The organism is Azospirillum sp. OGB3, assembly GCF_014192915.1.
In the GTDB taxonomy this organism is placed as follows: Bacteria; Pseudomonadota; Alphaproteobacteria; order Azospirillales; family Azospirillaceae; genus Azospirillum.
Genome location: NZ_JACHYN010000026.1, coordinates 1 through 54748, shown reverse-complemented (window position 1 = coordinate 54748; position 54748 = coordinate 1). Strand labels below are relative to the sequence as shown.

The following is a 54748-nucleotide window of genomic DNA, read 5'->3' as shown; positions in this document are numbered from 1 at the left end:
TCATGGCGCGGCGCTCCTCTATGGGATCAACCTAAAAATCCGATTTAACAATGCCATGACGGCGGCTGCCCATCAACCCGATTTTCCGGAGAGCCGGAAACTCTACCGCGCAGAACCAGCTGGGCTGGATGTACCAGAAGGGCCGGGGCGTGCCGCAAGACGATGCGGAGGCGGTGCGCCGGTTCCGGCTCGCCGCTGAGAAGGGCAATGCTCAGGCGCAGAACAATCTCGGCTGGATGTACGAGAAGGGCCGTGGCGTGCCGCAAGACGATGCGGAGGCGGTGCGCCGGTACCGGCTCGCCGCCGACCAAGGAAACGCCACCGCACAGTCCAATCTCGGCTGGATGTATGAGCGTGGCCGGGGCGTGCCGCAGCATGATGCGGAGACGGTGCGCTGGCATCGGCTCGCCGCTGAACAGGGCGACGCATCGGCGCAGAACAGTCTCGGCTGGATGTACGAGAAGGGCCGGGGGGTACCGCAGGACGATGCGGAGGCAGTGCGCTGGTATCAGCTCGCCGCCGAGCAAGGAAGCGCAATAGCGCAGACCAATCTCGGCTGGATGTATGAGCGTGGCCGGGGCGTGCCACAGGACGATGCGGAGGCGGTGCGCTGGTACCGGCTCGCCGCCGAGCAGGGCTATGCTCGGGCGCAGAACAATCTCGGCGTGATGTATGAAGATGGCCGGGGCGTGCCGCAGGACGATGCAGAAGCGGTGCGCTGGTACCGGCTCGCCGCCGAGCAGGGCTATGCTCGGGCGCAGAACAATCTCGGCTTTATGCACGAGCATGGTCGGGGCGTGCCGCAGGACGATACAGAAGCGTTGCGCTGGTACCGGCTCGCCGCCGAGCAGGATAAGGCCGCGGGGAGAGCCCACCTGGGTGTGGCTCTCGTTCGCGGTATCGGAACTGACACGAATCGCGAGGAGGGTTGGCGCCTGATCGGGCTAGCGGCAAAGGAGGAAGGTGTTTCCGCGTTGTTGGCCTTGGCCGCACGCTACCGCCTCGGTCTAGACACCGTACCCGATCACACTGCCGCACGGGCGTTCTATCAACGTGCCATTGAGGCGGGCGGAGCCGCCGACGGTCATCTTGGCCTGCTCGCTCTGGATTTCTCCGGCCCGCCCGAGGCGGTGCGCGAGGCGCTGCTCCGGGTCGCCCGCGAGTTCCCGGAGGGCGGCAGCTTCATAGGAGGCCAAGCGCGGGACGCCGCCATACGGCTACTGGAGGCGGCTCGCGCCAGTTCGCTCGAGGGCGCGGCCGAGGCGGTGGCCCTGCTCGACCGCCACGACCCGCTGAAGGCAGCGGTCGATCCGGTGAGGTGGCGCACAGCCGTTGCGCCTGTACTCTCGTCCGTGGCGGCTGCGACCAACAATGCCAGTGCCGCGACTCCCACACGCGCCACCGTCACGTCTGTACCCTCTTCCATGGTGACCCCGCCGACCGGCAGCGCCGGTGCCGGGGCTGCCGCGAGCCCCTTCGCCGCGCTGGTCGGGGCGGAGCTGACCGCCGAGCGCGGGCAAATCGCAGCGCTGATCACCGCCGGGACCTTTAACGACGAACTGGTGCGGCGGCAGGAGCGCGTGGTTGAGTTGGTCCGCCTGACGGGGGACACCGACGGCGCGCTCGCCGAGAAGCTCACCGCCCTGCGCTATCGGGAGGTGCGGGCTTCACTAGACTGGGGCTCCACCGACAATTACTTCGTCCTGCTCGACGCGTCGTGCCGGTGGAGTGAGGCCAGCCGCTGGGCGCGGCAGCTGGAGCGGCCTGGAGCGGCCCTCTTCATGGCAAAGCAGGCGGTCAACCGGCTCCAAGACGCCCGCCGTCGTCTGGTCGACCTTAACGAGAACCTGCGCGAGTGCTTCCTCAAGGCGCAAGAGGACCGCTACCGCCGTCTGGCCGACCTGTTTGTCGAGCTCGGCCGGCTTGGCGAGGCCGAGACGGTCATCCGCATGCTCAAGGACTTCGAAACCTACGAGTACGTCCGCCGCGATCCGGGCAGCGCGGGGAAAGCCTACGACCATTTGCCACTCGACCAGCCCGAGGGGGCGCTCGGCACCGCCTTGGGGGGCGCAGGCCTCGTCCAGGCGGCGCTCGCTCTCGAACGACGCGACCTGCTCAAACAGAAGATCCGGGGCGAACCGGACTCGGCGGTCGCCGCGCGGCTCACCGAGGTGCAGCGCTTGCTGGAGGAGGCCGAGCGGACCGCCCGCGCCGACTTCGACAGGGTGCGCGTCGCGCTCGTCGCGCTCGAGCGATCAGGCGATGAGCGGTCGATCGCGTCCCGCGACCTGCTTGCCAGCGGGTCGGTGCAAGGGCTGCTGAAGAGCCAGTTCCGCGGCGAGGCGGCGGCGCTGCACATGGTGGTGCTGCCCGACCGTGTGCATGTGATCGTGACGACGGCGGATACCCAAATCGTGCGCACGACGTCCGTCGAGGCGGCCGAGCTCGGCCGGTTGGTGCTGGCCCTGCGCGAGGCGGTCCAGAGCCCAGGGCGGGATCCGCGGCCGGCGGCGCAGCGTCTCTATGATCTGCTGCTGCGCCCGGTGGCGGCGGAGCTGGCGGCGTCGCAGGCCAAGCTGCTGCTGCTTTCGCTGGACCACTTGCTCCGCTACGTGCCCTTCGCGGCGCTGCACGACGGCGAACGCTACTTGGCAGAGCGCTACGCACTGACCTTGTTCACAGAAGCGGCGCGGACCAACCTGGCGCGGCAGAACGCGGTGAGTTGGGAAGCGGCCGGCTTCGGGGTGACGGCGGCGCCCGGCTTCACGCCACTGCCGGCGGTGGCCGAGGAGTTGCGGGCGATTGTGCGGGCTGGCAACGACGGCGAAGGGCTGCTGCCGGGCCGGGTCTATCTAGACCAGAGCTTTACGGGGGCACGCTTCCGCGACGCGGCGCAGGCCGGCTTTCCGGTCGTGCACGTGGCCAGCCACTTCGTGCTGCGACCGGGCGACGCGCGGGACGGCTTTCTGCTGCTCGGGGATGGCGGGCGGCTGACGGTGGAGGAACTGCGGCGCATTCCGCTGGCCGGGGTCGACCTATTGGCGCTGTCGGCGTGTGAGACGGCGGTAGGGCGGCGCGACGGCGACGGGCGGGAACTGGAGAGCCTGGGGGTGCTGGCGCAGGAGCGGGGCGCCGGGGCGGTTATGGCAACGCTGTGGCCGGTGGCGGACGCGTCGACGGCACGATTCATGCGCCTGTTCTACCAAGCGCGCGTCGAAACCGGGCTGAGCAAGGCGGCGGCGCTGCAGGCGGCAATGCGGGCGTTTCTGGCTCATAGCGGCGAGGCGCAACAGGCGGCTGCGGATCCAGGGCGCGGGGCGGAGGTCGTCGGCAGTCCGCGTCCGACCGTCCCGGCGGGAACCGCACATCCGTATCACTGGGCACCGTTCGTCCTCATTGGAAGCCCGTGGTAGCCTGCTCGAACGACGATCAGGAGCAATGTGGTTGCCTGGGCGGTTCTGTTGCAAAATCTGACGGTGGCCGCGGAAAGTCGCGGCATCAGCACTGTCAGGCGGCGACTCCGAACAGGCAGGGGATGAATGTGGCCTGGTCCGGCATGTCATTGGCGGGAATGGTGGCGGCCTGCCCATTGCGCACCATGGCCAGGATCTCGTAGCCGGCGATCACCCGCCGTGCCGTGTGGTAGCTTTTGAACCCAATCCCCAGCGGACCAGCTGCATAATCCGGCGCTGATCCTGTTCAACAATGTTGTTCAGGTACTTGCTTTGCCGTGGCTTGGTGAGGGGCCGGATTTTACGCGATCTCGGACCCTTCGAAAACACTGCAGCAGAACCGCGCTGAGCGCAGTGGCACCGTCGAAAGACGATGGTTTTAAGTGCCTTTCAGCGGCGCGAACAGAGGGTGTCTTGTGGAAATCTCCATGCTGCCCGCAACCGCCTTTGGCTGGCGGGTTCGGGCCGTGCTGGAGAGGGTTTATGAGGAAATTGATCCCCGTCGTTCTGAGCTTGATCATGGCTTCGCCACTGACCGCCTTGGCGCAAAGCGGGCCCTCGATTGAGCTTCGGGTGAAGAATGCGGGCGAGGCACCAGGGCCGAGCGGCACGACGTATCCGAGCGTCGTAAACTCCGCCGCACCGCGCCCAGATGCGCTGGTCACCGGCAGTCATGTCACGATCACCGACTTCCGCGATATCGTGATTTCCGTAGACGGTGCTCCGTCGGCATCGACCAGCATCACACTCCAGGACGGCGAAGGCACCCCTGCTGGAACCCAGGACGTCATCCCGCTCTTCATGGATAAACCGCTGTCAGCGGCAATCACGTCCGGTGGCGAGCACTTCCGCATCATCGACGACAAGTGCACCGGCAAGCTGTTGGGGGCGCCGAACACCAGCTACAGCACCTGCGAGGTGATGATTGAGCCAAGGGCGACCTGGTGGGGGCCGCTCTCCGGCAATCTGCGCCTCTCGTCCGGGTCCTACAGCATGGACTTGCCGCTTTCCGGCACCGCCCACCATTTCGACCCTCTGCGCTTGGCGTTGAGCGTCATCTCTGGTGATCCGGCCAACTTCGACGTCAACGGGGCCTTTTCCAGGGGAAATCTCTTCGCTGGAACGCCGGCGTATTCAACGGAAAACGTCACCTTCCGGGTGGCGAACCTCTCGAGTGAATATGCGACGCCGCGGTTGGCCACGATCCTTTCCAACACTCTGAATTTCGAGTTCGTCACCGACGGCTGTTCGGGCGCCTCACTCCCTCCAAACGGCGCTTGCGACATGGTGGTCCGTGGCAAATCCACTTGGTGGGGAAACTGGTCCGGCACGCTGCAGGTGGCTTCTGTCGGGAATCCGGAGGGCGATCCCGACATCACTCTCACGACGAACCTCGCTGGCCGTGCACACCATTTCGATCCGCCTCGGCTTGCGATCGCCACGGTATCCGGCGACCCTACCCACCTGGACGTTCTCGGCCCGGCGCAGCCGAGCTATTCGCAGCCTTTGGTCCTTCGGGTCAGAAACCTCTCGACCGAGTTCCCGACCTACCCCCTGGACTCTTCCCTCGCCGCGACCAGCGGGCCCGGCTCGTTTGAATTCCTGACCAATGGCTGCGCCGGTGCGGCGCTGGCCGTTATGGGAACCTGCGATGTCAGCTTGCGAGCGAGGGCTTCTTGGTGGGGCCCTATAGCGTCCGCCTATTCCGCCCATGGCAATAGCGAGGCCGGTACCATCGGGGCCACCCAGGAACTTCTAGGAAGAGCGCACAGGTTTGATCCCCTGACGCTGGAGATCAACGCGGTCACCGGCAACCCGACCGGGATGGACGTTTTTGGCCCTGGCACAGCGATGCTGACGTACTCCAGCCCCGTGACTCTGCGCGTGCGCAACCGGAGCACAGAGTACGCCACCACGGCCTTGGCTACGATCCTATCCAACTCCAACGATTTTGAGTTCGTCGCCGGCGCCAACGGCTGCTCCGGCGCCGTACTGCCGCCGGGCGCCACCTGCGACGCGCAGGTTCGAGCGAAGGCTGCGTGGTTTGCGGATCTCTCCAGTGTCTTGACGGTGACAACGTCCGGACTCCCGGACGCTCAGGATGATGCCGTGGCTCAACAGGCCTTGGCCGCCCGTGCCCACCATTTTGATCCGGTGACGCTGAGCGTAACTGCGGTGACGGGTGATCCAGCGTCCATGGATGTTGCCGGCACCGGCGACGGGACGTTGGCCTTCTCGGCGCCAGTCACCCTTCGGGTGCGGAATCACAGCAGCGAGTACACAACGACCAGCCTGACCACAGCCCTGTCGAACCCTGACAATTTCGTGTTCATCTCCGACGATTGCAGTGCGGGAACCTTGGCGCCCACGGCGGCCTGCGAAGTTACCATTCGCGCCAAGTCGGACTGGTGGGGCAGCTTGGCGGGCCATTTCGCGGTGACCGCGGTCAACCTCCCTGATGGACAGGGCACTGCCGATGCCCAGCTCGATATGACGGGCCGAGGGTATCATTTCGATGCCCCCCGTCCGACGTTGACCCTGGTCAGCGGAGATCCGGCCCTCATGGACATCACGGGATGGGCCAAGAACATCGTCGCCTATTCGAGCGCCGTGTCATATCGGGTGACAAACGAAAGCACCGAAGAATCCACGGACCCTCTATCGCTGGGGTTCAACAACAGCGGCAATTTCGAGTTCACGTCCGATGGCTGCGCTGGCGCCCAACTAACTCCTGGCGCTTCATGCAGCGTGACGTTCCGGGCTAAGGCAGTCCAGAACGGCAGCTTCACCGGTACTCTGACCGTCGACAATCACAAGCGACCGTCCGTCAGCCTAGCTGGCACTGGGAAGCAGTTCTTCACCTACAGCTGGGTAACTGGGGGCTGGGCGGGCTGCACCGCAAACCCGACATGGGGAGGGTGGGGAACCTGCAGTAGCAGCTGTGGTTCCGGCACGCAGTCTAGGGGCTGCAATGGAACCTCCGGGACTGAGACACGGGCCGTATCCTGTCAACGCGATGACGGCACCGATCTGGGTGCCGTGGCCGACACCTATCCAGGATGCGACACCAGCAACCGCCCGTCAGCCAGCCAAGGCTGCACGCGCAGCTGCGCGGGCTCTAACGAGCAAGCCTGCTACGATATCTCCACCTGCACCTACAGCTGGGCTGACTGGACCGGTTGGGGCGCATGCAGCGCCTCATGCGGAGGAGGCTCTACAAGTGGTTCGCAGAATTGCAAACGATCGGACGGCGCTTACGTCGACTGGTCGAACTGCAATCCGGCCTGGGCTGGAACGTGGGAAGTATCAAAATCGGGCTCAACATACACTTGGGGAACAAGCTGCAATACACATGACTGCTGCACGCCGAGCAATCATGTGACTGCATATGGTAGTTGGTCTGCTTCCTGTGGCACGGCGTCGCGCACAGTCTATTGGTCCAATGGCTGTGGCAGTGACTGGACTGAAACAGAAACAGCCAACCGCGGTAGTTGTGAAAACTGCGGCCAAGCACAAAATGGATGGATCATTAATACAAGCAACGAGATCCGGCATTGGGGGCAATGGATAATAGCAACGAATGTCTCCCCTGAGAGATGTAAGGAGCTATGTAATGGAAGGGGCTCGGGTGCGTGCAATCGTCTTTATGACAATGCGTGTTACTTCGCTCCAGGCCATACTCTCAAGTACTTTGGGCAAGAAGAGATGATCGGAAATAAAATTGTATCTTACCAGTGTAATTGATGGTGATGATAATGAGATCGGAACGTGGCCATAGCAAATTCAAGCCTGTTGGAGTTGTCCCCGGTCAGATGTCGCGGATAATGAGAAAACTAACGGCGGCATCGGTGGTTCTCGGTGCGATGCTGAACCCTTCGACGGCTTCAGCTGTGTCGCCAACGGAAGGCGGCACCGCGCCGCACATCACGCTGCGTGTCGGCGAACCCTCGGCGTTCGAAGTGAAGGCCGAGGGACTTTCGCCGACGACGACGGAGGTGACCGGTCCACCATTGAAGATGATCCTGCGCAACAATGCGGAGGGGTATCGGCTCATCACCAACAACCCGCTGCCCTCATCGTGGATTGGCGACTACCGGCTTTCGATCACGACAACCGATGGGAAGGGTGTGCCGGCCTCGCGCGAGGTGATGATCACTTACCTGCCGGGGGTGGTCGGGGTGGTCACCGCGCCGGGAGGTGAACTGTGGATTCCAGCAGTCCAACACAGCTTCCGGAACGGCGCGCGGCTGAACCCGCTCACGACCGACGCTTGGAAGCTTCCTGATGGCACGACGCTGGGCGGCACACACGAGCTGCGGGTTTCGATGCACAAGGATTCGACGGTGCCGCTGGTCATTGCCGGCTACCGGATCAATCCGGGTGATGTGGGTGTTTCGGTGGGCTCCTACGACTTCACCACCGCGGCGGGCAAGTTGTCACTGCCGATGATGGCGGCGGTTCAGGGACGCGAGGGGCAGGCGCGCATCTGGGTGACCAGCACGGCGCCGAACAGCCCAGGTTTCGATCTCAAGGTGAACACCTGGACTCCTCACGTGGCGATGGTCGCCGATTCCTGGACGGTCCGCCAAGCGTTCGATGCCGTGAGCATCAAGGTGCAGTCTGCGACGGGAAGCCGGTGCGATCTTACGACCAGCAGACAGGTTGCCAAAACAAGCGACGTGCTGGCGGGGCCGAAGTGCCTAGTCGAGTGGGATCCGCTGCCAACCGATATCACGCCGGCCGCTGCGTTGACCCCGTTGGCCCAGGGACGCATGTGGGTTAACGGCGACTACACCGTTGGCTACAAAATCAGCTTGGTCGACCCCAACGACGTCCAGGTGCCCATCGCCTCGGGCACGTCGACGCTCAGCGTTTCGCCGATCGCCAACTTGCTGGCCTATCAACCGCGGCGCTCGTCAGATCTCGCCTACCGCAAGGTGCAGCCGGTCCAGGCAGTCATGGACCAATCGGGTGGCCCGACGTGCGACACATACTGGAGTTTCGAAGGAGCTGAATACCGATCCTCCAATTCCCAGGTGCGCTGCGCTCTGACTTGGATGGCGCTCCCGGATGCCCTGGCTCAGAACCAATACTGGGTTCGCCCGTATCTGGAGGGTTCGATGCCGACCGCAGGAGTTCAGGAGGTGCGATGGAGGGTTGATGTCGTCACGCCGCTCGGGTCGAAAATCCCGGCCGGTGAGGGGGGCTTTACCTACAACGTTGTCGAGCCACCACTCCCCACCATTACGGAGGACATGCTTACGGTCGTGAAGGACGGTCTGTATGCCGTGCCGCGCGAGGGGGGCTATGCAGGCAACGCCGTGATCAACGGCGCTAACGCCTCGTATCAGGTGAAGGTCACTCGGGGAGGTACGGTGATTGAAGATGGGGAATTCGATGCGGCCCCGTGGGGCGAGGAACGCGAAATTCAGCGCCGTCTAAACGCTGCAGAGTCCGAATTGTGGAGCCGCACACCCTGGACAGTCAACGCACGTTACTCCGAAATGCCGGAGAACATGGCGGAGAGATCGTTCGAGATGTTGGCGGTCCCGAGCCCGAATATCAAACCTGTGATCACCCTGGACAACTCCACGGCCATTCTGGACACCAGCGAACTCGCTGTCTCCGTGGGGATTCGGGACGTTTACAGGGTTGAGGCAGGTTACGACGCGGGCACCATGGGTCAGTGGGAGGTGCGGCTGGTCAAGTACATCGACTACCGCACCACGCAGCCGCTAACCGGTTACGTTGACGCAGCAAACGGCGATGCAGCATTCACGCTGCCGGCCAACACCTTTGACACAGGCACGGTCCGCCTGACCGCGGAAGCACGTGTGAAATCGCCTGTTCCCGAATATCAGCGGAACGAGTTCGCATCGCGGCCTCTCACCCTGACGATTGTGAAGGGCGGTCCGATCGGAGCCGATCTGGCCGCGCGCCGGGTGACTGGCGAAGCGCCGCTCACCACCGTAGTCAGTGTTGAGCTCGATCAGCGTCTGGACGCCACGGCGCTCGGAGATGTGGTTTGGCAGATCAGCGCCGATGGCGGTGCCACCTGGGCCGATGCTCCATCGATGCGAAATAATAAAATGCGCCTATCTTACACTTTTCCAAAGGGAGAATACGATGTACGCGCCACTCTGAGAAACAAATTTTCCGGAGCTGAGTATACTCCTGAAACCGTCCACGTTATTGCTTACGATGTTCCACAAGCCAAACTTGATGGACCGGAGAACATTTTCATTGGCGGCAACGGGCACTACCGTCTGAAACTCAGCCATAAGGGCGAGTCGGTTTCGGATGACAAAGTGGCTGTGGAATGGTCCCTGGACGGAGGAGACAGCTTCACCCCGGGCACTCCAGAGTTCGACCTCACCCGTGATGCACCGGCCCGTTTGCTCATGGTCGCCCGCGCCCGTATGCGTGATGCGCCGCCGGAAGACCACTTTGCTTGGCGCGAGGTGCGCCGCCGTGTGAACTTCGTCCCGGTGCGTCCGCCCATGATCCGCATCGTCGGCCCGGCGCGCGTCGAGTATCCCCAAAGCGCCAACTTCCGGGGTGTGATGGGCCTGCCTTACCGGAACATGGACGTCGAGTTGCGTGGATGGTGGACATTTCCCGATGGAAAGCGTGTCGATGGTCCGCTGATCTCGTGGGGGCCGACGTCGGAGGATCTGGCGGCCGACACCGTGACGCTTACCTATCACGCGGAGATCGTGGGCTTTGAGGGGGCTACGGGCAGCCAAGACAAGCGCGTGCGGGTCTGGGAGTACCTCTGGCCGGAGTTCAGCCTGGAACCGATCAGAAGCTCTCAGTACGCTCCGGCGGATGTGACGGTGCGGCTCCGCCAGATCGGCCGGCCCATGCAGCTCGACAGCCCGTCCTACAGCTGGACGCTGCCGCCGGCCGCCACTCTCCTCGAAGATGCGAACCAGACGCTGCGAATTGTGCGCACTGAGACGCCAGGAGCCTATCCGTTTTCCGCGTCCGTTTCCGACGCCCGCGGCAACTCCTCGACGGTGAACAACACGGTCAACATGCTGACGGCTCCGAACTACGGGATGACGCTCGCCATTTCACCGTCCAACGCCTACAGCCGGGCGCCTTTGGATGTTACGGTGAAGCCCTCGATCTCCGGCGGCCATCCCCATGACCGCATCCTGTCGCTCACCTACTTTTTGAACGGCGCTCCGACCGGAGCGGCGGGCTCCTATTCGAAGCTGACCTTGGGCGTGGGCACGCACACGCTTGAAGCGCGGGCGACGACACAGATGGGGTGGAGTTTCGGGGCGACACAGACCATCAATGTCGTGCCGAACACTCCGCCGACCTGCACGGCGACGATGCGTGAATGGACCAGCGGCTGGATCTATTATGCCGACTGCCGCGACGACGACGGTCGGATTGTAGGCTACCGTTGGACACTCGACGGGGAGCGGGTCGCAGCCAATTCGAACCGCATTTCGGTGTCGAAATTTGCTCGCTCCAGTCCCCCGGTTGTGACGCTTAAGGGCGTGGACGATGCGGGGGCTGAATCGGAACCGGTGACGGCTGACACGGAGGCAGAGCTGGAACCCGGCGTGCCTGTGACCCAGTGACAGTACGCCCAAGCGGAAGGGGCGCCAGTACAGAGCAGGGGCTCGGCGATGCGCCGGGCCTTTTGCATTTCGGCCTGCCGATGTTTGGTGATGTCAAGTGAGGTGGTAAGCGAGAAAGGCGTTGATTTCCAGCGTCTTTCGACGGCGCGAAGAAACGGTCGAAATGGGTAGCCTTCAAGCCTGAATTTTTCGCACTTGGAGGACCATCGTGCGCGTCGCACTCGGACTTTCGGCCGCTCTACTGGCCCTGTCCTGCAGCTTGGGACCGGCCTCGGCCCAGACCGAGGCACAGATGAACCGCAATGCCCTGACGTCCGGGATCACGGCCATGGAGAAGCTGCCGGCCGGTGGCTTCACCGCCGTTGAGGGCGAAGGCTTCTCGGGCATGGCGTTCCTGTCGGACAACGGCCGCTACGTGATCCGGGGCGAGCTGTGGGACACATGGACCGGAAAACGGGTGAGCACTCTCGCCGATCTCCGTGACAACGCGAGCCGCGTCCAGCTCTCCAAGTTGGGCGTAACAGCCGCAGACCTCGGTGCTTTCCGCTACGGCTCCGGTCCGAAGGAAGTGACGATCTTCGTCGATCCCAAGTGCCCCTACTGCCATGGCATCTTGCAGCAAATGCCGTCGTTGGCGGGCAAGTACACGTTCCAGATCGTCGTCATTCCGGTCCTTGGTCAGGAAAGCGAACGGCTGACCAGGATGGTCTCGTGTGCGACCGACCGGGCCGCGGCGCTGGCGGCGCTGATGGCTGGCCCCATACGCGACAGCCTGCCGCAAGACGACAACTGCAATCTTCTGCCCATCCAGAAGCGTCTCGTGACGGCACAACTGGTCGGCGTGAGGGGAGTTCCCTTCATGATCGCGCCGGATGGTCGGACAAAGGGTGGGCTTCCCCAGGATCTCGACAGCTGGCTGGAGGGCCGGATCTGATGCCCCTGCGTCGAAACTACAGAGCGGACCGCTGTGGCTCACTGCTGATGCCGCTCGCCTACGAGCCTGACAGCCAAATCTTCTACTGTGCGGACAAGACCATCGGCTTCGGCTTCCTGTGCCGGCCGCTCTATGCCGCAGATCCAAAGGCAGCCGAGCGCCTCAACGTGCTGCTCAAGGACGCTTGGCCGACCGACACCATCATCCAATTCATCCTGATCGGGTCGCAGAACATCCAGCCGGCGCTGTACCACATGCGCCAACTGCGGGCAGGCCAGGAAGATCCGTTGCTGCTCGAAACCGTCGAACAGCGCGCGAAGTTTCTGACGGCGGGAGTCAACGAACCGGTCGAGCAACGCAGTGGCCTGCGCGTCCGCGACATCCAGCTCGTCGTCACGGTCAAACTCCCGCTGTCCGGCCATGAGCCCACCCAAGCCGAGATGGACCGCGCCAATGATCTGAAGGTGACGGCGCAGAAGAGCCTGGAGAATGTGCAACTCGCACCGAAGCCTCTCACGTCGCAGGACTGGCTGGACGTGATGGTGCCGCTCATCAATCAGGGCAAGGATGCCTCCTGGCGGTTGGACGGAACTTCCGAGATCGAAACGGACAAGCTCCTGCGCGATCAGGTGTTTGACTATCAGACCGATCTGAAGGTCCATGCGAAGGGGCTGTCGCTTGGCGAAACGCGCGTCCGCACGCTGTCGATCAAGCGCCTGCCGCAGCGCATCTACTTTGGCCAGGCGGTCAACTACATCGGCGATATGTGGGAGGGGATTCGCGGTATCCGCATTCCCTTCATGATCAGCGCCAGCATCCACTATCCAGACCCGCAGAAGGCCAAGGCAGCTCTTTCGACCAAACGGCAGTGGGCGACAAACCAGGCCATTGGCCGCATGCGCATCTTCGTGCCGAAGCTGGCGCAGCGGAAGGAAGACTTCGACGTTCTGTTCGAGGCTCTGGATGACGGTGACCGGACCTGCCGTCTCAGCCTTTCCATGATCCTGTTCGCCGATGACGATGACGCCGCCACGGGTGCTGTCTCGACCGCTCAGGCCTACTGGGGCGAGATGGGGTACAATCTGCTGCCTGACCGGTTCTTCTCCCTTCCGATTTTCCTGAACGCTCTGCCATTCGGGGCGGAGAAGAAGGCGATCAAGGAGCTGTTCCGTTACAAAACCATGGCGACGCGGCAGGCCGTGCCGCTTTTGCCGGCGTTCGGCGACTGGCGGGGCACGGGCACGCCGGTCCTCAATCTGATCAGCCGCAACGGCCAGCTGATGTCGCTGTCCTTGTACGACAGCACCTCGAACTACAACACAACCATCGCGGCGCAGAGTGGCTCCGGCAAATCGTTCCTGACCAATGAACTCATTTCGTCGACGCTCTCGATGGGCGGCCGTGTGTGGGTGATCGATGTTGGTCGGTCTTACGAGAAACTATGCGAACTTCTTGACGGCGACTTTATCCACTTTGGGAAAGGCACCACGATCTGCTTGAATCCGTTCGAGTTGATTCAGGAGATTGAAGACGGTGAAGATTTTGAAGACCAGGAGGACGTTCTTGTCGGTCTTCTTGCCGCTATGGCGGCTCCGACTGAGGGCCTGACCGATCTGCAGACCCAGGAAATGAAGCGGGCGCTGCACGAGACGTGGCAGGCTAAAGGGAACGAGATGGTCGTGGACGACATGATCGAATGGTTCCTGCGCGAAGGAGAAGCCCGCGAGGACACACGCATCAGCGATCTTGGCCGCCAGCTCTACAGCTTCTCGAAAAGCGGTCAGTACGGGAAATATTTCAACGGAAAGAACAACGTTTCCTTCAATAACCGCTTCACCGTGTTGGAGCTCGAAGAGCTGAAGGGGCGAAAGCACCTTCAGCAAGTTGTCCTGTTGCAGTTGATCTACCAAATTCAGCAGGAAATGTACCTGGGCGAGCGCGATCGTCCGAAGCTGGTCATCATCGACGAGGCTTGGGATTTGCTCATGCAGGGCGACGTCGCCAAGTTCATCGAGCATGGCTATCGCCGCTTCCGCAAGTACGGCGGCGCCGCCATCACCATCACGCAAGGCGTTGGAGACCTCTACGCGGCGCCAACCGGCCGCGCCATCGTCGAGAACAGCGCGAATATGTACCTGCTGGGCCAGAAGCCCGAGGCCATCGAGGCGCTGAAGAAGGAAAACCGGCTGCCGCTCACCGAGGGTGGCTATGAGCTGCTCAAGACCGTCCAGACGGTTCCAGGTGAGTATTCGGAGATCTTCGCGATCACCTCGCATGGTGCCGGTATCGGGCGTCTCATCGTCGATCCGTTCCGTCAGCTCATCTACTCGACAAAGGCCGAGGAAGTGAACGCCATCAAGAGCCTGACGGCGCAAGGCGTCCCTGTGCGGGATGCCGTTTACACACTCATTAAGGAGAGAAATGGTGGAAACCGTCGTCTCGCCGCCTGACGCTCAGCCGAAATCCATTACCGCACTTGGCGAGGTGCCGGCTCAGGCCCCAGTGGGCGACCAGCCTCCGCGCCGCAAGCCGGATCTTCTCGACGGCGTGCTGCGCTTCGTGCTGACCGTGGCCGCCAGTGTGGCCGTGGCCTATGTCGGAATGGGGCATCGGGTGGCTCAGCTGGAAGCGGAGCTGGCGGCCCGTCCGCCCGTCATCGTCGTAGATTTCACGAAAATGGCGGCAGCGTTGCAGGGACAAGCTCCTGACATCATTGACACGGCGATGGGCCGGGTCCGCGGTGACATCCGCCGGCTTCAGGAGGAGGGCTATGTCGTTCTGGACGGTCAATCGGTGCTGGCCGCCCCGGACGATTCCATGATGATGCCAGCCTCCATCAAGCCGGCCACGCAAACGGTACCGCAGACTCCCAGCCAGGAGAAGAAAGGGTGAGCGTCACCACGGTGCGCCAACGGGAGCCGTGGGGCCGGTTCGCTCTGAAGGCGGGAGCACTGTTGGCGGCGCTCTTTGCGGGCGGTAGCTACATCACAGACCGCTATCGCATCGGCATAGACCCGCAAATTTCCCGGTGCCTGCCGGACACGCGGGTGGTGCTGATCGATCGCTGGGACCAGGGTGTCGAGCGCGGACAACTCGTCGCCTTCGCGGCGCGCGGGCTCACCCCCTACTTCAAGGATGGCACGACCATGGTGAAGGTGGTTGACGGCGTACCCGGTGATCATGTCGCCGTCGGTGAGGCGTCGATCACCGTCAATGGGAGTGAGGTGGGCGAAGGATTAGCTCTTGCGCGCACCCTCGGCCGTCCTGCAGGCGACTTCGTGCGTGAGCTGGTGGTGTCGCCGGGGGCGGTCTGGGTGATGGGGCGAACCATCGATTCCTATGACAGCCGGTACTGGGGTGAGTTGCCGGCTGCACAGATCGTCGGACGGGCGTACCGCCTGTTTTGACGAACCGCGCAATGGGCTCCATCCCCGTGGTGATCGAACCCAGAGAGTCAGCACCGACATTACCGACACGGCTGAACCGACACGGCTGAAAGGCGACGATTTCCAGCGTCTTTCAGCGGCGCGGAGCGTTGTTGGAAAGCGGTAGTCTTGGCGGCATTGGACGGGAAGCCGTTCCTGATGCTGTCGAGAGTTCGATGCTCGGAAAATTCACCACGCTGCTTCGCCCCGCCCTTAGCTTTGTCGGCGCCTTGATTTGTGCCGCCATGGTCTTGTCCGGCCTAAGATTCTGGTTCGACCTAATCTGGAGCGGCATGGTGAGCACCGAGTTCCCGGCCGCCCTCGCGTCCGTGTCGCCGATAGGCAACGTGGCCCTGATCGCCGTGCTGGGGATACTCATTTTCCTGGGCGTAAGCGACGGCACACCGCCCACCATGCGTAAGCACTGATGCGCTGGTACCGACGTTGACAGAACCCGACAGCACCGGGTTGTTCACCAAATCCATACAGGACCATGCATGCGCAGCCTCGCCCTGGTGATCCTCGGCGCGACCATCCTGGCCATGCCAGCGGTCGCAAGTGACGACGACATTCGTGCCATTGTGGATCGAGCACAGCGGATCAAGCAGCAGGCGACCACGCAGCCGCCGCCGGCCTGGCTCTACGGTAAGGATGCAGCCAATCGACCGATGTCCGTGCCCGAGGCCGGGTCAGGCGCCGCCGAGCCGCCGCCGCCGGAAGAAGGGCGCCGGGTGCAGATCCTCGCATCCTGGGCGCTGGGGGAGTCGGCGCTCAAGGACCTCTTTCGAAGCGTTGCTGGCCGCGATGACGTGCAGGTGCTCTTCCGCGGCGTGCTGCCGGGCGAGACGTTCGGGCAGGGCGTCCGGAGGCTGCACGCCATGCTGCGCACCATCGACCCGCTTCCGAACGTCAGCATCGACCCAATGGTCTTCCGGCAGCTGTCTGTCTCTGCGGCGCCGGTTGTTGCCTTCAACGACGGCACAAAAATCGTTGCCCACGCCACTGGCCTCATTTCTCCCGAGTTCATCAGGGGCAAAGTTCAGGAAGGCGCGACTGGTGATCTTGGGGTCCTGGGCCCCACTGTCACGGTGGTCGAGCCGGACCTGATCGACGTTCTGCAAGCGAACGCCAAGGATTTCGACTTGGAGGGCTACAAGCGCCGAGCTCTGGAAGAGTTCTGGCGCAAAGCCCGTTTCGAGGAGCTGCCCGAGGTGACGGATCGGCGGGAACGCGTGATCGACCCAACGGTCGTTGTCACCAAGCCGATCACCGATGCCGAAGGGCGCGTCCTCGTCGAAGCAGGACGCCGGATCAATCCCTTGGACAAGCTGCCCTTCACGCAGCGCCTGGTAGTTTTTGACGCTCGCTCCCCCGGCCAAGTGGCGGTTGCCGCCAAACTAGCCGCCGAGGTGCAGGGCAGGCGCCGTGTGACGCTGGTGATGACCGCCATGGACCGCGACGGCGGCTGGGAAGGCTTGGACAAGATCGAGGAGAGGGTCGATGGCCCGGTCTATCTGCTGACCCCGGATATCAAGTCCCGCTTCAAGGTGGAGCGGGTGCCGACCCTGATCGAGGCCAACGGTCGCGCCTTTGTCGTTACCGAGATCCCGCCAGAGAAGGACAACCCCTGATGCGCAGCCTCTTTGCCGCCGCCGCGTTGGCCGTTGCTCTGTTCGCGAGCCCCTTGTCGCCTGCGCAAGCCGACCCTGCCTGCCCGAACTCCCAGCTTTTTTCTGGAAAGTTGCTCACCGACATCTGCTGGTCCTGCATCTTCCCGGTGAAGGTCGCTGGCATTCCCTTGGGTGGTGGAAACGGTCGAGTGCCGGAAGGCGCCACCAGCAAATCTGCGTGCTTATGCAGTGATCGGCTGGGAATGCCGAAGCCTGGCCTGACCATTGCCATGTGGCAGCCGGCTCGTATCGTGGAGCTTGTGCGCAAGCCTGGCTGCTCAATGGCGCTGGGCGGCATCACCTTACCGATCGCGCGGCGCATGCAGGGCACGACCGGCGTCTCGGAAGACGACATGGGGGACAGTGCGTTTTACCATTATCACACTTATGCCTTCCCGTTGTTGATCATGTTGGATCTGTTCGTCGACAATAACTGCGTTGCCGACGGCTTCTTCGACTTTGACCTCATGATGATTTCTGAGTTGGACCCGACGTGGAACAATTCGGAGCTCGCCTTCTTCACCCAGCCAGAGGCGGCGGTCGTTGCCAACCCCATCGCGCAGTCGGCGTGCGTGGCGGACGCTGTCGCGGCGACGGCGGGCCGACCCATCACCAAGCTGTTTTGGTGCCTTGGTACGTGGTCCACGTCGATCTACCCGTTCAGCGGCTGGGATGAAGCATTCGGCGGGCTGGCGGAGAACACCAATGTTCTGGCCGCGCGCTCTATCGCCGCCGCTCACCGCCGCGGTCTGTCGTGGCGCACCATGGGAGACGATGCGCTGTGCGGCGGGCGCATTGATCCTATGTTTCCGAAGTCTCAGTACCGTTGGAGCATGTTCTTTCCGCTACCAGAGGCAAATGGTGACCATGTCACCGGCGAATCTGATTGGAAATGGGGAATGGGTAAGCAAATACCCGGCGTTGGAGAGGACAGCATGTTTATTCTCTGGCGCTGGGTGGATTGCTGTTCATCCTTCATGTAAATAGCGTCGCAAGTGTAGCTGCAATTCGCGCAACCATGCGTGAAATGAAAGCGATCTGAAACTCGCGTCGCGACCAACTGACCACTCGGTCCTCTCTTCGCCCACTGCTCGCATGAGACGCCCATGAAGTCCTTACGCTCGTCGTGGCTGGCTCAGCCGATCACGGCCATCATCGTATCGGCGATGCTGACGGTCCAGTTCGCATCTGTGGCTTTGGCTGACCCCATCGCAGTGGGTGCGGCCGCCGGCCGGGCAACCGGTTCATCGCTGCCAAACGTCAACGACCTGTTCTCCGCTCAGCCGGACGGCCAGGTCACCCTTTGGCCGAACGCCAGCAAACCGCTGTCTTTATCGTCCGGAGAAGTGTTCCCAGGCTCAGCGGGCCAGAACACCGAGATCATACAGGGCTTATATGGAAACGAAACTTCCATGCGGCAGGCAGGCACGGCTGCCCATATGCGGTTGCAGATGGAACAGAGCAGGACTGGTGACGCCTACCGCACCGTAGTTGGTTCCACAGGGGCGTCCAGGCCAGACCTCGCGAATGACCCGGTGTGGAATCAATCGGATTTTACTTGGAACAATCTACCGGCAGACTTCCAAGACTGTTCCACGGAGACGACCTTTTCGAAGGGTTCGTTCGCTGCGCACGTTCCCGACTACAAGACTTGCGAACGGGTTGCCGACGAGACGCGCCAGTGCACGCTTATTCATACCTATAAAACAGGAATCATCGATCACAAGTCAGGCCCACTTAACCTGTCGTCGTGCGGTCCAGGCTGTCTTCACGTTTGGATCGGGACCGTTGGTGATAACTACTGGGCAGGCAACTGCTCTATTTTTGAAGAGGCGATTTCGGTCGACGTATTCAATCCAGATGCCCTGCTTTCCGCGACCATTGAGTATGCGAAGTGGGATGATTACATGCAAATTCTAATCAACAAACAGAAGGTCTGGTCTGGACCCAACAACAATTTTCCTCCTGAAACTGCCGGGCAATGCGAGCTGGCCAACAGCTGGGCGCTCAATCCCAATGTCGACGTCACCAGCTACTTCAAAACAAAAGGGCCGTTGGAGTTTCGCACCCGCACCTCTGTCACCGGCAAAGGTGAGGGGTACGCACGCATCAAGGTCATGTACGACCCGAGCAAGATCCTCGCTGTGGACGAATACTCGCCACCTGACTGCGAGCGTTCCGTGAAGGGCATGGCCGACAAATTCTGCACTGGTACCTACCAATGCTTGGACATGCCATCGATTTCAAACTGGGGCCAGACCTGCACCACGGACTCTGAGGGCATCGAAACCTGTACGCCTGATGACGAGCCTGCGGACAAGTGCGCGATCATTGACGGCATCGAGATGTGCGAGTCAAGGATGCCATCGATCCATCCTGGCCTTTCGCCGCTTTGCCGCAAGGCATCGGTCAGCGCGAAGTGTGAGTTCTGGAAGGGACCGATGGACTGCTGGACGGACGCGCAGGGCAATCAGCAATGCCCTACCAACGCCGGCACGGAGACCAACAGCTGCGCGGCATTGGAAGGCAATCCAGGCTGCGGCTTCATCAAGTCAGGATGTGTGGGCAACGCGCAGGGCGCGTCGGGGCAGTGCTATGTCCGGGAGGAAACCTGGGACTGTGGCTATGATCGTCAAGTTCCGACGGTCACTCGTTCAAGCCAAACGAGTTGCCCTGGACCAATCCGCTGCATGGGAACCGACTGCGTGAACCCGCAGGCGGATCAAAGCGGTGATTTTGCTCGTGCCGCGGCAACCCTTCAAGCCGCACGCTTTATGGCGATGGATGCAGATTGCGGCGAGGACACAATCGAGGCCAACCGGACGTGTGAGGTGTTCAAGGGCGAGGCCAAATCATGCAAGAAGGCGGTGGGGGGCATCGTTGATTGTTGCTCCTCGCCGTCTACCACGTCGCTCGGCGACTACATCTCCCTGGTGCTGGCGGTTGGCAAATTGGACAGCGCCGTATCCGCGCTCGACAAGAGCAATGCGTTGCGGGGAGCTTGGCAGTCGCTCTCGGAGCCGATCAGCAATGCCTGGACGGAAATCAACAAGCCGTTCGTGCAGGGCTGGGAGAACATCTGGGGTGGGACGGAGTCGGTGGCATCGGACGCCGCTTCGCAAACACTCCTGAGCACGGTGCAGCAGGAGATCCTCAATCAAGTCGGGGAGTGGACGGCCCAGATTTTCGGTGACGCCGCGGCGAACAGCCTCTTTTCTGTTGCCGAAACTGGGGCCTCGGCATTTGCCGGCGGCACGGCGCAGGGATCTCTGCAACTGGGCGGTGGCCAAGCAATCATCGGGACGGCGCTCGGCTGGATCATGTGGGCGTACATGATCTATCAGATCACGATGATTCTGATCCAAATCATTTGGGCGTGCGAGGAATCTGAGTTCGAGCTTAATGCAATGAAACAGCTTAAAAACTGCCACCATGTGGGCAGCTATTGCCATACAAGTGCGGCGGGCGCATGCATCGAGAAGCGGGAAAGCTACTGCTGCTTCAACTCTCCTTTGAGTCGGATCATTCAAGAACAGGCAAGGCCTCAGCTGAATCTTCCCTGGGGAGAGCCAAAGAGCCCCAACTGCCGAGGCATCTCCACCGAGGAGATACAGGCTATTGACTGGTCGCGGGTGAACTTGGACGAATGGCTGGGAATTTTGGCCGAGACCGGCCATCTTCCGACCGAGTCCAACGTCAACATCGAAAGGCTCACCGGCGCGGGCAGCCAGCTCAACCTCGGAACTCGTATCGATGCGTCCGAGCGCGCGAAGGAGCGCGTGGGAACCGTCAATGTCGACAAGGCTCGCCAGGACGCGACGACCAACCTGAAAGCCCAGCCGTTGCCAGGTCGTGCTTTTTAGGGCAGATCAAGCCAGCTCGGAGAAGCTGACAACGCCGTTGAAGGTGGGGCTGCCTAGCGCTGGCCGTCCCACCGAGTGGCGGCATCCTCGTAGTCCCCGACAGATCAGGTTGATCTCCACGGTTGGCCAACTGGTAAGTGCTGACCTCAGGCGCCGCTGCAGCGATCGACACTGCATCCAAGCTCTGCAGCTGGCACACTGCTGGTCCAGGTCCTCCGGCTGGTGGACGTCGTCGGCGCCGACGTGATGCTGGTCGAGACGGCACCTTCGGCTGCGGTCGACGCGTTGATCGGCGCCGTACTCGATGGTGCCGGCTTTCCGGCCGGTCCGCCAGAGCTGGCCGCTTCCAACGCCAAGAGCAGTCACCAGCTCGTCCAGGCCCTCAAACCCGCCGACAAGATCGAAAGGTGGCAATCTTGTCGCGACTGAGCCCGTTCGGCACTTGGCTGGGGTCCACCGGGCGATGCGAAAGTCCGCCACTTCAGGCTATTCCTGCGAACACCGTTCCGGATAGAATGCCTTGGTGTTCAGGTGGGCTGCCGAAACCACTTGGTCATGCGGACGCGGCGGCCCTTTCCCTGTCCCTAAGGGCCGCCGTTCATCCCGCGAAGTCTGCGAATTCTGGATATTCGCATTTCGCGGTTGATTTGACCTTCAACGAAGCAGGGCCTCGACGGCCGCCTGTGGTTGATCGGTGCCTCGCTCGATGGCGTCGATCAGGTCCGCCAGCTTCTCCAGGTCCAGCTGCTTCACCGCCGACGCCTTTGAGAAAACGTGTCGCGACCTCGGCATCGCACACCGCCGCACCAAGCCCTACACGCCCAAAACCAACGGTATGGTGGAGCGCTTCAACGGACGCGTCGGCCACGACGTGCTCGTCATCACCGTCGGCACCCACCGCTCGCTGGAGCGCCTGCTGCAGGGCTACAACGTCACTTACAACACCCGCCGGCAGCGCGTGCTCGAGGGCAAAGCGCCCAACGACATCGTCAAGGCGCGCCTACGCCGCAAGCCCGAACTGGCCAATCCTCATCACCGACCGCCTGACGATCCCTGTCGCCTCCCCAAAGCGATGGTAGTGGTCGAACGCGCCAAGAAGGTGTCGCATCCGGACAGCTAGGCGACCAGCTCACCGCCGGACCGGCGGCGATCTGGTTGTGGCCAGCAGGGCAGGGGCGGCACCCGTCTCATAATGGGACGGCGCCGCCGATAAGAAGGATGGCCAGCACCAACCCAACCCGACGGCCGCTACTCCCTCCAGGTCCTGCTCCTCGGTGCCGTCGACGCCGGACTGGGTAACCATCTCGCTGGCGGACCGGCGGCGCCGACCTGGTTCTGGCTGGCCTCGTGAACAGACGCCCGGATGCCGACGCGATCCGCAATCGCTGCTCCGCGGCCGCGTACCGCAAACCTTTCCTCCTCGGTCAGACACACCTTTCGAGTAACGTCATGCAAACCTGTTCGGGATGTTGATCAAAAACTGGCGACTGGAAAGGACGCCCCCGTCGGTCCGATGTAGATCTCGTTCGTCGCCACGAGCGACGGAACGAAGGAGACAGAGATGGCGGAACATCCGAATGAGGACGAGGGAGGCATGGAGCCGGGGCGTCGGAACACGGGCGAGGGCGACACGGACGGTGCGTGGGCGGGGCAAGGCGCGCGAAAGGACCGGGTGGACCAAGCCAGACTGGACGCCGAGACGGAGCGGAGGGCGGACCATGTGCGGCGGACGCTGAGGGGACTGTGCAAGCTGCCTCGCGAGGCGGCCGTGCAGATGGCCCGGAATATGGATCCTATGATCGGGGCGGTGAAGAAGGTCCGCAAGAACGGCTTCACACTCGGCGATCTTGTCGTCCGGTCCGGGATCGGCAAGAGCGGCGACGAGACCCGCTTGGGCAAGTTCCGGCTGTCGAGCCGTTCAAAGAAGGAGGCCGAGGGCAACATCAGCGTCAACCCTAGTCACTACCTCAACCTTGCCGAGGAGTGCGCGAAGATGACGGATGGGTCATTGGACGAAGCCGTCCTGGCCCTGGTCGACGGCACCTCCTTCCATCCCGCCGTGTCCGGCGTGTCGGTCGAAGGCTTCAACCGGGCTCACGAGCTGCTGGGACACATGGTCGCCTCGATCGCGCAGCGACATGACCTCGACTGGTACTTCGACGAGACCGCGCGCCGCGACGCCTTCCGGACGGGCAACAGTGAGTCGCTGGACGAAGGCTGGGTCCTGGACGGCGCCATCGGCATGCCGGTGTTCAACTCACCGGGTGTCAGCCTGCTGCACAACGTCGTCAGCCGGACACCGGGCGAGATGCTCGGGACCGACGGGCACTGGTACCCGGTGGACGTCCTCGTCCTGGAGCGGGTCCGCTTCGGGATCGCTAAGCTGCGGGGGGACCTGAAACCGACCGGCTACTTTTTCCTGTCCCCGTGGCTTGGCTTGACCGAGCGCGGCGGCAGCATACTGGAATTCCTCTCCTTCGGCGTGCCACCGGCCGTCCAAGGCGAGTTCTCGGCGCATTTCATGCCGGTCCTCAAGGAAGGCCACGCCAAGTCGGTCGCGCTCCGCTTGCCACCCCGACGCAGCATGTCCCTGGGGCCGTACCATCAGTTCTTCCCTTGGGAGGGCGAAGACCTAGATGTCGGCCTGACTGAACGCCTGTCCCTGAGCGGGGTCGAACGGGTGCTGGGGGGATCGGAGTTCCTCGTGGTGCAGGGCTGGGGCGATCTGGCGGAGGAGGCGGCTCCCGGCATCACTGAAGCGCCGCCGGACACCGCCGCCGCCCGCGTCGAAGCGCTCATCCTCTTCAGCTACGCGTCGGTCTCCATGAAGCGGGCGCGTGGTGGCGACACCATCCGCAAGGCGCTGGAGGACGACGCGCGGGAACACGTCGAGACTTTCAAGGCATTCCTCGCCCGCCAGCGTGAGGAGGCGCGGGAGCGCGCAGCCCGGGTGGTGGACGAGATGTACGAGCGACCGGACCCCGGAATCCGTAGCATTTTCGACGTCGTCGCGGTCTCTGCGAAGGACTGCGATCCAGCCGTGGCCGACGCGGACAAACACTAAGACACAAGGACAAGCACATGCCACGCATCGCAATCGAGGTTGGGTCGCTCCTGTTCCCGACGAAGTCGGCCGCTGTCGCGCACTTCAAGGTTATCCTGCACGCGCACCCCGTCGGCGAACGCATCCCTGAGCCGTACGCCACCGAACTCGACTGGTTGCTCGACCGCCATCCAGAAGTCGAGCAGAAGCGCGGAGCCGGAGTCGTCGGTTTCCGCACTATGACCGGGCTGTACGGGACGAAGTGCTTCGTCATCGACCGGGTAGACGAGAGCTCGACCGACTTCTCCTATCTCTCGTGCGTCGACGGCAAGGCGCCCACGCCGCAGCAAGAGATTATCCAGGCCATGCGGGCCGAGGTTCGAGGCGACATCCAGGACGCCAAGCGCCGCCATTTCGCCGCGCATGCGGACGCTGAGGGACGGGTGGCCTGCGCGATCACCGGCGACCGCGTCGCGATCGAGGAGTGCCACGCCGACCATGCGCCGCCGAGGACGTTCTCGACGCTGGCCCTGGCTTTCCTGAAGGCGCGGCGGATCGTGCCGGATCGCTCGCAGGTGACGGCTCCCGCCGACAACCAGATGGAGCCGCGCCTGCTTGATCGTGCTTTGGCCTCGGACTGGCGCGAGTTCCACCGGGAGATGGCCGCCATCCGCATCGTCACCCGGCGCGCCAACATGGAGCGGAACGCCGAAGCCAAGGTCCGCAAGAAGGACAGGCAGTTGATCTTGGGATGAGGCGCCCTGCGGCACCCCGGCAAAAAACGTTCGGACTTGCGACGCCTCGCATAACTAGGTTGACGAGAGGCCCCTTTAAGACACATAAATTCGTGTAGTGTGTCTTAAAGGGGTCTTCAATGAAGAGGCCGGTGCTTCTGAGTTCACCCGAGGCGGATGCCTTGGAGCGCCTGGGCAGGCGAGTCAGGTTGGCCCGCCTGAGGCGGAACCTGTCGCAGGATGAAATGTCCGTGCGGACCGGCGTGACGAAGAAGACCTACATCGCACTGGAGAAGGGTAAGGAGACGGTGAACGTCGGCCTGCTGGTCAAGGTCATGTCGGTCCTCGGCTACGTCGACCGGCTGCCCGACATGCTGGCGTCGGATCCGCTGGGCGAAGAATTGGAGGAGATCCATGGGAGGAAGCGGGGCGGGTATGTGGAAGGTTGACGCGGACGGCCGTCTGATGGAGATGGTTGTCTTCGCCGACGTGGACGGGGCCCCTGTCCCGGCGGGCGTCCTGTCGTTCAAGGGCGTTCCGGGACGGATGCGGCAGGGCGTCTTCCGCTACCACGAGGCGTGGCGCTGCCGTCCGGGGGCGAAGCCGCTGGCTGCGACCGGACTGCCTTTCCGGCGTTCGTTCCAGAGCCTGCCGCCCCACGAAATACCGTTGCCCTTCTACGATGCATCCCCGGATGGCTGGGGGAAAGCGATCCTCTCCATGGCCTATCCGGACGTCCAGATGGCGGCGCCGGAGTACATAGCGGCCGCCGGTGGGGATCGCATCGGCCATCTTCGCTTCGGTCCGGACGACCGGACACCAGAGATTTGGGTCCCGGCCAAAGCCATGATCGACGTGCCGCGGGACGAGGACGACCTTGAGGGGCTGGCCGACGCCGCCGACGCGGTCGAGAACGGCGTCGCGACCAGGTCGCACCTCGCCAAGCTGCTCGACAGCGGCGCCGATATAGGAGGAGCGCGGCCGAAGGCCAGGATCTTCGCCGACGGTGAGCGGTGGATCGTCAAAATGCGGGCGAGGGACGACGCATTCGACCACCAGCGCGTGGAAGCGGCCTGCCTATCCGTCGCGCGGGAGGCGGGCATCGAGACCCCCGACCACAGGGTGATGGAGGTTGCGGGACGCTCCGTCCTTCTGGTGAAGCGATTCGACCGCACGGGAGTCGTGCGTCACGCTTACACCAGCGCGGCCACCGTCCTCGGCCAGCCGCCCGGAACCTACGGAGCATCTGGCGCGTCCTACGCCGACCTCGCCATCGCTGCCCGTCGCGCGGGCATCGCCGACTGCTCAAAAGCGCTGTTCGAGCGCCTGTTGCTCAACTGCTTCCTCAACAACACGGACGACCACCTGCACAACCACGGCTTCATCGACGACGGCGGAGGCTGGCACCTGTCGCCAGTGTTCGACGTGGTGCCGCAGGCAGGACGCGCCTTGGTCTTGCGCCCCGCCCGCGGCCGGTCAGCCGAGGCGGATCCGTCGAAGGCGCTGGAGGCGCACGAGGCGTTTGGGCTGCCCAGCGAAGAGGCTGAAGAGTGCTACGAACGCATCCGAGCGGCCGCTGTGAGCTTCCCCGAGTGGCTCGACCGCCACGAGGTGTCCGCGACGGACCGCGAGGTCGTCTTGCGCAGGATCCCACACCTGCCGTAGACGGGGTTCCCCGTCCACGCACTGGACCGCTGACGGCTGGCACGCAAGCGAAAACGACCTGTCTCATAATCGGAGGGCGCTGCGGTATCAAACATCACTTCCCATCGGCGACTGGCGGGACGGCGATGGCGGCGTTGCTCTGCTCCCCTGAAACTCCTCCACCCTAAGTTAGTGTCCGTCGAGCAAGGAAACGGACATGAAGAAGAGCCGGTTCAGCGAGGAATAGATCATCGGAATCGTGCTCGAGCAGGAAGCCGGCAGGCCAACGGCGGAGGTCTGCCGCACGCACGGGATCAGCGAGGCGACGTTCTTCCGGTGGAAGGCGAAGTACGGCGGTCTGGAGGTGTCGGAGGCCAAGCGGCTGAAGAGGCTGTTCACCTCGCTCGTCCCTGCCCGTGCCGTCCTGGCGGTGTGGCACAGCGATGACAACCACGTCCGACCGCATTCCGGCCTCGGCAGCGCCACGCCGTTCAAGGTCGCCACGCGGGTGTTGCCGAAAGCGGGGCCGGGGCATGCCTCGGTTGCCTTCAACGCCCGTTCAGGACATCACATGAGGGGACTCCCACTCTGAGCGGAGGAAACTTGAGGAGCAGGTCAGCGGGATTTTCACCAGTTCGTATGGCAATTGCGAGCCCATGTCTGTCTGGAACTCGCACAAAGCCATGATCGCAATGGCCAGTTCGTCGACGTTCCACCGGAACATCAAACCAGAAGGGCGTGGCCCGAAGACCACGCCCTCCTTAGGTGCATCATGAAAAGTGTGTTCCCCAACACACTACCCCGTGAAGGGGTGTGAGCAAGATATTGAGGCTTTGCGCCTCGCGCAAGGCCCAAATATCTTCAGCGCCTCGCCTTTCAGATTTATTCTCTTATCGTCCGACTTGGACGCTGGGCCGGAATGATGAGGATTGCTGTGGCTCGAGGGCTTCCACGAGAAAAGGGAGCCTCACGCAGGGCTCCCTTCTTGTGAAGCGGCGGATAGTCGAGCGAGGGTCACTCAGCGGCGGTCGCCATCGTGGTGTCCGGAGCGGTATCCGCGCTGCTCGGGTCGGCTGCAGCAACGGCGGCCATAGCGACTGCCACCGGAGCGGGACCGGCATTCACTTCTTCCGTTTGGGTCGCCGGCGCCTTGCCCTTGGCGGACCGCTTGGTTTGGCTGCCTTCCCCATCGGCCTCCGCTACCGTGGCTGTCTCCGTGTCGCCGACGATGTTGCGGACCTCCTCGCCCTTGTTTTTGCGGACGGCCGCGGCGCGAGCCCGACGTTCCAGCGCGATGACGGCGTTGCCCAAGCGCACGAGGCGGCGCTGCCATTCCCAGGTGGCCGTGGCCTTCTGCTTTCCATCCATCAGGCCGGCGAACCAGAGGCTGTCCACCAGCCGGATAAGCTTGTCGTAGCCTTCCAGGAGAAGCAGAAAGCGCATGGCCTGTGGCGAACTGACGTCGAGTGGCTTGGAGATCGGCTTCGAGTACTCGGGCGCGATTTCGACCATCCCCGATGTGTGCACCGCTTCGAGCCGGGCGATGGCGGCGCGGAGCTCTTCCTCCTCGGTCTTCAGGTAGGTGTTGATGATCTCGGAGACGGCCTCGGCTTCTTTTGCATCGCCGATGATGCGCAGAACCACCTCGGTGATGTACATCGAGGACATGGTAGTCGCAAGGATACGTGACTCCACCTGCTGGGCCTGATGGGTCTTCAGCTCGAGAGTTTTGTGCACGACCGGCGTGGAGTAGTCGTTATGGGTTCTCGGGGGGCGGGCCGTGGAACGGCCTTTCGGCGTCTGCCGGCCCGCACCGGCGGAACGTTGCGTAGCCTGGCCGTTCTGGGCGGTTTTCGAGTTCGTGGCCGGACGGGGCTGGGTCGGCGCAACCGACTGTGCCGGCTGCTGGTCGGCGTTATCCATGGTGGAAAATACTCCGGGGAGTGGTGGACCTGTACTCCACAGCCTAATCAACCGAAGGACTTTCTCGCGCCGTTGAAAGACGCGCAAAATCGGCGTCTTTCGGGCCTATCGTTCTCCGCGTCGGGGCGCTACATTGACCGCACTTAGCTCCGCTTGCTTGATGCAGCGATGCCAAAGTGTCCGGCTTTAGCTGGGGACCTAGTTGGGGTCCTTAAACAACCAGCATGTAGCTCGCCGGTTCGCCGCCGAGATGCGATCCTAAAGGATCTCGCACCGTGACCGGGCATCCGGTCTTGGTTAAGGTCCACTCATAACTCTAAGCTTGAACTTCCCCAACCAGCACGGACACGTCTCCACCCTGGCGGGGGAGAAGTTCCGTGCATCGAAACCTGCATAGGGTGAGGTGCATCATGAACATCTGGCATTTTAATGGTCGTTTGGGCCGCGACGCCGAACTGCGCACCACGCAGAGCGGCGACAAGGTTCTCAGTTTTGCCGTCGCCAACGACGTTGGCTACGGCGACAGTAAGACGACACAGTGGGTCGATTGCTCCATCTGGGGCCGTCGCGCGGAGGCTTTGGCTCCCGTCCTCAAGAAGGGCAGGGAGGTCTCGGTCGCCGGCGAGGTGACGCTCAGGGAGTTCGAACGACGTGATGGGACCACAGACAAGGCCCTCACGGTCCGGGTGCTCGAGCTGGATCTGCACGGCGGGCAGAGTCAGGGTCGGGAAGCCGACAACGGCGCTGGCAACGGTCGCAGCAATGGTTCGACCAACACTGGACGCAACTCCGGCGATTCAGGTCCCCAGGGTGGTTCCAACCGCCAGGGTGCCCGCGATCGTCAGAGCGGACAGGCTCGCTCGGGTTCCCAGAACCCGCCGCCTCGCGGTCAGGGCGATGCCGCTACCGGTGAGGGATGGAGCGATATTCCGTTCTGATCTGGACTGAGAATAGACGTTATCACAACCCCAAGGGGGCGCTTCATGCCCCTCAGGGGGAAGTAGCGCCCTCTCATGCTTTTGAGAGGGATATCAGATGGGCGAAGTTATTTCGCTACAGCCTCGGATCGCGTATCCGGCGGAAGCAAAGAATTACGGGGTCAATGAGGCGACCTGGCGGGTGCTGGTGGAATCCACCTTCCCGTCGGCCAAGTCCGCCGAAGGCATTTTGCTCGCGGTGGCCTACTGCCAAGCCCGTAAGCTCGACATCATGAAACGCCCAGTGTCGATCGTGCCGATGTGGAGTTCCGCATTGAACCGGTACGTGGAGACAGTGTGGCCTGGCATCAACGAGCTGCAGACCACGGCCGCCCGGACGGGTGAGTTTGCCGGCATCGACGCCCCGATCTACGGGACAGAGATGACGGAGACGTTCACCGGTCTGGTGAAGGACAAGACCGAGACGGTCACCCTCAAGTTCCCTGAATGGTGCGAGGTCACCGTGTATCGCCTTGTCGGCGGTGTCCGGTGCCCATTCACCGCGAGGATCTACTGGATGGAGACCTACTCGAGGAAAGGCTCTCGAAGTGTTCTTCCCACGGAAATGTGGGTGAAACGACCGAAGGGGCAACTCGCAAAGTGCGCGAAGGCCGACGCTCTGCGCGCCGCATTCCCCGAGGAATGTGGCGGCTACAGTGCGGAGGAAATGGATGGCAAGGTGATCGAAGCCGATGAGGCTGACATCTCGCGTCGCCGCAAGCAGGAAGCCTCGCAGTCAGCGTCCGTCACGGACATCGACCCGGAAACGGGCGAGGTTCTCGACGGCAAGCCGGTTACCGATGAGAAGCCCGATCTGTCTCAGGTCGGCGCCGATGTGAAGGAACTGGTTGGAAAGCTGGTCCGCCGGGCGCTTCCCAACGGTGCTTGGGAAACCGCGATCGGGTATGCCACAGAGAAGCTGCAGGGCAATGACTTGGTCTATGCCAAGTACGCTTTGCGGCAGGCCGAGCGGTCCGAGGCCGTCCCCGCTACGGTGCGGTCCAACACGATGGAGTTGATCCAGCGTGCCGGTGTTGCCGGCGCCTGGAGGGGAGCGAAGGAATATCTGTCCAAGCTCCACAAGGACGGTAAGCTCAACGGGCTCGAATTCGAGTACGCGCAGACCGCCCTCGAACTGGCCGAGGCGGAGGCCGCTGCCACCGCCGCCGCCATGCAGGAAGCTGTGTAGGCGTTTTCCATGTCCAATCCCGACCGGGGTGCTCATGTGCCCCAGCTGGGGCCATGACGCCTTGGCGGGGTTTCCCCGAGGAGGCGAACATGCGTCCCGTCGTACGAAGCGGCACCGTAAGGCTGCTGCGTAAAGGAGGCATTCATGAGTATGGACAGTTCTAACTCGGTTGCATTGAAGGGAAGAGCTGCAGGCCGCGAGGCCACCACGCGGATCTTCACCTTTGACGACATCACCGAGATGAGCGCGGCTGCGCTGCGATCGGCTGGCGTAACCGCGATCCGGCAACTGCCGGACGCGCATTACGCTCGCTACTACCCGTCCTTCCGTCTCCGTGACAACGGCGCCGGCGGCATCGCGTAGCATCACGACGACATCCCCGCTGGGGCGCACGACGCCCCATTCAGGGGAGCGTGCGCCTCCGCCCTTGCAGAGGTGCATCATGAAGATCGTCAACCTTCGCCAGGGCTCAGCCAAATGGCTGGCATGGCGTGACCAAGGCGTGTCGGCTTCCGACATTGCCGTCGTCCTCGGCATCAGCCCCTACAAATCGCCATGGCGACTGTATGCGGAGAAGGCCGGCAAGGTTCCTCCGGAGGATTTGAGCGGCAACATGTTCGTCGCTCATGGCAAGCGTTGCGAGCCCGCGCTTCGTGCGTGGTTCGAGGTCAAGCATGACACATTGCTTTTCCCGGCCTGCGGCGAAGCCGACCATCCATACATCCGCGCCAGCTTCGACGGCCTGACCGACGACGGTGTCCCCGTCGAGCTCAAGGCCCCGAGCGACGCGGTTTTCGATGAGGTGGTTGCTCTGCGCGAGGACGCGACAGCCTACCGTCTCTATTCCTGCCAGGTGCAGGCCCAGATCTTCGTGTCCGGCAAGGATCACGGCTATCTGGTGTTTGGCCGGGTGGTCGAGAAGGAAAACGGCAGCCTCGTCGTTGACGAAGCCGTCGAATTTCGCATCGACCGGGACGAAGCGTTCATCGCCGAGATGCTCCAGAAGGCCGATGCCTTCATGGACTCGGTAAAGACCGGCAAGGAGCCGAGAAAGGACCCGGCCCGCGACGTCTACTCTCCAGTGTCCGACGAGGACATGCAGGAGTGGGAGGCTGCCGCGACCGAGTACCGCGATGCCGAAGCGAAGATCGAATCCCTCAAGGCGCAGATGGCTGCGCTGACCCAGACGCAAGACAACGCCAAAAAGCGGATGCTCAAGCAGATGGGGCAGTTCGCCCAAGCTGACGCCCTCGGCATTCAGATCACGCGCTTCGTCTCGAAGGGCCGCGTCAACTACCCGGCGCTTCTCGAGCATCACAAGGTCAAGGTCAGCGACGCCGATGTGGACAAGTTCCGTGGCACCTCTTCGGAGAGCGTCAAGGTAACGGTCAAGAAGGCGAAGCCGGCAGAGGTCAAAACTGTGTCCGCGGTGGCCGCCGCCGCGTAATTCCCAGTCAAGCTCATCCCCACTTGGGGCGCAGACATGCTCCCCTCAGGGGCATGGTGCGCCCCGACTTCCCCAAGAAAGGGTGCATCATGTTTAAGAACTTCAGCGTTCGTAACACGTTCGATCAGCCGAAAGCCCCCGAGCAGTTTACCGTCGAGGGCTTTGCCGACGACACGAACCCTCTCATCCCGAAGCGGGACGACCTTTATGTGTTCGACCGCATCAAGCTGCGAGACATTCTTGCCTTTACCTCTGATCCCATGGGGGATGCCATGTGGATCGGCGGCCCGTACGGGGCAGGCAAGACGTCCATCGTCACCCAGACGCTCGCGCGGCTGAATTGGCCGACGATGTGCTTCTCCTGGCACAAGCGCCGCGAGTTCGCCGACCTGGTTGGGCACCAAGCTATCGTCGGTGGGCAGACGAAGTTCGTTCACGGGCCGCTGCCCGTCTGCATGACCCACGGCTACGCTCTCGTCATCAACGAGGCGGACCGTGGCGACGCCGGCGAGTTGGTGGGACTGAACGATATCTTGGAAGGGTCACCTCTGGTGATCCCCGAGACCAACGAGGTGATCCACGCGCACCCGAAGTTCCGGCTTTTCGTCACGGCGAACAGCATGGGGTCGGGCGATGCCACGGGTCTGTATGCCACCAGCATCCAAGTCCTCGATCCGGCCTTTCTGGACCGCTTCCGCTTCATCAGCGTGGATTATCTCGAGCCGGACATTGAGGAATCGATCCTGGGGCGCGTGGCGCCGAAGGTGCCGCAGGCAATCCGGGAGAACATGATCAAGGTCGCCAACGAAATCCGTCGCCTTTTCCTGGGCGGCGATGACGGTGGCTCCGAATTGTCGCTCACCATGTCCACCCGCTCTCTCGTGCGGTGGGCGCGGTTGACGGTGGCCTTCAAAGGGGCACCCAATGCGGTCGGCTTCGCTTTGGAGCGTGCCTTCAGCAACCGGGCAGAACCCGAGCAACAGCAGGCGATCCACCGGATCGCGGCTGATGTCTTTGGTGATCTCTGGGAAGCCAACTGATGGCGAGCGAACGTTGGCTGTTGGCGCGGTTCAACCGCTCCGACGGCACCTCCAAGGATTGGGCGATTGCCGTAATCGGCGGAGAACTGTTCGTGCGCTTTGGCACGACCGGACAGGCCATGCAGAAAAAGGCCATCGCTAAGTCGTCCTGGAAATCCAGTGGCGCGGCGGCGGAGGGGCGGCGGCGTCTGTGGGAGCAGTCAGAACAGGGCTATGAAGTCCTGGGAACCTGCACCTTCGGAACCGACGGCAAGGCCACCGATCTGCACAGCAGCCCGGCTGCGGAGATTCCTGTAGCCGAAGAGGCGACGTCTGGGCCGACCCCCATGAAGGACGCCGACATCTTCTTCGAAATCACCGCGGTCTCCTGGCAGCGGCTTTTCGAAGTGATGGAGGAGGCCGTTGAGCGGCTCTCCGACCACTACGAATGCCGGTGGAGCACCCGTGAGGGGCTTCCGACCGGGGTTCCAGTGATCGAGGGTTGGACGCCGGCATTCGACGGCCACACTGGCGTCGGGAAGGTGCGACACGCTGGTTCGCTGCGGCGGGCTAACGGGGTCGCCGCACTTCTTTTCCTCCTGACCATGCGGCTGCTCACGTCTTCGGATGTGACTGTCAACGTGGTCAAGGCGGACGGTGGAGACATCGGCAAGGACCTGCGCAAGGAGGCGGCTCTGCTCGCCACCTTCGAATCCTCGGTCGATCTCATCACTCCGGCCGCAGAAGAGGCGGGGCTGATCCCGAAACGGATCAGGCTTTCGCAAATCGACACCGGCCAAGCCGACTATTGGTTCTGAGCGGGCTCCCCACCCGTTCTACCACCCAAATCATCCTTTCCCCAATGGGGCGCGGTTCACTTCGCCCCACTAGGGGAGGAGTGGGTTTGCGCCTCGTTTTTTTTCGAGGCTGCATCATGAAGACCCTTGATAAAGTTGACATCCTCTCGCTGGGCGTGACGATCTGGACCGGGCGCAAGAAGCTTCGGGCTGAAGATTTGAACCTCGGCGTGGGTGGTGAACTGCCCTCCGAAGACGTTGCGAGCCTGGGTTCCAAGAAAGTCATGAACCCTGAACGGCTCAACGTCTTCCACAAGCTGAAGAAGCAGATGGAGCGCCTCTTGGAGAGCGCCGGCATCCGCTTCCTCAGCGGCTACGCGATCCCCCGTGAGAAAACTGAAGCGGTCACCCAGGCTCTGGATAAGATCATTCAGGAATTTCTCGAGGAGAAGAACACCTTCCTGGCCGAATACGACAAGGAGGTGGAAGAGTGGGTCGCCAAGCATCCCAATTTCGAGGACGCGCTGCGTCGGGCCATTGAGCCCGCCTCGGCGGTCGGTCACCGGCTTTGGGCCGATTACAGCACCTTCCGGATCTCGCCGGCCGACAAGAGCGGCTCGCTGAACCGCGAGGTGGCGCGCATGGGCAATCAGCTGCTGGCTGAGGTCGCCCAGGAGGCCAATGAACTCTATGAGAAGTCGGTGGCTTCCCGGACGGAAAAAAGCCTGTCCCGGCGTATCGCAGGTCCGCTCAAGCGGATGCGCGACAAGCTCGACGGGCTGTCCTTTCTTGATGGCGCCGTGGCTCCAATGGTGGCTGGCATCGACGAGTTGATCGCCAGCTTCCCGGAGAAAGGCCACATTGAGGATGGCGTCTATCACGAGGTTGTTGCGAAGATCCTGATCCTGTCGGACCCCGACAAGATCCGCTCCTACGCGGCAAGCCGCCCGGCCACGCGTGGCATCGGCGATCTCTTTGCCTCAATGGAGGACGGGGACATCGGCGATCCCGATGATGATTTCCCGGACGAGGAGGATGAGGACGAGCCGGAGGCTGTCGTCCAAGTCACAGCCGCGCCAGTGGAGGAGACGAAGGCCGAAGGGCCGACGGATTTCTCCATCTTCGATGGCTTGTTTGGTGAGGGCAGTGATGCCGCTTCCCCGGACGACGCCGATGCTGCTGCCGAGGAGCCAAGCTCCGAAGCTGCCGCGCCGGTCGAGACCGAGGAGACAGTCCAGTCCGATCCCGTCGATAAAGCCGTTCCGGCCGCTACGGTCGAAGCGGAGACGGTGGCGGATGAGAATGGACCGGTCGCCAAACCGGAACCGGTTCAGCCTGAAGCCGCAGAGGCGTCGGACAAGGATGACACCGTTGCTGCTCCCGAGCAGCCGGCCGACACCGAAGCTCAGCCCGACGCCGATGAGGCGTCGGGCGAGGCCACGGTGGACGATGCCGACGACACCTTCGAGGCGGACGAGGAGGATGATAGCGGGGACCTCCCCGACATGATCCCGCCGCAGGCCGCGCCGGTCGAGGCTGTCGAATCCTACTTCTTCTAAAGAACCCAAGGCGGGGGAGTATTTCTCCCCCGCCAAGGGGGGCTCCCTTCGCCCCCCAAGGCGAAAGGCAAAACAATGACGGTCCAACAGACCAATCAAGGGACGAACCAGGCTGCCAAACCGGCCAGGCTCTCCCGCAAGGCTCGCACGCTCTACAACTCGCTGCCCATCGTGGCGGCGGCGCTGGGAAAGAAGTTTGGGGTTCAGGTCATCGTCTCCGGCAACGAGATGAAGACCGACGGCCACCGGATTTATGTGCCGGCGTTCGACCCCGACGAGCCGGACCTGTGCGATCTCGCCTATGGCGTCATCGCTCACGAGGCCGGCGGGCACATCCAGTTCACGGACTGGAATGTGGTCGATCGTGCCTACAACCAGCCGCTCCGCCGGGAGATGCTGAACATTATCGAAGATGTCCGGATCGAAGCCGCGCTCGCCGTGGACTATCCAGGCACTCGCAAAACCATCGCCAAGGTGTTCGACTACCTGATCCGCCGTGGCGAGATAAGGGCAGCCAACAACCAGGAGCATCCGGCCGAAATTTTGTCCCGCTACTGCCTTTTCCGACTGCGAAGCGACATCCTGGGCCAGAAGGCTCTGGAGCCCTTCGCGGACCAGAGCGAGGCTGTAGCAGCACAGACATTCCCGGCCGGTGCGATGGTCAGGCTCCACGCCTTGCTTTCGGAGGTGAAGAACCTGGAAAGTACGGCGGACGCCCTCGAACTCGTTGATCTCGTCCTCACTATGCTCAAGCAGGAGGAAGAGAAAGCCCGCCAGCAGCCCCCGCAGCCGCCGCAGGGGAACGAGCAGGATGAGAACGACCAGCAGGATCAGGGTGCCCCGCAGCAGCAGGGTGGATCTGGGTCTGGCAATGAGCAGGACAGCCAAGGCGACGACGACGGCAACGATGCCGACGACGGCTCGGGCAGTACAAAGAAGTCCTCGGACAACACGTCCAAGGATGATGACGCCTCCGACGATGACGGCAGCAGTGCCGGCGGCACCGGTGGCGACGGTGGTGAGGATCAGGACGACAGCGGGCAGTCCGGATCGGGTTCAGGCACTGACGACGACCACTCCGGCGACGGAGAGGAAGGCGATGACAGTGATCAGGATTCCGGAGAGGGCGACGATGCCGACGACACCGACGCGGCCAACCAATCCGGCGACGGAGAGAGTGACGACGACGGTGATGATGGCTCACGGTCGGGTTCGGACGCTGACGACGATGCCGATGACGACGGCCAATCCGGTGACGGAGAGGACAGCGACGACGGTGCCGACGGGCAGGGCTCCGACAAAGGCGACGAGCAGGACGGCAATCAGGGTTCCAAATCGCCCGGCAGCGATGCCGGTGACGCAGGAAACTCTGGCTCCGACGTGGGCGGCGATTACGATCCCAACGGTGCCGACGCAATAGCGAAGGCCCTGTCGGCTTCGGCCAACGATGTGAAGTCCACAGACCTCTTCCAGAAGGCGGCCGCGGATCTGTCCAACAGCGCTGCCAAAGCGCCTGTCCAGAGTCGCGTTCCGGCTATGGCTCAGCCGCAGGCGATGGAGGCTAATCCGCTCATCGGGCAGGGAATCGTTTCCCGCGTCCGCAGCACGAGCGGTCGGGTGCGTGCGCAACTGCTGGGGCTGGTGCAAGCCAGTCAACGGGAGGACGAGGTCACTCGGCGGCGTGGCCGTGCGGTGAACGGGCGGAAGATCTCCCGGATCATAACGGGGGACACTCGGGTCTTCACGCAGCGCACGGACACCCGTGCCCCCAACTCCGCGATCCACATTCTCGTGGACCGCTCCGGCTCGATGGCGGCTCGCACCGCACACGTCGCTGGAGGGGCCAGCCGAAACAGGCTGGACGTGGCGATCGACAGTGCGGTTGCCCTCACAACGGCTCTCGAAGCCATCCCGGGGGTCAATCCCGCGATCACGGCCTTTCCGGCGTCCCGGACAGACTATGAGCAAGATTACCAGCGCGCTATCGGCGTCCTGCCTCTTCTGAAGCATGGACAGAAGGTGCGTCAGGTGATCGGCAACTTCGCGGTGGCACCGGCTGGCGGCACTCCTCTGGGTGAAGCCATGTGGTACGCCGCCGCGCAGCTGGTCAACACGACCAAGGAAGAGCGCAAGCTCCTCCTCATCGTCACTGACGGCGAGCCGAACAACCCGGATCAGGTCATCGACATGGTTCGGCGTTGTCAGGCCTCGAACATCGAGGTGATCGGCATCGGCATCCAGATCGACCGCGTTCGTCAACTTTTCCCGACCGCGGTGGTGATCCAAGACATCGCCGAGCTGCGAAGCGCGTTGTTCGAGATCACGCGCAAGGCCCTCACGGCAGCGGCTGCCTAGCAGCCCTGCCTTATTCTCAGCAACCCCGAGGGGGAGCACCGCTCCCCCTCGGGGGGCGATCTCCCCCTTCTCTTTCCCCAAGAACGAGAGGTGCATCATGGAGATCATCGAGAAGATGCTGCTCTCCGCTGTGGCCTTTGCCGGGATCGTTGTCTTGCGACTCTTCTTCAAGGAGTTTCGCGACCACAAAGACCCGACGACAGCTATGGAGGAGGTCCTCCGCCGGCTGTTCCGGCGGCGGAACAAGGGTGTGGTCCTGCGGCCGCCGATCGAACCAACTTTGGATCGGCGGAGCAAACGGGGCCGGCTGGTCACTGTGTTTGCGGAAGCGGCATTCGACGCTGCCCACAAGCTCGGTGCCTGGTCGGTCTACGCGCGGGATGGTTCCAAGAAAGTCCAAAAGCGGGGCGTCTGGGACAAGCACATCCACACGCGTGACCACGCCTCGGTCGAAGCCCTGTCCAGGGGCATCCATCTCGCGGTGGAGGAGTTTGGACTGACGCGCGGTGACATGATCGTGGCGCAGTCCGCAAGCGAGCACGCGGTCGATGTCCTGGCTGGACACAAGACCCTGCGCGACAACCGCAAGGATGAGGCCGCCGCGTTGGAGGACGTGAAGACGATGTTGGTCGTGAAGGGGGTTATCCTGGCTGCCAAGCACGTCCACGACCCCGGCGGCGATATCACCAAGCGGGACCGTGCCAGCACGTTGGCCGAACACCACGCGCAGCGTGCTCTCACCGCCTTCCTCGTCGAACTCGAGGCTGGCCAGAGCAACGTCAAGCGGGCCTGAGCACGGGGTAGACCCGAGCAAGGCCTGACAACCTGACCCTGAGGGGAGCCATCCCCACAGGGGCGGCTTCCCTCTTCGATCCCAGGAGGATGGAAGCTATGAAGATCACGACCCAGGCCGTGATTCCGGATGAACAACTCGCGACGCCTGCTCTTCCTCACTTGGCTCCGGTGGACCTGACCGGCCCGGTGGACGAGGTATGGACGCTGCGCGAGACTGACGTCTTGAAAATGGGTTTCCAGGAGTACGTGGAAGCCGTGGATGTGGCGATGCTGGAGCGCTGGCTGATCGACACGTTCGACGCCCAAGTCGATCCGGACGCCTTGTCCGACGCCCTTGACCAAGGGGTTGCTCCATCGGAGTTCGCGCTTCGCTGGGGCGCCAACAATGGGCTCATCGCTCATTGAAACAGGGCCGGCGCTTCGGCGCCGGCCCCTCGATCAACCCAATCCCGAGCGGGGAATCCTCTCCCCGCCGGGGGAGGGCGTCTCCCTACGCAAACAGGTGCATTATGGAGAGACGAACGAAACGAGTGACCGTCATTGCCGACGCAAGCTTCGATGGGAAGCGGCTGCGGGCAGGCTGGGCGGTGTGGATACGGTCGGGACGGAGGGTCTTCCGCTACAGCGGTCATGGACCCGCCGGCGATTCCTGCGAGGCTGAGCTAACGGCACTGAGCAATGGCGTTATCGCTGCTGTTCATGACCTGAGGCTCGGTCACGGGGATATCGTAACGGTTCAGTCGGACAACCAGCACGCTCTCGGCGTGCTCGGTGGTTCGCAGCGGCTCCGCGAGGACCGCGCCGCCGATCAGGAGATACACGGTGAGGTCATGGATCTGGTCCGCAAGAGCGGCATCAAGCTCCGGACCGCATTCGTAAGGGGCCACCAAGGGGACGTTGACGTTCGCGCAGCGATCCAGGGGTGGTGTGATGCGACTGCACGCGCCGCATTGTCGATGGCGGCGGTCGAGGATCTGCTTTTCCAGCGGGATCAGTCCTGCATGGTCATGCCGATCCTTGCGTGAACGTGAAGGGGGAATGCTATGTGGCATTCCCCCTTTTTCATTTCAGCTTCCGGCGATATGGGCGTGCGCCACGCGCCACTGCGTCGAAAGATGACGATCTCCCGTGTTTTTTGCCTCTATCGCTCTGCCTTGGTCCTGGCTATTATGAGTTCACTTATCGCTGCCTGCTTGATGCGGTTGCGTGAGTTCCAGCATGGTCTGGCGAGCTAGTTGGGCTCGATAAACAAGCAGCACTCAAGCCGCCGCTTAACGGTTGGCATTCGCGCCGGGCCTTATGGCTTCGGCACAATCCCCACAGGGAGCGCTGCCTCCCGCAGGGGTCGGCTGCTTTCCTCCGCCTTCGGCAGAGAGGTCTTCATGCGCAATGTGATCCTACTGGTCGCCCTCGCGGCGACGCTTGCGGGCTGCACTCCGGCCATCGTCTTCATGACGCCAGCCGTGCCGCCCACCGTCAAAGGCATGCCCAACATGCCTTCCAAGCCGTAAGCTGCCAGGGGCCAGTAGTCACCACGACCACCCTCCCGGGGAGAGTTCTCCGGACATGGGCTTTTCTCCCCCTGGCTTTCTCATCGAAACCAGTTTTGGAGAGTCCCATGAAAAAGTGGTCTTATGTAATCGTGGATGATCAGGAAAATCCTTTATCCCTTACGGAAGTGCTGACCAGCGAGGCCCTGCGCCTTTCCTTGATCCGGCGTTTCGAAAAAGGAAACGCGGTGTCCAGCCGTGCCGTCACTCACTTTGATGTGAGCGACTACCCGGGAGCTGCTCTGCGCAACGTTGAGTGCTTCCATCTGTGTGTCCGCGTTATGGGCCACGATGGCGCGATTCAGACGGCTATGAGCCTGCTGAACATTCTCAGCACCCTGCACGAAACCTCCATCAAGGATCCGGCGAGTGCGCTCGCCACGCTCCGCGAAGGAGACATCAAGACGATCCTGGCCGTCTCGGACGCCCGGCTTCGGTCGACGATCACCGCCGCCGCCGCCTGACAACCATTCCGCCGCCCCGAGGGGAGTTCAACTCCCTCCCGGGAGAGAAGTCCCTTCCGTCTGATGAGGACACGTATGGAACCTGTCACGACGCAAGTCCGCGGCCTGGCGAGCGGAACACTTGCTCATCTGTCCGGCCAGTCACGGCATGAACAGATCAACACAATCCGCACCGCCTTCATCCGCTTCGTGGATGAAACCGAGCTGCAGGCGCCCGGTACCCTGAAGGGGTGGCCGGCTGCCTGGGCCGCTTTCACAAGCAGCACGGCCTATCCTCTTCACTAGGCGTGACTGACCCAATCCGACCCAACCGGGGAGACTGACCCCCGGCGGGGCGCAGGTCTCTCCGGCTCACCGCAAGGAGAGACACCATGCTGACCAACGAGCGTGTGCCGCCTCCGGCGTCGCCCGCCCTGCTGCTCGACACCACCTGGACCGATCAGGATCTGCTGGCGCTCTGCGAGACGATCCTGGTGGAAACGATGATGTCGGCCGTCGATGGTCGCAGTTGCGATCGCACTCGGGCTGAAGCCTGGAAGTGGATCGACAGCGACGACGAGCAGCCTTTCGGCTTTCGCATCTGCGCGACGGCTCTGGGCGCCGACCCGGATGAACTCCGGTCAATGTTCCGTCAACAAGCGACCAGGCTCGGCCTGATCGCCTCCCACAACTGAATGAAACCCCGGTGGGGACGCCCTGCGCCCCATCCAGGGGAGAGGCGCGTCCTTGCCGAATGTCGTAGAGGAACAATCATGAGCACGCTGAAAGCTGATGACGTCAGGAAGGCTGCGCAAAAGCACGGCTGGATGGACATTCACGCGCGACTGATCGGAAACCGGCTGGACGGTCGAATTTTTCAGAAAGCGCCGGGAAAGGGGCGGTCCACCTGCCCAATCCATGGCACCAGTCAAAAGAACGGTAGAGGTGACGGTTTTCGGTTTTTCAGGGACGCCGACACCTCGGGCGGTGGTGTGTGCAACACCTGCGGCAAGTTCGCGGATGGCTTTCGGCTGCTCATGGAGGTCGAAGGCTGGACGTTCCCGGAGGCTTTGGAAGAGGTTGCCAGGATCGTCGGCATCGACGTCGAAAGCGGTCGGGTCCGCAAGGACGCACCGCCCCCGCGCGTCCGGCCAAAGGTCGAGGCCAAACCACCGAACGACACCTTCATCCGCAACCTGCTCCGGCGGGCGTGGGCGGAGGCCGTTCCGGTGACCGATCCGCTGGCGGCGCCCCTGATGCGCTACCTGATGCGACGCAAGCTTTCCATCGAGCCCATCGCCGAACTGCAGAACTTCCGCTTCCACCCGTCGCTCGACTACATCGACGACGACGGCGTGGTGGTTGGCCAGTTCCCGGCCTTGCTGATGGGTGTGTCGGACGCCCTTGGGCGGCCCGCCACCATTCACCGGACGTATCTCACCGAGAATGGCGAGAAAGCTCCAGTGGATGAGCCGAAGAAAGTGTTTCCGCTGCCCAACGACCGTTCTCTGGTCATGCCGGTCGAGCATCCGCGCTTTGGCGGCATGATGGTGGACGGTGGAGCCTTCATCCGCATGGGTGAGCCGCAGAACGGAGTGCTGGGTGTTGCCGAGGGCTTTGAAACGGCTCTGGCGGTGCATCTGGCAACGGGTATGACGGTGTGGCCGTGCGTCTGCGCTGACCTGATGGAGCGGTTCATCCCGCCCGAAGGGGTCGAGCAGGTTGTGATCTGGGGCGACCTGGATCGTAGCGGCCGCGGGCGTGAGGCCGCGCAGCGGCTGAAGGCGAATGCATGGGACATGGGCCGGAAGGCCCTCGTCTTCATGCCATCGCTGTCCATCCCCGACGATGAGAAAGGGGTGGATTGGCATGATGTCTGGGTCATGCACGGTCAAGCTGGTTTCCCTCGGTTCCGCAAGGAACACAAGGAACAGCAGGCGGTCATGCCGATGGCCGTCGGCGACGTGGGGCTGCGGTACGCAGGGCAGGGAGAGGAGAACCTCGAACCGGCTTGCGTGCAAACTCCGTGTCCGACGGTGGAGAACGAGGGCGTTCGCGGCCTCGTTGCGGAACGGTCCATGCGAGCGCCGGCCTCGCGGCCCAGCTTCCTGGATCGGCTTCGCAGCTTTGTCAAATTTTGATGGAGCTGCGACATGATCCTGGACCTGAACGTGATCCAGACCGAGCCGGGGGCAGGGGAGGCTCATCCCTTCGCCCCGCCGGCCGGCTTCGGTGGCTCTTCCGAGGATTATCTGAAGCTGATGCGTCGGAGGTACAAGGAGGAGTTCCATCCGTTTGGACAGAGAATGGTGACGGCGGCGCGGTTTGCCGCAGCGCACAGCCAGAGGTTCACCGGTCCGTTCGCCAGGGAGGCGCAACGGGTAATCGATGGCCTGAAAGCGAACCTCGACAAAGGGGGACGCGGGGCATGAGTGACCGGAGGAGGGTGGGCTTTGGCCCACCCCCTCCGGCACCAGCCTCGACGGGCTCGCAAGCCGGCTGGTCTCGTACCGTCCGCCTCGCCGGCACGTCGGGGAAGCGGGCGCTGGCGCCTGTCGCGCACCAGCTCAGCGATAACGGCCGCTAATGAGAGCGGATACGCGATCCTGGATGGGGGGATGTGTGGCGAACAGCTTCCCGGCCAAGCCCGCGAACAAGATCGTGTCCTTGATTCCGAATCCGCTCAGGGCAGGGGCATGCAGGGGGTTGGTCACGATGCGCTTGCCTGGACCGTCTCCGGCAATCTTAGAAAGCGCCGTGGCCATGGTCTGCGACGAGGTTAGCGCGGCGCCGACCGCATCGGCATGGTATTCGCGCCAACGGTCGAGCTGGGCAATCAAAGCCCGGGAGGTTAGGAGGACGAGGCGCGCGACCTGGGGCAAAAGCAAGGCCACGCCGCACGGCACGGCGAGATCGTAATTACCCTCCCAGACGGCGTAGAGGAAACCAGCGGTCACCAGCATCAGCAGGGCATTGGAAGCGCTCAAGACCCCATGGGCGAACGCCAACGGAGCGATCAAGAACGTCGCGATGCTGTCATGGACCGCTAGAGCCAAGGTCTTGATGACAGTATCCCCGTGAGCTACGTGCCCGACTTCATGTCCGATCACCGCGGCGAGCTCCGCGGTCGACAGCCGGTTGATCGTCCCGGCGTTGACCGCGATGAGATAGCTGCCCCGACGTCCCACCGCGAAAGCATTGATCTCGTCGCTGGGAACGATGGCAACCTTAGGCGCAGCCCGCAGGCCTGCGCGCTCGGCGACGGCCTTGACCATGGCGTAGAGGGTGGACTCTTCCGGTGTTACGAATTTGCCGCGCTTCACCATGCGTGGGGTGATCACTCGGGCCCCGAGCTCCTTGGCGGCTTGCTGCGGAGCCAAGAAGAAGCACCAAAGAAACCGCTGGCACCAGCCGATGAAGGGAAGGCCGATAAGCCCGAACACCAGCGCGGGCGCAAGTTGGTCTGTGCCTCGCTCTACGAGGAGCGTAAAGCTCTTGACGGTCAGCAGTGCAAAGGGTCCCGCCGCCGCTGTGGTGAGCCCGAGGAGGGCTACGGCGGTTGCGGCGGATCGAATGCGACCGGGAATCCGGATCGTCATGGTTTCTTCCGTAGTTGGCTGCCGCGAGTTGGCGGTCTTGCCGGCTATGCTAGACGCTGGGGTGGAACGGCCGCGCCAGAGAAAGGCGTCGTAATTCAGCGTCTTTCAGCGGCGCGAAGCGCGGCGACGACCCAGTACGATGCAGGTCGATCGACGACGGGAGATGATCTGCATGAAGAGAACCGCGGCCGTCCTGGGGCTGGGGGCAGCGCTCGTTGCTACAGGCGCTTTCGCCTACACCCGACACAATGAGATGGAGCGTCTCCGGTCGGAACTGGGGAGAGTTCAGCACCATGTAGAGGTGCTTGAGGAGAAGGCTGTCCCGATCCTCATGGCTGCCCACCGAAATGCAGCCTACGCTTACCTGGCCGCGAACCGGGCAACTTTCGCCGCGATGAAGGGCGAAGGGGTCTTCATCGGTCTGGATGCGCTCAAGGCCACCGGCCTGGTGGCTCCAGCCATGGATGGCAAGGTGGCGGGCCGAAGCATCTGCTTATGGCTGACCCGCACGCACGAAAATCAATGGGCGCTGGTCACCTTCACCAATGAACCCAGCCTTCCGTTCTCCGAGGAGCAGATTGAGGACATCGCTAAGCACCTCGGCGCCAATACCACTGCTTTGAGGAATGCGAATTGGAAGCTGAGGGTGAATGAGCAGACCGAAATCGACATGAACAAGCCCCTCTCGAATGACTGCCGTGCGCTTCCGGCGCAGCCGATCAACGTCATCCTCCTCGATCTTCGTCACGCTGATTTGCGCCTGCAATAGAAGCAGATCCTCAGAAGACCTGCTCCCAGACATCCAGGTCACAGCTCGCGCCGAGTGCGACCCAAAATGGAAACGGCTGAAGAGTTCGTCACCGGGGCACTTAAACGGAAGCATGCACCATGTCCATACTGCCTGAAATCGTTATCATTTCTCTAATTGCCCTCTTGGCAACTGCTGGTTTTGCAATCTTCGTGTTGACCGCCCGCCTGAAGAGTATCCGACGTTGGCATGATTCCTATGTCCGGGAAGCGTGGAATGAGGTGAGAAGCCGGGACGCGCGAATCGAAACCATACGGGCTATGCGTTGGGTTTACCGGGACATCTGGGATCATCTGACCGACCATCTGCCGATGTCAGAAGACCGCGCCAATCTTGCTTGGACGCTTGGGACGAGCGTGGTCCATATCGAGCCGCTTGGGGCCGGGCCGCGCACTCCCCTGACTCATCTCGAATGGCGGCACCTGCACGACGCAGAAATCAGCCAGCTCGTTGCACGGGTCAATGATCCAGTGCTGACTGCCCTATGGGCGGAACAGAGTTTTTGGTCAGTGCACGAAATGCTGCGGGTGCTCTTATTCCAATGCTGGGACCCAGCGTATGACGGTCACAAGGGCTGGGGCGGAACATCCACAAAATATGGCCTGCCATGTCCTCATCGTGAGGTCCCGGTCGGCACTCCTTCGGGCTCAAACGGGAATGGCACTAACCTCCCTGAGCAGCCGCCGGCCACCAGCTCGGCTCTGGTCAACGATCCCCTGGAGCCCACGGGGAATTGTCAACCGATCGGTCATCTCGGAACCTGAAGGCGGAGATCTCCATGGGAAGCTTGATCCTGCGGACCTTCCTGTTCGCGTTTTTCCTCCAAGTGGTGCGGTCGCCGATTGTGATGATGGTCATCGGCATTGGCGTCGGCATGTATTTCGAGCACACACGCCCCGGCACCACCGCCGTTGCTGTGCATTGGGCGAGCGGCCAAGTGGGCGGCGCGCTTGACGCAGTGAACCCATTGGCGGGGTGGTTCGGTGTTAGCCAGGAACCCACTCCTTCGTCGGCGTGGGACACCGGAGTTTACACGCTGCGCTGAAACGCGAGCGGCCGGGGATGTCTCCACCGGCCGCTCGGTTCTCGCTTGGCTGATTGCCGCTACGGGCGCCCCATCGCCTTGTCATAGCGTGCTTGGTCCTCCGGGACTGCCGGGTAGTACCGTTTCCGGCAAAGGTCGATCACCTCTTTGACCGGCATCGGTTCGCAGACGCAGGCCGGTGGGTCATTGGTCGCGGCCATGTACGCCAGGTAAGACGCCAGCTTTCCCACGACCTTGTTGTTGTAGAACTCGGGAGGCAACGCCTCCTGGACGATCTGGCCGGCGATCGGAGCGAAGTAGGGGTTCGCGGCGAACGGTGTGTTGGTCACCTCTTCGTAAAAGAGGCATTCCTGCGAGCGATACCGCGCCTTCACTTCGGCGGTCAGCGGCATCATCGCCACGGTGAACTCTGTGGAACTGACGCTGCTGGCGAGCACCCGCAGGATGATGGTCATGTCGCGCTTGGCGACGGCCACCTCCTGGGTGGCCGCCTCAATGCTCTTCCAGGGGTTCTGCGAGGTCGACGCTGCCGCGGAACCCGCCGCTGCCAGCAGGATGCCGGCGGCGAGCGTGCGGAAGAACATCATCCGCGTCATCCCTTCTTGCCCCGCGCCTGCTCGATCACCTTCTGCAACTCGGCGGCCGGGACCGCGCCGGGGAAGGTTCGGCTTCCTCCGTCGATGTAGAAGAACGGCGTTCCGCCGATGCGCAGGCTCTGGCCGAGGTTGAAGTCGTTCGTGACCAGCGACGCGACGTCCGCGGATGCCATATCCTTCCTCAGTTTTGCCACGTCGAGATTGAGCCGCGCGGCGAGATCGAGGATCGCGTTCTCGTCGATTTGCGGCAGCTTGTAGAGCCCCTTGTGGAACTCGACGTACTTGCCCTGGCCGTCAGCGGCACGGGCTGCCTGAGCTGCGAGCCGAGACGTCGGCGAGAGAATGGGCAGATCCCGGTAGACGACCTGGAGGTCGGGATTCTTGGCGATCAGATCCTCGACAACGGGCTGCATCTCCTTGCAGTAGCGGCAGTTGTAGTCGGCGAACATGACGAGCCGGACCTTGGCGGCTTCGTCGGGGGCGCCGGCCTTCACGGCGTCCTTCACGAACAGCTCATCGCGCCGCGCCGCAAAGTCGGCGGGTTTGGGCATCGATGCCTGTTGCTGCTCGGACAGGTGCTTGTTCACGCTGTCGTAGATGTAACCTGCGTTCGCCTGGACCCACTGACGAAACAGGGGGTCGAGTAGTTTCGCGTCGATCGCGGCTTCCGGCAGGAGGGGCATGTCACCGCCAATCTTGGGCGGTGCTTGACCGGCGGACACCTCGGGAACTCGAAGATACTCACCGGGGCGCAGTGTGCCGCGGGCCTGGGAGTCGCCCTGAGCCGCTCTCTCGGCCAACAGCCGCTCATTCTCAACGGTGAGCTTCGTATTCCGCTCAGTGAGCCCCTCGATGCGGCTCAAGAGGGCATTGATGATGCTGTCCGTATTGTCCGCCGCATACGCAGGAGCGGCGACGGAGACTGCCAGGAGCAAGGGCAAGGTCAGGAGGGAGCGCTTCACAGTTCATCTCCGGGATAATCGTGCGTCCGGGAGACTAGCGCCATCGAGCAATTCAGCGCGCTGCCGAAAGACAACGAAAACCGACGTCTTTCTCTGTAGAGAAACGGCTTTTGAAGCTGCTAGGCGATAAATTTGGAATTGCCCTGGGGATTCACGACATGAAACGCTCGCTTGCGGTCGCAGCCGTTGCCCTGCTCGCTACCCCTGACGCCGCGAGGGCCGCAAGCTTACCTCCGTTGGATGTTTCTCTTGTGAGTCTGTGCGACGAACAGACCGGTGATGATATTCGGGATCTGGCATCCGATGCCTCAGCGTCCCTCGTTGTTGAAGTGACTCTGTTCGACGGGGCCAACCGGGTGATTGAGCAGGTGCCGTTCATCACGAAGGCAAACACGGTGGTGTCCGCGCATTCCGTTCGGAAGCGGACGTTCACGCTGGCCGCGAAGGACGGCGTGTTTCCGGGGTCTGTTTGCACTGGGCATGTCACGGCAGTCCGGGTGACCCCGCACGATGGCGAAGATGCCCTGGTCGAGCTGGTGGTTGAGGCCTCCGCACTGCGGCGGGCGGACGTGATGGCGGATCAACGAAAACTAACCAAGGCGCCGGAGCCGGATCATGTCCGCATCGAAGAGAAGCTGCGCATGCAAAATGGCAAACGCTTGGAACTGAAGGTCGGAAATGGGCCAGTGCGACGGGTGGCCATCGTTTTCGGCTACACTCGCTGACGACTCCCTGCATTTCTGCACACGGTGGGTCGCTTTGCCAAGTCGTCTGCTCTCCCGCTTGTCCTCCAAGCTCGGTGCCGACCGGCCCCGGCCAGCCGAGCGGTCCATGATGGTTCGCACGGCAGAGCCCTTCCGGATTGCTCGTCCGTCCCCGGTGGAGGAGGCGATTTTCCTACTGTCCGACCAGGACAGCCGGACGGTGAAGCGGGTCGTCCGTGACATAGAAATGCAGCGAGTTCTTGCGTGGGAAGCGGACACGCTGATCACCACGAACCTGGACACGATGCTGGGAGCGCTGCGACCTCTGCTCCAAGAGGATCGGCTTCCGCGCCTTGACACGCTGTCTCGTCTGGCCTTTGCCCCAGTGGAAAAGCTGTTCGATGGCTCCGACGATGTGCGTGCGTGGTCGGTGCCGAGGCCCTGGCTTAGGGCTATCTGGGTCCTAGCCCGACGCCGAGAACCTTCCCGGCTGGATGGGCTTGCCAACCTCTACGCGAAGTTGGTGGTCAACGCAGAAGGCTCACCGGATACCGACGCCGTCGCGCAAATCGCCGTTCAGTCACAGCGTGTCCTTGCTGACGTACTGGGCGACATGGCCGCTGATCCTGAGTTCCTGGCCAGCCATGCCGACGTTATGGGGTGGGCTACAGCGATCGGGTACGAGGATCCAGCCGCACATCTGGCCGATCTGCTCACTCGTCTACACAGCGCCTATGTGGCCCACAGAACGGTTGGCGACGCGATGGGCGATACGCTCATTCATCTCCGCAACGCGATGCGGCGGCGTTACTGGCGCGAGGCACCGGAGCTTGATTCGGCGCTGTTCGAGATCGGTCAGGCGGTGTCTGCCCTGAAGCGCGACATGCCGGCTGGTCCTCTTTCGCGCTCCCCCGCTGCCGCCTACTTCGTCCTGCTTGGGCGCTCGTGTCCTCAGCCTTGGTCGCTGCTCGATGTCGTCCGTCGTCGAACGCGCATCGAACTTTGTGCGGAGAAGCCCATCGACAGCTGTGCCTCGGCCGACATGGTGGCGCTTGTCGATGATCTTGTTGGCGATGCGGAAACCCGCGCCGCCCGCATCATTCGCTTGCTTCATGTCGCTCGGACGGGTGGCGGTGATTGCACGACCGCCCTTTTCGCCGCTGCGGAGGCAGCGGTGGGCCTATCCAAGCGCGTTCGGGGCATCGAAGGTTCTGGCTTTCTTGACCCAAGAGGTGTCATCCAGCGGCGCATGAATGCCGTCCGTGACAGGGTGGCTCCTCAGGTGAGAAGCGTGGTCCTGCCTTGGTTGGGCACCTTGGCGAAGTCGCCGCTGATGTGCGAAGGCGACCTGTCGGGCCTAACCTCCGCGGTTCACGCCTCCGCAGCGCTGCGCGCGTTTGTCGACGAAATGGATGGGCTGCAATGTCGGGCCGCCGCGCGACGCGTGATCAACATAATCCTGGACACGACGCGCTCTGAAATTGAGGCCACTGCCGCAGCGGTACGAAGGGGCGGCATGTCGAGCAGTTCGCGTGGGGATGCGGCGTTGGTCGTGGCTGAGACCTTGGCGCCTGAAACTGGCTCTGAACTGCGAAAACGGCTGCTGGCGGCGAAACGCGCCAGTGACCGGCTGCTGCGGAACATCCCCTCGGCATCCGAGCTTGAAGGTAAGCACCGGTGCCCCATGGCCAGTCCGCTACGAAGCCACCATTCGCGTTATTGAAATCGGTCGGCAGCAGCTCGTTGGCAGCTAACCAAGGTTTGCGGGCAGCTGGGTAATACCCGATGTCGGGTAAGGGGCAGGCCGACGATAGTGGATCGCTGTTGGGCAGTATCTGGATGATCAGGTGTCTTCCCTCGTGGCACTGAAACGGTCCAAGGGGACGCGCACGCTGTGGCCGGGACGGGGAGAAATGATTTTCTCAGACACTGGGCGATCCTGTCGAATAGGCCAGGGATTGATCGGAGTCAGGCGGCTCTACTCGGAGGTGCGCGGTGGGCGGCGGCACGTGTCAGCAGATGTCGATGGCGTGACCAGGGAGTCCAATCGTATTGCTGACCGTTCCAATCCCGGCCGGCACGCTCCTTCGTCCCGCGGTGAACGCCGGCCACGTCAAACACGCCCCATTGCTTGAAGTGCGTCCGCTGCGGGTAGGCTTCGAGGATCTCCGCGACGTGCACGGGATTGGGCACCCAGGCCAAGTCGTCTGTATTGGAGGCGCCGCCCACAATGATGCAGCAGGCCGGTGAAAGGTCCACCGTGGCCAGCGACCCGGCGATCGGCTCGACCGACACCCACATCCTTCCGGTGTCGCCCCACAACTCGGCGAGTTGGTCGAGGCGGAAGCCGTGCGCGGCGTGCTCGACGGTGACGCCCGGCCAGACATGCGGCGGAAGCGTGTTCCGCCAGCTCGCCGGCGCGAGCTTGCGAGCCAAGTGCGGCCGATGGCTGAGCAACAGCCAATCCAAGTTGGTGCATTCCTCGACGACAGTGGTGAACTCAGAGCGCCAACTCGGATCCACCTCGGCATCCAACCAGTCCGCCAAGGAGAATGCGAACACGGCGAACCGCAGCCCGGTTTCGCGCGCCATGCGGTCGAGGCGCCGCGCACGCGCCTTCCAACCGGAGAACTGGTGCCGCGGCTGCCCGGCGCCCCATCGCGCCCAGCCCTTCCTCTCTGAAAAAGTCCTGGCGTAGCAGATCACACAGCCGCTGCGGCCCCCCGAGGACGCGGGGACCTCCGTGCAACCGTTCCAAGCGTTGATTGTGAAGCTGCTCCAAGAAATTCCGGTCAGCAGACTGGCCAGTGATCTCGGGATCAGGTTCAGCGAGATGGGCCGCCGCTCCGGGCAGCACGAGACCGTCCCCGCCGGCGGCGGGCCGATATGGCAGCACGCAGTGCAGATGACGGCATCGGTAGTTTCCATGTCTCAAGCCTCGCAAGCTTTGATGGATGGTTCAGGCGCCGCGATGTTGATAGATCAGACTTGGCGCTCTGGCCGCTCGTCAGGTGGATGCAGACGGCTTAGCGATGGCCGTCGACCTCATCGTCGTACGCCTCGCCCAGGTCAGCAAGGTGGGCGCGGTAGCCTTCGTCCCAGGCGCGGCCACAGTCGCCAGCGTCGCGACCACCATAGGGGTTGGAGCGCTGACCATCGCCGCGTTTGGCGGCCATCCGGCCCTCGGCACGGCACTGGATCAGGACAAAATTCGTCGCGGACATAGACGGCTCCATGCGGGTGACGGGAGGATTGGTGGTCAGGCCGGCGGGCATCCGCGGCGGATGATATCCCACCGTGCATCGGCGTAATTCCCCGACCATCCCGTGCGGCGGCGGTCAGGTGCGCCCGAGTTCGTAGCCGGGGTGAGGGTGATCCATGGGGTACCTTTGGTGTCCTCAATGAGGAATCTGGAGCCGGCCGGGTGTTGACCGGCTACCATCCGCACGAAATCGCCGGGGCGAAGTTCAGAAGTGGCGAAACTGTTGGTGGGCATGGTCAAGCGTTCGCTGAGCGGAGGGCTGGGTTCAGGGTTCAATTGTAGAGGTCGGGAGAGCGGCCCAGTCGGATCTCGACATCCCGTGAACGCGCAGCGAGGTTAGCGGGCGCGCAGCGCGAGACGTCGGCCAGCAATCGGTGCAGATCGGCGATCACATCGGCGTCGTCAGCCTCTTTCTCCTTTACGCGCCGCTTCCACCACCTGACCACCTCGCGCAGGTCCTCCAGGGCGCTGCGCACCCGCTCCAGCCGCGCGATGGCGTTCACCTCATCAATCTCTCGTCTGCCACGGATGCCAGAGGCCTATTGCTCGTTTTGGCTGGAATCCCCGAGGGTCTTCGTCATCTGAAACAACTGCTTGCGCACCGAGGGATCGTTGATGCGGTAGTAGGCGCGCACCAGTTCCAGCGTCTCACGTTTCGCCATCGGGTCCGGTTCGCAGGTGACCGACCTTTCCTCGAAGCCTCCGCCACCTGCCTCGTCGTCGTCAACCGCAGCCGCCGCGGCTTCTGCCGGCATGTCGTCGAAGAAGAAGGATACCGGCACGTCCAGGACCTGAGAAAGTTTGAACAGACGCGATGCACCGATGCGGTTGGCGCCGCGCTCGTATTTCTGCACCTGTTGGAAGGTCAAGCCAATGGCGTCTCCGAGCTTTTCCTGGCTCATTCCCAGGAGGGTTCGACGCAACCGGACACGGGAACCGACGTGTGCGTCGATCGGGTTCGGCTTGTCCGACTTGGTGCGGCCGGCGGAGCGGCGGGAAACGTCGCGCATACTGAAACCTCTTAATGTTGGATGTGTCAGACAGTGGGGGAGTTGAGGGTGTTGTTCCGCCCGGTCTTGGCGTCGGTACGAATCACAGCGTCCAGGGCCAGGGCGGCAATTCCAAGCAACTGCTCGCGGTAATCCGGCAAGGGCTGGCCGGCGCAGTCGATCAGGCATTCCACAGCGCGTGACAGCTCGCGGTAGCGGCCGATTTCCGGATAGACCGGATCAGGCTCCGGCCGGGTCGCGAGCGCGCGACGACGGTGCAGGATCTCACTCGACAGGCGCATGAGCTGCTGTGTGACCTCCTCCGGCTCGTCCGCCGGATAGTGGGTCGCCTCGACGTCATAATCGAGTTCGGCGGGCTCGGTCATTGAGCGTTTCTCGTCGTCAAGCTAGCGAATCATTGTGCGGCAATACCGCTTTCTTATCGCTTGTAGCGTGCATCACATATGATAGATTGTCAATCGCATTTGACATTCTGTGGGCGGAAGTCGATGGAAAAACTTGAAGGGGCTTGGGAGCCCGTGCATACCCCGATCATGTTGACCGGGAACCAGATACGGGCAGCGCGCCAACTCGCTGGCATGCGGCGTCAGGATCAGCTTGGCAAAGCAGCGAAGCTGGGCGTGGCGACTATCCAGCGCGCTGAAAAGGCCGGTGACGAAATCCCTTCGATCGCGGCAAACAATATGGCCGACATCGTTCGAGCGCTTGAGGTAGCAGGCATCGTGTTCGAGCTTTCCGGAGGATCGCTTGCTGGCGGAGTGACTTTCCGGAAGCGGTGAGTTGCTGTAATGCTTTAAACATCGCGCGCCGATAGGGAACCATGATGCCGCTGATGATCGCCGCCGGTGCGCAAGGGGTGCTTGCCCCCAACCAGTTAATCGCCCTTGACATCATTGCGAAGGCCCACGGTGACGCCGTGCCGATGGAGCGGCTCCATCCAAGCCGTCGAACCAGCCGCTTCGATGGCATGATCGTCGCCCGGGAAGACAGCACGCACTGGCTGGTCGACGACCCTGGCTTCCCGCTCGACGGCGTTTGGCTCCGCCGGATCAAGGTCACGCACCGCAATGTCCGGCGCGGGCTTCTGCGCCGAAATGTCCGCGAATCATACTGGATCTTCGCCGGCGAGAGTTGGGCAGCAACTGGGGACCCCGCAGTGGTGGCTGACGGACGGGGCGGGTTCGCCTTGAACGGCTTCGGGTCGTTTCGCTGGGTCGATCCCATGCAGGCGCTGCAGTGCGTCGTTGGTTGCTCCGCGGCCACTCCGACGGCTGCGAACCAGGCAGCTGGAAATGGTTCGTGCCGGCGATGACCAGCGGCAGGGTTACCGCTCCGGCCGGTCGGCCGCCGCGGTGGAACTGACCAAGCGCCCGGCGCAGGCTGAAGGTCTTGGGCGCCGATAGGGCTGGCCAGCCGCAAATTTGTGACGTTTGGCAGGCGCGCGCGAGGTAAAATCCGCCAGCAGAGCGGCATCAATGCGAGGACCGAGGAGCACAGGCATGGCCCACCCCTCGAAGGTTTCGGCGGAGCAGTCCGCCGCGTTCCGTGAGATCGCGCGTGAACTGGTGCAGACCGATCGTTGGAATCGTAAGAACGGGAAAAACCAGGATTTTGCCGGTGCCATCCGCCGAGCTCTGGAGAAGGCCTACTTGCTTGGGCGCCAGGACAGCTTGGATGGATCACCGCACCCGGTGCCGGAGCCGAACGCGAACGCCCCAAATGCCCCCATGAACTGGCTGCTGATCCCGCCGCGCCCGCGTGAAGCTTTCGCCTGCATCTGCCGCTGGTCACTTGGGGGAGAAGTGCGCTTCCCCGACGAACCGTGGCCGTTTTTGGAGAAGCGCGACGCGCTGCATCGCAATCCCTACTGGGTCGTGTTCACTGTAGATACGGGGAAGAACATCAAGCCGCTGTTCCCCGACGGACAGTACTATGGCGACCGAACCATCCAGCCACTTTTGAAGCTCGGGCTCCTCGCTGAGATCGACGACGCGAAGACGCCTTCGCTGATGCTCACTGGCAAGGGTGCCGCAACCTGGTGGCAGAAGGTGGCTGAAAGCGGAGATTTCTAACTCGGATTCTTTATACAAGGAGGGCGTACGCCCAGTCTCCGCGGCGTCGGCAAGATGGCGTAGGGTAACCGCCGGACGGCTTGACGGCGTCCATATCTGGACTATATGGTTCAAATATGGACAAGGAGGAAGCGCCGCCATGCCTGCTCGTACCCACCGCATCACCGCATCAAGCCCCGGAAGGCTTCCGCTCCTCCAGCCTGACCGGTTCGCCCCGACCAAACGCCGACAACTCAGCGGACCGGCCCTGCGGACCTTTCTGAGCATTGCCGA

Annotated in this window: 50 protein-coding genes and 2 pseudogenes; 43 read left to right on the top strand and 9 right to left on the bottom strand. The window is 62.8% G+C overall.

Translation table 11 applies throughout. The features are described from left to right. Positions 1-65: 65 nt before the first annotated feature. The 19 genes and pseudogenes from FHW79_RS33430 to FHW79_RS33605 all read left to right on the top strand — a co-directional run bounded on the left by FHW79_RS33430 (position 66) and on the right by FHW79_RS33605 (position 26955). On the top strand, positions 66-3413 hold the full coding sequence (locus FHW79_RS33430) for a CHAT domain-containing protein (RefSeq protein ID WP_282184049.1): 3348 nt from the start codon (positions 66-68) through the stop codon (positions 3411-3413). Positions 3414-3935: 522 nt separating this feature from the next. Further along, positions 3936-7196, top strand: coding sequence for a thrombospondin type-1 domain-containing protein (locus FHW79_RS29730; RefSeq protein ID WP_183182273.1), 3261 nt, complete (start codon positions 3936-3938; stop codon positions 7194-7196). Positions 7197-7315: 119 nt separating this feature from the next. Beyond that, positions 7316-11050, top strand: coding sequence for a hypothetical protein (locus FHW79_RS29725; RefSeq protein ID WP_183182272.1), 3735 nt, complete (start codon positions 7316-7318; stop codon positions 11048-11050). A 208-nt stretch (positions 11051-11258) separates the two neighbouring features. After that, on the top strand, positions 11259-11984 hold the full coding sequence (locus tag FHW79_RS29720) for a DsbC family protein (protein WP_149650978.1): 726 nt from the start codon (positions 11259-11261) through the stop codon (positions 11982-11984). Beyond that, positions 11984-14434 carry a type IV secretion system protein TraC gene (gene traC, locus FHW79_RS29715; protein ID WP_149650979.1) on the top strand — a complete coding sequence of 817 codons (2451 nt, stop codon included), beginning with the start codon at positions 11984-11986 and terminating at the stop codon, positions 14432-14434. Before FHW79_RS29720 ends, traC begins: the two co-directional genes overlap by 1 nt. Further along, positions 14406-14876 carry a hypothetical protein gene (locus FHW79_RS29710; RefSeq protein ID WP_183182271.1) on the top strand — a complete coding sequence of 157 codons (471 nt, stop codon included), beginning with the start codon at positions 14406-14408 and terminating at the stop codon, positions 14874-14876. The genes traC and FHW79_RS29710 overlap by 29 nt, the downstream gene beginning before the upstream one ends. Beyond that, positions 14873-15391: a S26 family signal peptidase gene (locus tag FHW79_RS29705; protein ID WP_149650981.1), complete on the top strand. Its 519-nt coding sequence runs from the start codon at positions 14873-14875 to the stop codon at positions 15389-15391. The genes FHW79_RS29710 and FHW79_RS29705 overlap by 4 nt, the downstream gene beginning before the upstream one ends. A 131-nt stretch (positions 15392-15522) precedes the next feature. Then, the gene (locus tag FHW79_RS29700) at positions 15523-15837 is read left to right on the top strand and encodes a hypothetical protein (RefSeq protein ID WP_183182270.1); all 315 of its coding nucleotides are present in this window, start codon (positions 15523-15525) and stop codon (positions 15835-15837) included. Between the two features lie 69 nt (positions 15838-15906). After that, on the top strand, positions 15907-17040 hold the full coding sequence (locus tag FHW79_RS29695) for a TrbC family F-type conjugative pilus assembly protein (protein ID WP_183182269.1): 1134 nt from the start codon (positions 15907-15909) through the stop codon (positions 17038-17040). Next, a complete protein-coding gene (locus FHW79_RS29690) occupies positions 17040-18062 on the top strand; it encodes a TraU family protein (RefSeq protein ID WP_183182268.1) in 1023 nt (340 codons plus the stop codon). The genes FHW79_RS29695 and FHW79_RS29690 overlap by 1 nt, the downstream gene beginning before the upstream one ends. 123 nt (positions 18063-18185) lie before the next feature. Next, positions 18186-20942: a conjugal transfer mating pair stabilization protein TraN gene (traN, locus tag FHW79_RS29685; protein ID WP_183182267.1), complete on the top strand. Its 2757-nt coding sequence runs from the start codon at positions 18186-18188 to the stop codon at positions 20940-20942. Positions 20943-21164: 222 nt separating this feature from the next. Continuing rightward, the gene (locus FHW79_RS29680; protein WP_183182266.1) at positions 21165-21371 is read left to right on the top strand and encodes a hypothetical protein; all 207 of its coding nucleotides are present in this window, start codon (positions 21165-21167) and stop codon (positions 21369-21371) included. Positions 21372-21699: 328 nt separating this feature from the next. Beyond that, positions 21700-21912: pseudogene (locus tag FHW79_RS33050) on the top strand (integrase core domain-containing protein); the annotation flags it as partial. 591 nt (positions 21913-22503) lie between these two features. After that, positions 22504-24006, top strand: a complete 1503-nt coding sequence (locus FHW79_RS29670; RefSeq protein ID WP_183182264.1) for a hypothetical protein — start codon at positions 22504-22506, stop codon at positions 24004-24006. Positions 24007-24023: 17 nt separating this feature from the next. Beyond that, positions 24024-24740: a DCL family protein gene (locus tag FHW79_RS29665; RefSeq protein WP_149650988.1), complete on the top strand. Its 717-nt coding sequence runs from the start codon at positions 24024-24026 to the stop codon at positions 24738-24740. Between the two features lie 119 nt (positions 24741-24859). Then, positions 24860-25168, top strand: coding sequence for a helix-turn-helix transcriptional regulator (locus FHW79_RS29660; protein ID WP_149650989.1), 309 nt, complete (start codon positions 24860-24862; stop codon positions 25166-25168). After that, positions 25155-26384, top strand: coding sequence for a HipA domain-containing protein (locus FHW79_RS29655; protein WP_183182263.1), 1230 nt, complete (start codon positions 25155-25157; stop codon positions 26382-26384). Before FHW79_RS29660 ends, FHW79_RS29655 begins: the two co-directional genes overlap by 14 nt. A 226-nt stretch (positions 26385-26610) precedes the next feature. Continuing rightward, a pseudogene (locus tag FHW79_RS33045) lies at positions 26611-26757 on the top strand (transposase); the annotation flags it as partial. Between the two features lie 36 nt (positions 26758-26793). After that, positions 26794-26955 carry a hypothetical protein gene (locus FHW79_RS33605; RefSeq protein WP_348984311.1) on the top strand — a complete coding sequence of 54 codons (162 nt, stop codon included), beginning with the start codon at positions 26794-26796 and terminating at the stop codon, positions 26953-26955. Between the two features lie 422 nt (positions 26956-27377). On the opposite strand, the gene FHW79_RS29645 is transcribed toward FHW79_RS33605, so the two are convergent. Then, positions 27378-28286, bottom strand: coding sequence for a hypothetical protein (locus tag FHW79_RS29645; protein ID WP_183182262.1), 909 nt, complete (start codon positions 28284-28286; stop codon positions 27378-27380). Between the two features lie 410 nt (positions 28287-28696). Here FHW79_RS29645 and ssb point away from each other — a divergent pair, with 410 nt between their 5' ends. From ssb to FHW79_RS29570, 16 genes are all read left to right on the top strand, one after another. Next, the gene (ssb, locus tag FHW79_RS29640; protein WP_183182261.1) at positions 28697-29224 is read left to right on the top strand and encodes a single-stranded DNA-binding protein; all 528 of its coding nucleotides are present in this window, start codon (positions 28697-28699) and stop codon (positions 29222-29224) included. 97 nt (positions 29225-29321) lie between these two features. Next, positions 29322-30452 (top strand): phage recombination protein Bet, encoded by a 1131-nt coding sequence (gene bet, locus FHW79_RS29635; protein WP_183182260.1) that lies wholly within the window; start codon positions 29322-29324, stop codon positions 30450-30452. A gap of 144 nt (positions 30453-30596) precedes the next feature. Further along, the gene (locus tag FHW79_RS29630; protein ID WP_183182259.1) at positions 30597-30815 is read left to right on the top strand and encodes a hypothetical protein; all 219 of its coding nucleotides are present in this window, start codon (positions 30597-30599) and stop codon (positions 30813-30815) included. Between the two features lie 79 nt (positions 30816-30894). Further along, positions 30895-31899, top strand: coding sequence for a lambda-exonuclease family protein (locus tag FHW79_RS29625; protein WP_183182258.1), 1005 nt, complete (start codon positions 30895-30897; stop codon positions 31897-31899). Between the two features lie 89 nt (positions 31900-31988). Continuing rightward, positions 31989-32939 carry a CbbQ/NirQ/NorQ C-terminal domain-containing protein gene (locus FHW79_RS29620; RefSeq protein ID WP_183182257.1) on the top strand — a complete coding sequence of 317 codons (951 nt, stop codon included), beginning with the start codon at positions 31989-31991 and terminating at the stop codon, positions 32937-32939. Next, positions 32939-33736 (top strand): hypothetical protein, encoded by a 798-nt coding sequence (locus FHW79_RS29615; RefSeq protein WP_183182256.1) that lies wholly within the window; start codon positions 32939-32941, stop codon positions 33734-33736. The genes FHW79_RS29620 and FHW79_RS29615 overlap by 1 nt, the downstream gene beginning before the upstream one ends. A gap of 116 nt (positions 33737-33852) precedes the next feature. Next, on the top strand, positions 33853-35274 hold the full coding sequence (locus FHW79_RS29610; RefSeq protein WP_183182255.1) for a DUF3150 domain-containing protein: 1422 nt from the start codon (positions 33853-33855) through the stop codon (positions 35272-35274). A 75-nt stretch (positions 35275-35349) separates the two neighbouring features. Next, positions 35350-37629, top strand: coding sequence for a VWA domain-containing protein (locus tag FHW79_RS29605; protein WP_183182254.1), 2280 nt, complete (start codon positions 35350-35352; stop codon positions 37627-37629). 97 nt (positions 37630-37726) lie between these two features. Then, positions 37727-38422 carry a hypothetical protein gene (locus FHW79_RS29600; protein ID WP_183182253.1) on the top strand — a complete coding sequence of 232 codons (696 nt, stop codon included), beginning with the start codon at positions 37727-37729 and terminating at the stop codon, positions 38420-38422. Between the two features lie 98 nt (positions 38423-38520). Beyond that, on the top strand, positions 38521-38829 hold the full coding sequence (locus FHW79_RS29595; RefSeq protein WP_183182252.1) for a hypothetical protein: 309 nt from the start codon (positions 38521-38523) through the stop codon (positions 38827-38829). Between the two features lie 125 nt (positions 38830-38954). Further along, positions 38955-39449: a hypothetical protein gene (locus tag FHW79_RS29590; RefSeq protein ID WP_149651003.1), complete on the top strand. Its 495-nt coding sequence runs from the start codon at positions 38955-38957 to the stop codon at positions 39447-39449. 357 nt (positions 39450-39806) lie between these two features. Beyond that, complete coding sequence (locus tag FHW79_RS33425) at positions 39807-39935, top strand: hypothetical protein (RefSeq protein WP_282184047.1); 129 nt, start codon at positions 39807-39809, stop codon at positions 39933-39935. 107 nt (positions 39936-40042) lie between these two features. Next, positions 40043-40438 (top strand): hypothetical protein, encoded by a 396-nt coding sequence (locus tag FHW79_RS29585; RefSeq protein ID WP_183182251.1) that lies wholly within the window; start codon positions 40043-40045, stop codon positions 40436-40438. Between the two features lie 371 nt (positions 40439-40809). After that, positions 40810-41112: a hypothetical protein gene (locus FHW79_RS29580; RefSeq protein ID WP_183182250.1), complete on the top strand. Its 303-nt coding sequence runs from the start codon at positions 40810-40812 to the stop codon at positions 41110-41112. A gap of 78 nt (positions 41113-41190) precedes the next feature. Next, a complete protein-coding gene (locus tag FHW79_RS29575) occupies positions 41191-42558 on the top strand; it encodes a toprim domain-containing protein (RefSeq protein ID WP_183182249.1) in 1368 nt (455 codons plus the stop codon). A 12-nt stretch (positions 42559-42570) separates the two neighbouring features. Further along, positions 42571-42849: a hypothetical protein gene (locus FHW79_RS29570; protein ID WP_183182248.1), complete on the top strand. Its 279-nt coding sequence runs from the start codon at positions 42571-42573 to the stop codon at positions 42847-42849. Positions 42850-42984: 135 nt separating this feature from the next. On the opposite strand, the gene FHW79_RS29565 is transcribed toward FHW79_RS29570, so the two are convergent. Further along, the gene (locus FHW79_RS29565) at positions 42985-44016 is read right to left on the bottom strand and encodes a M48 family metalloprotease (protein ID WP_183182247.1); all 1032 of its coding nucleotides are present in this window, start codon (positions 44014-44016) and stop codon (positions 42985-42987) included. 172 nt (positions 44017-44188) lie between these two features. On the opposite strand from FHW79_RS29565, the gene FHW79_RS29560 reads away from it, so the two are divergent. The 3 genes from FHW79_RS29560 to FHW79_RS29550 all read left to right on the top strand — a co-directional run bounded on the left by FHW79_RS29560 (position 44189) and on the right by FHW79_RS29550 (position 45869). After that, positions 44189-44785, top strand: a complete 597-nt coding sequence (locus FHW79_RS29560) for a hypothetical protein (RefSeq protein WP_183182246.1) — start codon at positions 44189-44191, stop codon at positions 44783-44785. 119 nt (positions 44786-44904) lie between these two features. Further along, complete coding sequence (locus FHW79_RS29555) at positions 44905-45588, top strand: hypothetical protein (RefSeq protein ID WP_183182245.1); 684 nt, start codon at positions 44905-44907, stop codon at positions 45586-45588. A 14-nt stretch (positions 45589-45602) separates the two neighbouring features. Next, complete coding sequence (locus FHW79_RS29550) at positions 45603-45869, top strand: hypothetical protein (protein WP_183182244.1); 267 nt, start codon at positions 45603-45605, stop codon at positions 45867-45869. A gap of 59 nt (positions 45870-45928) precedes the next feature. On the opposite strand, the gene FHW79_RS29545 is transcribed toward FHW79_RS29550, so the two are convergent. Both FHW79_RS29545 and FHW79_RS33600 read right to left on the bottom strand, forming a co-directional pair. Next, positions 45929-46456: a hypothetical protein gene (locus tag FHW79_RS29545; protein ID WP_183182243.1), complete on the bottom strand. Its 528-nt coding sequence runs from the start codon at positions 46454-46456 to the stop codon at positions 45929-45931. Between the two features lie 5 nt (positions 46457-46461). Next, positions 46462-47427 (bottom strand): DsbA family protein, encoded by a 966-nt coding sequence (locus FHW79_RS33600; RefSeq protein ID WP_183182242.1) that lies wholly within the window; start codon positions 47425-47427, stop codon positions 46462-46464. A gap of 158 nt (positions 47428-47585) precedes the next feature. Between FHW79_RS33600 and FHW79_RS29535 the strand changes: the two genes are divergently transcribed. Together FHW79_RS29535 and FHW79_RS29530 are read left to right on the top strand one after the other, a co-directional pair. Then, entirely contained in the window at positions 47586-48152 is a 567-nt protein-coding gene (locus FHW79_RS29535) for a hypothetical protein (protein WP_183182241.1), read from the top strand. Positions 48153-48258: 106 nt separating this feature from the next. After that, the gene (locus FHW79_RS29530; RefSeq protein ID WP_183182240.1) at positions 48259-49854 is read left to right on the top strand and encodes a hypothetical protein; all 1596 of its coding nucleotides are present in this window, start codon (positions 48259-48261) and stop codon (positions 49852-49854) included. 245 nt (positions 49855-50099) lie between these two features. Here the strand turns inward: FHW79_RS29530 and FHW79_RS29525 are convergent, their stop codons facing one another. From FHW79_RS29525 to FHW79_RS29505, 5 genes are all read right to left on the bottom strand, one after another. Then, entirely contained in the window at positions 50100-51059 is a 960-nt protein-coding gene (locus FHW79_RS29525) for a DUF5131 family protein (protein ID WP_183182239.1), read from the bottom strand. A 98-nt stretch (positions 51060-51157) separates the two neighbouring features. After that, on the bottom strand, positions 51158-51355 hold the full coding sequence (locus FHW79_RS29520; RefSeq protein ID WP_183182238.1) for a hypothetical protein: 198 nt from the start codon (positions 51353-51355) through the stop codon (positions 51158-51160). 310 nt (positions 51356-51665) lie between these two features. Then, complete coding sequence (locus FHW79_RS29515; protein WP_183182237.1) at positions 51666-51896, bottom strand: hypothetical protein; 231 nt, start codon at positions 51894-51896, stop codon at positions 51666-51668. Between the two features lie 36 nt (positions 51897-51932). Beyond that, complete coding sequence (locus FHW79_RS29510) at positions 51933-52403, bottom strand: helix-turn-helix transcriptional regulator (protein ID WP_183182236.1); 471 nt, start codon at positions 52401-52403, stop codon at positions 51933-51935. A 26-nt stretch (positions 52404-52429) separates the two neighbouring features. After that, positions 52430-52768, bottom strand: a complete 339-nt coding sequence (locus FHW79_RS29505; protein WP_183182235.1) for a hypothetical protein — start codon at positions 52766-52768, stop codon at positions 52430-52432. Positions 52769-52891: 123 nt separating this feature from the next. On the opposite strand from FHW79_RS29505, the gene FHW79_RS29500 reads away from it, so the two are divergent. The 3 genes from FHW79_RS29500 to FHW79_RS29490 all read left to right on the top strand — a co-directional run bounded on the left by FHW79_RS29500 (position 52892) and on the right by FHW79_RS29490 (position 54475). Further along, positions 52892-53182 carry a helix-turn-helix domain-containing protein gene (locus FHW79_RS29500; RefSeq protein ID WP_149651021.1) on the top strand — a complete coding sequence of 97 codons (291 nt, stop codon included), beginning with the start codon at positions 52892-52894 and terminating at the stop codon, positions 53180-53182. 41 nt (positions 53183-53223) lie between these two features. Further along, positions 53224-53715: a hypothetical protein gene (locus tag FHW79_RS29495; RefSeq protein ID WP_183182234.1), complete on the top strand. Its 492-nt coding sequence runs from the start codon at positions 53224-53226 to the stop codon at positions 53713-53715. A gap of 187 nt (positions 53716-53902) precedes the next feature. After that, positions 53903-54475, top strand: a complete 573-nt coding sequence (locus FHW79_RS29490; RefSeq protein WP_183182233.1) for a hypothetical protein — start codon at positions 53903-53905, stop codon at positions 54473-54475. Positions 54476-54748 lie beyond the last annotated feature (273 nt).

What these genes read in the sequence shown, in the direction of transcription:
- FHW79_RS29730 (WP_183182273.1), top strand. Translation starts at nt 3,936, where the DNA reads ATGAGGAAATTGATCCCCGTCGTTCTGAGCTTGATCATGGCTTCGCCA.
- FHW79_RS29725 (WP_183182272.1), top strand. Translation starts at nt 7,316, where the DNA reads ATGCTGAACCCTTCGACGGCTTCAGCTGTGTCGCCAACGGAAGGCGGC.
- traC (WP_149650979.1), top strand. Translation starts at nt 11,984, where the DNA reads ATGCCCCTGCGTCGAAACTACAGAGCGGACCGCTGTGGCTCACTGCTG.
- FHW79_RS29710 (WP_183182271.1), top strand. Translation starts at nt 14,406, where the DNA reads ATGGTGGAAACCGTCGTCTCGCCGCCTGACGCTCAGCCGAAATCCATT.
- FHW79_RS29695 (WP_183182269.1), top strand. Translation starts at nt 15,907, where the DNA reads ATGCGCAGCCTCGCCCTGGTGATCCTCGGCGCGACCATCCTGGCCATG.
- FHW79_RS29690 (WP_183182268.1), top strand. Translation starts at nt 17,040, where the DNA reads ATGCGCAGCCTCTTTGCCGCCGCCGCGTTGGCCGTTGCTCTGTTCGCG.
- traN (WP_183182267.1), top strand. Translation starts at nt 18,186, where the DNA reads ATGAAGTCCTTACGCTCGTCGTGGCTGGCTCAGCCGATCACGGCCATC.
- FHW79_RS29670 (WP_183182264.1), top strand. Translation starts at nt 22,504, where the DNA reads ATGGCGGAACATCCGAATGAGGACGAGGGAGGCATGGAGCCGGGGCGT.
- FHW79_RS29665 (WP_149650988.1), top strand. Translation starts at nt 24,024, where the DNA reads ATGCCACGCATCGCAATCGAGGTTGGGTCGCTCCTGTTCCCGACGAAG.
- FHW79_RS29660 (WP_149650989.1), top strand. Translation starts at nt 24,860, where the DNA reads ATGAAGAGGCCGGTGCTTCTGAGTTCACCCGAGGCGGATGCCTTGGAG.
- FHW79_RS29655 (WP_183182263.1), top strand. Translation starts at nt 25,155, where the DNA reads ATGTGGAAGGTTGACGCGGACGGCCGTCTGATGGAGATGGTTGTCTTC.
- FHW79_RS29645 (WP_183182262.1), bottom strand. Translation starts at nt 28,286, where the DNA reads ATGGATAACGCCGACCAGCAGCCGGCACAGTCGGTTGCGCCGACCCAG.
- ssb (WP_183182261.1), top strand. Translation starts at nt 28,697, where the DNA reads ATGAACATCTGGCATTTTAATGGTCGTTTGGGCCGCGACGCCGAACTG.
- bet (WP_183182260.1), top strand. Translation starts at nt 29,322, where the DNA reads ATGGGCGAAGTTATTTCGCTACAGCCTCGGATCGCGTATCCGGCGGAA.
- FHW79_RS29630 (WP_183182259.1), top strand. Translation starts at nt 30,597, where the DNA reads ATGAGTATGGACAGTTCTAACTCGGTTGCATTGAAGGGAAGAGCTGCA.
- FHW79_RS29625 (WP_183182258.1), top strand. Translation starts at nt 30,895, where the DNA reads ATGAAGATCGTCAACCTTCGCCAGGGCTCAGCCAAATGGCTGGCATGG.
- FHW79_RS29620 (WP_183182257.1), top strand. Translation starts at nt 31,989, where the DNA reads ATGTTTAAGAACTTCAGCGTTCGTAACACGTTCGATCAGCCGAAAGCC.
- FHW79_RS29615 (WP_183182256.1), top strand. Translation starts at nt 32,939, where the DNA reads ATGGCGAGCGAACGTTGGCTGTTGGCGCGGTTCAACCGCTCCGACGGC.
- FHW79_RS29610 (WP_183182255.1), top strand. Translation starts at nt 33,853, where the DNA reads ATGAAGACCCTTGATAAAGTTGACATCCTCTCGCTGGGCGTGACGATC.
- FHW79_RS29605 (WP_183182254.1), top strand. Translation starts at nt 35,350, where the DNA reads ATGACGGTCCAACAGACCAATCAAGGGACGAACCAGGCTGCCAAACCG.
- FHW79_RS29600 (WP_183182253.1), top strand. Translation starts at nt 37,727, where the DNA reads ATGGAGATCATCGAGAAGATGCTGCTCTCCGCTGTGGCCTTTGCCGGG.
- FHW79_RS29595 (WP_183182252.1), top strand. Translation starts at nt 38,521, where the DNA reads ATGAAGATCACGACCCAGGCCGTGATTCCGGATGAACAACTCGCGACG.
- FHW79_RS33425 (WP_282184047.1), top strand. Translation starts at nt 39,807, where the DNA reads ATGCGCAATGTGATCCTACTGGTCGCCCTCGCGGCGACGCTTGCGGGC.
- FHW79_RS29585 (WP_183182251.1), top strand. Translation starts at nt 40,043, where the DNA reads ATGAAAAAGTGGTCTTATGTAATCGTGGATGATCAGGAAAATCCTTTA.
- FHW79_RS29580 (WP_183182250.1), top strand. Translation starts at nt 40,810, where the DNA reads ATGCTGACCAACGAGCGTGTGCCGCCTCCGGCGTCGCCCGCCCTGCTG.
- FHW79_RS29575 (WP_183182249.1), top strand. Translation starts at nt 41,191, where the DNA reads ATGAGCACGCTGAAAGCTGATGACGTCAGGAAGGCTGCGCAAAAGCAC.
- FHW79_RS29570 (WP_183182248.1), top strand. Translation starts at nt 42,571, where the DNA reads ATGATCCTGGACCTGAACGTGATCCAGACCGAGCCGGGGGCAGGGGAG.
- FHW79_RS29565 (WP_183182247.1), bottom strand. Translation starts at nt 44,016, where the DNA reads ATGACGATCCGGATTCCCGGTCGCATTCGATCCGCCGCAACCGCCGTA.
- FHW79_RS29560 (WP_183182246.1), top strand. Translation starts at nt 44,189, where the DNA reads ATGAAGAGAACCGCGGCCGTCCTGGGGCTGGGGGCAGCGCTCGTTGCT.
- FHW79_RS29555 (WP_183182245.1), top strand. Translation starts at nt 44,905, where the DNA reads ATGTCCATACTGCCTGAAATCGTTATCATTTCTCTAATTGCCCTCTTG.
- FHW79_RS29550 (WP_183182244.1), top strand. Translation starts at nt 45,603, where the DNA reads ATGGGAAGCTTGATCCTGCGGACCTTCCTGTTCGCGTTTTTCCTCCAA.
- FHW79_RS29545 (WP_183182243.1), bottom strand. Translation starts at nt 46,456, where the DNA reads ATGATGTTCTTCCGCACGCTCGCCGCCGGCATCCTGCTGGCAGCGGCG.
- FHW79_RS29535 (WP_183182241.1), top strand. Translation starts at nt 47,586, where the DNA reads ATGAAACGCTCGCTTGCGGTCGCAGCCGTTGCCCTGCTCGCTACCCCT.
- FHW79_RS29530 (WP_183182240.1), top strand. Translation starts at nt 48,259, where the DNA reads ATGATGGTTCGCACGGCAGAGCCCTTCCGGATTGCTCGTCCGTCCCCG.
- FHW79_RS29525 (WP_183182239.1), bottom strand. Translation starts at nt 51,059, where the DNA reads ATGGAAACTACCGATGCCGTCATCTGCACTGCGTGCTGCCATATCGGC.
- FHW79_RS29520 (WP_183182238.1), bottom strand. Translation starts at nt 51,355, where the DNA reads ATGTCCGCGACGAATTTTGTCCTGATCCAGTGCCGTGCCGAGGGCCGG.
- FHW79_RS29510 (WP_183182236.1), bottom strand. Translation starts at nt 52,403, where the DNA reads ATGCGCGACGTTTCCCGCCGCTCCGCCGGCCGCACCAAGTCGGACAAG.
- FHW79_RS29505 (WP_183182235.1), bottom strand. Translation starts at nt 52,768, where the DNA reads ATGACCGAGCCCGCCGAACTCGATTATGACGTCGAGGCGACCCACTAT.
- FHW79_RS29500 (WP_149651021.1), top strand. Translation starts at nt 52,892, where the DNA reads ATGGAAAAACTTGAAGGGGCTTGGGAGCCCGTGCATACCCCGATCATG.
- FHW79_RS29495 (WP_183182234.1), top strand. Translation starts at nt 53,224, where the DNA reads ATGATGCCGCTGATGATCGCCGCCGGTGCGCAAGGGGTGCTTGCCCCC.
- FHW79_RS29490 (WP_183182233.1), top strand. Translation starts at nt 53,903, where the DNA reads ATGGCCCACCCCTCGAAGGTTTCGGCGGAGCAGTCCGCCGCGTTCCGT.